The 45,478-nt window shown below is 61.0% G+C and carries 66 protein-coding genes (1 of these 66 only partly in view); 12 read left to right on the top strand and 54 right to left on the bottom strand.

Annotation, left to right across the window (positions count from 1 at the left end; translation table 11 throughout):
• From GO615_RS11700 to GO615_RS11800, 21 genes are all read right to left on the bottom strand, one after another.
• Nucleotides 1–147 carry the 5' portion of a hypothetical protein gene (locus GO615_RS11700; RefSeq protein WP_169128166.1) on the bottom strand. The gene continues 192 nt to the left of window position 1, outside the view, so the window shows 147 of its 339 coding nt (coding positions 1–147); it begins with the start codon at nt 145–147; the stop codon falls past the left edge of the window.
• 86 nt (nt 148–233) lie between these two features.
• Nucleotides 234–833 (bottom strand): hypothetical protein, encoded by a 600-nt coding sequence (locus GO615_RS11705; RefSeq protein ID WP_169128168.1) that lies wholly within the window; start codon nt 831–833, stop codon nt 234–236.
• An 8-nt stretch (nt 834–841) separates the two neighbouring features.
• Entirely contained in the window at nt 842–1,789 is a 948-nt protein-coding gene (locus GO615_RS11710) for a hypothetical protein (protein WP_169128170.1), read from the bottom strand.
• A gap of 56 nt (nt 1,790–1,845) precedes the next feature.
• Entirely contained in the window at nt 1,846–2,670 is an 825-nt protein-coding gene (locus GO615_RS11715; protein ID WP_211167065.1) for a Mom family adenine methylcarbamoylation protein, read from the bottom strand.
• A gap of 104 nt (nt 2,671–2,774) precedes the next feature.
• Nucleotides 2,775–2,996, bottom strand: coding sequence for a hypothetical protein (locus tag GO615_RS11720; RefSeq protein ID WP_169128172.1), 222 nt, complete (start codon nt 2,994–2,996; stop codon nt 2,775–2,777).
• 97 nt (nt 2,997–3,093) lie between these two features.
• Entirely contained in the window at nt 3,094–3,273 is a 180-nt protein-coding gene (locus tag GO615_RS11725; protein ID WP_169128174.1) for a hypothetical protein, read from the bottom strand.
• A gap of 7 nt (nt 3,274–3,280) precedes the next feature.
• Entirely contained in the window at nt 3,281–4,021 is a 741-nt protein-coding gene (locus GO615_RS11730) for a hypothetical protein (RefSeq protein ID WP_169128176.1), read from the bottom strand.
• A gap of 494 nt (nt 4,022–4,515) precedes the next feature.
• Nucleotides 4,516–4,749, bottom strand: a complete 234-nt coding sequence (locus tag GO615_RS11735; protein WP_169128178.1) for a hypothetical protein — start codon at nt 4,747–4,749, stop codon at nt 4,516–4,518.
• A 56-nt stretch (nt 4,750–4,805) separates the two neighbouring features.
• Nucleotides 4,806–5,015, bottom strand: coding sequence for a hypothetical protein (locus GO615_RS11740; protein WP_169128180.1), 210 nt, complete (start codon nt 5,013–5,015; stop codon nt 4,806–4,808).
• A 15-nt stretch (nt 5,016–5,030) separates the two neighbouring features.
• Nucleotides 5,031–5,234 carry a hypothetical protein gene (locus tag GO615_RS11745; RefSeq protein WP_169128182.1) on the bottom strand — a complete coding sequence of 68 codons (204 nt, stop codon included), beginning with the start codon at nt 5,232–5,234 and terminating at the stop codon, nt 5,031–5,033.
• 22 nt (nt 5,235–5,256) lie between these two features.
• Nucleotides 5,257–5,559: a hypothetical protein gene (locus GO615_RS11750; protein WP_169128184.1), complete on the bottom strand. Its 303-nt coding sequence runs from the start codon at nt 5,557–5,559 to the stop codon at nt 5,257–5,259.
• A gap of 2 nt (nt 5,560–5,561) precedes the next feature.
• Nucleotides 5,562–6,236, bottom strand: a complete 675-nt coding sequence (locus tag GO615_RS11755; protein ID WP_169128186.1) for a lasso peptide biosynthesis protein — start codon at nt 6,234–6,236, stop codon at nt 5,562–5,564.
• A gap of 448 nt (nt 6,237–6,684) precedes the next feature.
• The gene (locus GO615_RS11760) at nt 6,685–6,981 is read right to left on the bottom strand and encodes a hypothetical protein (RefSeq protein ID WP_169128188.1); all 297 of its coding nucleotides are present in this window, start codon (nt 6,979–6,981) and stop codon (nt 6,685–6,687) included.
• Nucleotides 6,982–6,990: 9 nt separating this feature from the next.
• Nucleotides 6,991–7,518, bottom strand: a complete 528-nt coding sequence (locus tag GO615_RS11765; RefSeq protein ID WP_169128190.1) for a hypothetical protein — start codon at nt 7,516–7,518, stop codon at nt 6,991–6,993.
• Nucleotides 7,519–7,547: 29 nt separating this feature from the next.
• A complete protein-coding gene (locus tag GO615_RS11770; protein ID WP_169128192.1) occupies nt 7,548–7,895 on the bottom strand; it encodes a hypothetical protein in 348 nt (115 codons plus the stop codon).
• 58 nt (nt 7,896–7,953) lie between these two features.
• Nucleotides 7,954–8,184 (bottom strand): hypothetical protein, encoded by a 231-nt coding sequence (locus GO615_RS11775; RefSeq protein WP_169128194.1) that lies wholly within the window; start codon nt 8,182–8,184, stop codon nt 7,954–7,956.
• 31 nt (nt 8,185–8,215) lie between these two features.
• Entirely contained in the window at nt 8,216–8,890 is a 675-nt protein-coding gene (locus tag GO615_RS11780; RefSeq protein ID WP_169128196.1) for a tyrosine-type recombinase/integrase, read from the bottom strand.
• A 473-nt stretch (nt 8,891–9,363) separates the two neighbouring features.
• On the bottom strand, nt 9,364–9,684 hold the full coding sequence (locus GO615_RS11785; RefSeq protein WP_169128198.1) for a hypothetical protein: 321 nt from the start codon (nt 9,682–9,684) through the stop codon (nt 9,364–9,366).
• Nucleotides 9,685–9,785: 101 nt separating this feature from the next.
• Nucleotides 9,786–9,962, bottom strand: coding sequence for a hypothetical protein (locus GO615_RS11790; RefSeq protein WP_169128200.1), 177 nt, complete (start codon nt 9,960–9,962; stop codon nt 9,786–9,788).
• Between the two features lie 72 nt (nt 9,963–10,034).
• Nucleotides 10,035–10,508: a hypothetical protein gene (locus GO615_RS11795; protein ID WP_169128202.1), complete on the bottom strand. Its 474-nt coding sequence runs from the start codon at nt 10,506–10,508 to the stop codon at nt 10,035–10,037.
• 71 nt (nt 10,509–10,579) lie between these two features.
• Complete coding sequence (locus GO615_RS11800) at nt 10,580–11,875, bottom strand: RsmD family RNA methyltransferase (RefSeq protein ID WP_169128204.1); 1,296 nt, start codon at nt 11,873–11,875, stop codon at nt 10,580–10,582.
• 113 nt (nt 11,876–11,988) lie between these two features.
• On the opposite strand from GO615_RS11800, the gene GO615_RS11805 reads away from it, so the two are divergent.
• Nucleotides 11,989–12,645: a hypothetical protein gene (locus tag GO615_RS11805; protein ID WP_169128206.1), complete on the top strand. Its 657-nt coding sequence runs from the start codon at nt 11,989–11,991 to the stop codon at nt 12,643–12,645.
• Here the strand turns inward: GO615_RS11805 and GO615_RS11810 are convergent.
• On the bottom strand, nt 12,642–12,986 hold the full coding sequence (locus GO615_RS11810; RefSeq protein ID WP_169128208.1) for a hypothetical protein: 345 nt from the start codon (nt 12,984–12,986) through the stop codon (nt 12,642–12,644). The two genes, GO615_RS11805 and GO615_RS11810, sit on opposite strands and share 4 nt — an antisense overlap.
• 186 nt (nt 12,987–13,172) lie before the next feature.
• Here GO615_RS11810 and GO615_RS11815 point away from each other — a divergent pair, with 186 nt between their 5' ends.
• Nucleotides 13,173–14,300, top strand: a complete 1,128-nt coding sequence (locus GO615_RS11815; protein ID WP_169128210.1) for a hypothetical protein — start codon at nt 13,173–13,175, stop codon at nt 14,298–14,300.
• A gap of 295 nt (nt 14,301–14,595) precedes the next feature.
• Here GO615_RS11815 and GO615_RS11820 read toward each other — a convergent pair whose 3' ends face one another.
• The 8 genes from GO615_RS11820 to GO615_RS11855 all read right to left on the bottom strand — a co-directional run bounded on the left by GO615_RS11820 (nt 14,596) and on the right by GO615_RS11855 (nt 18,288).
• Entirely contained in the window at nt 14,596–14,982 is a 387-nt protein-coding gene (locus tag GO615_RS11820) for a DUF6941 family protein (protein WP_422614269.1), read from the bottom strand.
• Between the two features lie 14 nt (nt 14,983–14,996).
• Nucleotides 14,997–15,467 (bottom strand): helix-turn-helix domain-containing protein, encoded by a 471-nt coding sequence (locus GO615_RS11825; RefSeq protein WP_169128214.1) that lies wholly within the window; start codon nt 15,465–15,467, stop codon nt 14,997–14,999.
• Nucleotides 15,403–15,804, bottom strand: a complete 402-nt coding sequence (locus GO615_RS11830; protein WP_246262244.1) for a hypothetical protein — start codon at nt 15,802–15,804, stop codon at nt 15,403–15,405. Before GO615_RS11830 ends, GO615_RS11825 begins: the two co-directional genes overlap by 65 nt.
• A 479-nt stretch (nt 15,805–16,283) precedes the next feature.
• On the bottom strand, nt 16,284–16,682 hold the full coding sequence (locus tag GO615_RS11835; protein ID WP_169128218.1) for a hypothetical protein: 399 nt from the start codon (nt 16,680–16,682) through the stop codon (nt 16,284–16,286).
• 62 nt (nt 16,683–16,744) lie between these two features.
• Nucleotides 16,745–17,185, bottom strand: a complete 441-nt coding sequence (locus GO615_RS11840; protein ID WP_169128220.1) for a hypothetical protein — start codon at nt 17,183–17,185, stop codon at nt 16,745–16,747.
• Nucleotides 17,186–17,293: 108 nt separating this feature from the next.
• Nucleotides 17,294–17,533 (bottom strand): hypothetical protein, encoded by a 240-nt coding sequence (locus GO615_RS11845; RefSeq protein WP_169128222.1) that lies wholly within the window; start codon nt 17,531–17,533, stop codon nt 17,294–17,296.
• 4 nt (nt 17,534–17,537) lie between these two features.
• Nucleotides 17,538–17,831 (bottom strand): hypothetical protein, encoded by a 294-nt coding sequence (locus tag GO615_RS11850; RefSeq protein WP_169128224.1) that lies wholly within the window; start codon nt 17,829–17,831, stop codon nt 17,538–17,540.
• A 103-nt stretch (nt 17,832–17,934) separates the two neighbouring features.
• Nucleotides 17,935–18,288: a hypothetical protein gene (locus tag GO615_RS11855; protein ID WP_169128226.1), complete on the bottom strand. Its 354-nt coding sequence runs from the start codon at nt 18,286–18,288 to the stop codon at nt 17,935–17,937.
• 262 nt (nt 18,289–18,550) lie between these two features.
• Between GO615_RS11855 and GO615_RS11860 the strand changes: the two genes are divergently transcribed.
• Nucleotides 18,551–19,987 (top strand): RNA-guided endonuclease InsQ/TnpB family protein, encoded by a 1,437-nt coding sequence (locus GO615_RS11860; protein ID WP_246262245.1) that lies wholly within the window; start codon nt 18,551–18,553, stop codon nt 19,985–19,987.
• Between the two features lie 85 nt (nt 19,988–20,072).
• Here the strand turns inward: GO615_RS11860 and GO615_RS11865 are convergent, their stop codons facing one another.
• The 3 genes from GO615_RS11865 to GO615_RS11875 are packed head-to-tail and all read right to left on the bottom strand — an operon-like array spanning nt 20,073 to nt 21,982.
• Entirely contained in the window at nt 20,073–20,588 is a 516-nt protein-coding gene (locus GO615_RS11865) for a PD-(D/E)XK nuclease family protein (protein ID WP_169128228.1), read from the bottom strand.
• A gap of 3 nt (nt 20,589–20,591) precedes the next feature.
• Complete coding sequence (locus GO615_RS11870; RefSeq protein ID WP_169128230.1) at nt 20,592–21,014, bottom strand: CFI-box-CTERM domain-containing protein; 423 nt, start codon at nt 21,012–21,014, stop codon at nt 20,592–20,594.
• Entirely contained in the window at nt 21,011–21,982 is a 972-nt protein-coding gene (locus tag GO615_RS11875) for a hypothetical protein (RefSeq protein ID WP_169128232.1), read from the bottom strand. Before GO615_RS11875 ends, GO615_RS11870 begins: the two co-directional genes overlap by 4 nt.
• A 334-nt stretch (nt 21,983–22,316) precedes the next feature.
• Here GO615_RS11875 and GO615_RS11880 point away from each other — a divergent pair, with 334 nt between their 5' ends.
• Nucleotides 22,317–22,847 (top strand): hypothetical protein, encoded by a 531-nt coding sequence (locus tag GO615_RS11880; protein ID WP_169128234.1) that lies wholly within the window; start codon nt 22,317–22,319, stop codon nt 22,845–22,847.
• Here GO615_RS11880 and GO615_RS11885 read toward each other — a convergent pair.
• From GO615_RS11885 to GO615_RS11915, 7 genes are all read right to left on the bottom strand, one after another.
• Entirely contained in the window at nt 22,844–23,368 is a 525-nt protein-coding gene (locus GO615_RS11885) for a hypothetical protein (protein WP_169128236.1), read from the bottom strand. The genes GO615_RS11880 and GO615_RS11885 overlap by 4 nt on opposite strands.
• Complete coding sequence (locus tag GO615_RS11890; protein WP_169128238.1) at nt 23,355–24,440, bottom strand: SprT-like domain-containing protein; 1,086 nt, start codon at nt 24,438–24,440, stop codon at nt 23,355–23,357. Before GO615_RS11890 ends, GO615_RS11885 begins: the two co-directional genes overlap by 14 nt.
• A gap of 164 nt (nt 24,441–24,604) precedes the next feature.
• The gene (locus GO615_RS11895; protein ID WP_169128240.1) at nt 24,605–25,186 is read right to left on the bottom strand and encodes a hypothetical protein; all 582 of its coding nucleotides are present in this window, start codon (nt 25,184–25,186) and stop codon (nt 24,605–24,607) included.
• A gap of 333 nt (nt 25,187–25,519) precedes the next feature.
• On the bottom strand, nt 25,520–25,663 hold the full coding sequence (locus tag GO615_RS11900) for a hypothetical protein (protein WP_169128242.1): 144 nt from the start codon (nt 25,661–25,663) through the stop codon (nt 25,520–25,522).
• A 110-nt stretch (nt 25,664–25,773) separates the two neighbouring features.
• On the bottom strand, nt 25,774–26,196 hold the full coding sequence (locus GO615_RS11905; RefSeq protein ID WP_169128244.1) for a hypothetical protein: 423 nt from the start codon (nt 26,194–26,196) through the stop codon (nt 25,774–25,776).
• A 73-nt stretch (nt 26,197–26,269) separates the two neighbouring features.
• The gene (locus GO615_RS11910) at nt 26,270–26,815 is read right to left on the bottom strand and encodes a hypothetical protein (RefSeq protein WP_169128245.1); all 546 of its coding nucleotides are present in this window, start codon (nt 26,813–26,815) and stop codon (nt 26,270–26,272) included.
• A gap of 533 nt (nt 26,816–27,348) precedes the next feature.
• The gene (locus GO615_RS11915) at nt 27,349–27,540 is read right to left on the bottom strand and encodes a hypothetical protein (protein WP_169128247.1); all 192 of its coding nucleotides are present in this window, start codon (nt 27,538–27,540) and stop codon (nt 27,349–27,351) included.
• A 99-nt stretch (nt 27,541–27,639) separates the two neighbouring features.
• Between GO615_RS11915 and GO615_RS11920 the strand changes: the two genes are divergently transcribed.
• Entirely contained in the window at nt 27,640–28,068 is a 429-nt protein-coding gene (locus tag GO615_RS11920; RefSeq protein WP_169128249.1) for an H-NS histone family protein, read from the top strand.
• A gap of 115 nt (nt 28,069–28,183) precedes the next feature.
• A complete protein-coding gene (locus GO615_RS11925; RefSeq protein ID WP_169128251.1) occupies nt 28,184–28,864 on the top strand; it encodes an SOS response-associated peptidase in 681 nt (226 codons plus the stop codon).
• Between the two features lie 55 nt (nt 28,865–28,919).
• On the opposite strand, the gene GO615_RS11930 is transcribed toward GO615_RS11925, so the two are convergent.
• The 8 genes from GO615_RS11930 to GO615_RS11965 all read right to left on the bottom strand — a co-directional run bounded on the left by GO615_RS11930 (nt 28,920) and on the right by GO615_RS11965 (nt 34,954).
• The gene (locus tag GO615_RS11930) at nt 28,920–29,327 is read right to left on the bottom strand and encodes a TraR/DksA C4-type zinc finger protein (protein WP_169128252.1); all 408 of its coding nucleotides are present in this window, start codon (nt 29,325–29,327) and stop codon (nt 28,920–28,922) included.
• A 16-nt stretch (nt 29,328–29,343) separates the two neighbouring features.
• Nucleotides 29,344–29,754 (bottom strand): hypothetical protein, encoded by a 411-nt coding sequence (locus GO615_RS11935; protein ID WP_169128253.1) that lies wholly within the window; start codon nt 29,752–29,754, stop codon nt 29,344–29,346.
• A gap of 38 nt (nt 29,755–29,792) precedes the next feature.
• Nucleotides 29,793–30,389, bottom strand: coding sequence for a hypothetical protein (locus tag GO615_RS11940; protein WP_169128254.1), 597 nt, complete (start codon nt 30,387–30,389; stop codon nt 29,793–29,795).
• Between the two features lie 52 nt (nt 30,390–30,441).
• Nucleotides 30,442–30,735, bottom strand: a complete 294-nt coding sequence (locus GO615_RS11945) for a hypothetical protein (protein WP_169128255.1) — start codon at nt 30,733–30,735, stop codon at nt 30,442–30,444.
• A 121-nt stretch (nt 30,736–30,856) separates the two neighbouring features.
• Complete coding sequence (locus GO615_RS11950) at nt 30,857–32,197, bottom strand: replication initiation protein (protein ID WP_169128256.1); 1,341 nt, start codon at nt 32,195–32,197, stop codon at nt 30,857–30,859.
• A gap of 1,216 nt (nt 32,198–33,413) precedes the next feature.
• Entirely contained in the window at nt 33,414–33,800 is a 387-nt protein-coding gene (locus tag GO615_RS11955; RefSeq protein WP_169128257.1) for a hypothetical protein, read from the bottom strand.
• A 114-nt stretch (nt 33,801–33,914) separates the two neighbouring features.
• Nucleotides 33,915–34,223, bottom strand: coding sequence for a hypothetical protein (locus GO615_RS11960; protein WP_169128258.1), 309 nt, complete (start codon nt 34,221–34,223; stop codon nt 33,915–33,917).
• Entirely contained in the window at nt 34,220–34,954 is a 735-nt protein-coding gene (locus tag GO615_RS11965) for a hypothetical protein (protein WP_169128259.1), read from the bottom strand. Before GO615_RS11965 ends, GO615_RS11960 begins: the two co-directional genes overlap by 4 nt.
• Before the next feature lie 159 nt (nt 34,955–35,113).
• Here GO615_RS11965 and xseA point away from each other — a divergent pair, with 159 nt between their 5' ends.
• The 4 genes from xseA to GO615_RS11985 all read left to right on the top strand — a co-directional run bounded on the left by xseA (nt 35,114) and on the right by GO615_RS11985 (nt 37,855).
• Nucleotides 35,114–36,589, top strand: coding sequence for an exodeoxyribonuclease VII large subunit (xseA, locus tag GO615_RS11970; RefSeq protein WP_169128260.1), 1,476 nt, complete (start codon nt 35,114–35,116; stop codon nt 36,587–36,589).
• Nucleotides 36,570–36,836: an exodeoxyribonuclease VII small subunit gene (gene xseB / locus GO615_RS11975; RefSeq protein WP_169128262.1), complete on the top strand. Its 267-nt coding sequence runs from the start codon at nt 36,570–36,572 to the stop codon at nt 36,834–36,836. The genes xseA and xseB overlap by 20 nt, the downstream gene beginning before the upstream one ends.
• Nucleotides 36,837–37,033: 197 nt before the next feature.
• Nucleotides 37,034–37,333, top strand: a complete 300-nt coding sequence (locus tag GO615_RS11980; protein ID WP_169128264.1) for a hypothetical protein — start codon at nt 37,034–37,036, stop codon at nt 37,331–37,333.
• A gap of 75 nt (nt 37,334–37,408) precedes the next feature.
• A complete protein-coding gene (locus tag GO615_RS11985) occupies nt 37,409–37,855 on the top strand; it encodes a hypothetical protein (protein ID WP_169128265.1) in 447 nt (148 codons plus the stop codon).
• Nucleotides 37,856–38,023: 168 nt separating this feature from the next.
• Here GO615_RS11985 and GO615_RS11990 read toward each other — a convergent pair whose 3' ends face one another.
• The 3 genes from GO615_RS11990 to GO615_RS12000 form a co-directional block, all read right to left on the bottom strand.
• A complete protein-coding gene (locus GO615_RS11990; RefSeq protein ID WP_169128266.1) occupies nt 38,024–38,911 on the bottom strand; it encodes a ParB/RepB/Spo0J family partition protein in 888 nt (295 codons plus the stop codon).
• 18 nt (nt 38,912–38,929) lie between these two features.
• On the bottom strand, nt 38,930–39,721 hold the full coding sequence (locus tag GO615_RS11995; RefSeq protein WP_169128267.1) for a ParA family protein: 792 nt from the start codon (nt 39,719–39,721) through the stop codon (nt 38,930–38,932).
• 176 nt (nt 39,722–39,897) lie between these two features.
• Nucleotides 39,898–40,371, bottom strand: a complete 474-nt coding sequence (locus GO615_RS12000) for a hypothetical protein (protein ID WP_169128268.1) — start codon at nt 40,369–40,371, stop codon at nt 39,898–39,900.
• 164 nt (nt 40,372–40,535) lie between these two features.
• Here GO615_RS12000 and GO615_RS12005 point away from each other — a divergent pair, with 164 nt between their 5' ends.
• Nucleotides 40,536–40,751 carry a type II toxin-antitoxin system HicA family toxin gene (locus tag GO615_RS12005; RefSeq protein ID WP_169128269.1) on the top strand — a complete coding sequence of 72 codons (216 nt, stop codon included), beginning with the start codon at nt 40,536–40,538 and terminating at the stop codon, nt 40,749–40,751.
• Between the two features lie 129 nt (nt 40,752–40,880).
• Here the strand turns inward: GO615_RS12005 and GO615_RS12010 are convergent, their stop codons facing one another.
• The 3 genes from GO615_RS12010 to GO615_RS12020 all read right to left on the bottom strand — a co-directional run bounded on the left by GO615_RS12010 (nt 40,881) and on the right by GO615_RS12020 (nt 43,302).
• Entirely contained in the window at nt 40,881–41,507 is a 627-nt protein-coding gene (locus GO615_RS12010; RefSeq protein ID WP_169128270.1) for a hypothetical protein, read from the bottom strand.
• 722 nt (nt 41,508–42,229) lie between these two features.
• Nucleotides 42,230–42,712, bottom strand: a complete 483-nt coding sequence (locus GO615_RS12015) for an RES family NAD+ phosphorylase (RefSeq protein ID WP_169128271.1) — start codon at nt 42,710–42,712, stop codon at nt 42,230–42,232.
• Complete coding sequence (locus GO615_RS12020) at nt 42,709–43,302, bottom strand: Xre family toxin-antitoxin system antitoxin (RefSeq protein WP_169128272.1); 594 nt, start codon at nt 43,300–43,302, stop codon at nt 42,709–42,711. The genes GO615_RS12015 and GO615_RS12020 overlap by 4 nt, the downstream gene beginning before the upstream one ends.
• 82 nt (nt 43,303–43,384) lie before the next feature.
• Here GO615_RS12020 and GO615_RS12025 point away from each other — a divergent pair.
• On the top strand, nt 43,385–45,478 hold a 2,094-nt coding region (locus GO615_RS12025; RefSeq protein WP_169128273.1), incomplete at its 3' end, for a DEAD/DEAH box helicase.

Consider the following 45,478-nt stretch of genomic DNA (forward strand, 5'->3'; position numbering starts at 1 on the left):
CATGTCGACCAGTTCCGCTTCGGTGTTGCCGGTGATCAGGCCGTGTGCGCGTGCCGCATTGATGAGCTGCTGCACGTTGGCGAGCAGCAGTTCATCGTCGGTGCCGTTGAGCTCGACGTCGATGGACAGTAATGCACGGATCTTCATGTGGTGACTCCTTGGAAATACGGAGCCACCTGATGCCCCATCGGGATCAGAATGACCCCGTGGGTTGATGAAAGGCTGGATTCGGCTTACGCCCGGTCTTGCCAGCTACCGGCTCGATGCCTTGCGGCACCATGAGATGCTGGAATCCTAGCACAGTGACACGAATTACGGAGCGATTGCCTGCGCGCGTTCCTGCCGTTGGATTTTCCCCCCGCCTTGCGACGCCACTCCTGCTCGAATCGCTCGCGAATCGCAGCCGCCTCAGCCACCTTGGCGCCGAGCCGCGCCTCGTAGTTGAGTTCAGTCCCGACGTAGAGCACGCGCGCCGGGCCGTCCTTCGAGGGCCGTGGGATCAGCAGCTGTACTTCCCGCACCCGTCGCCCTTTGCGCTGCTTGAACTGGACATACACCCCCACCACGCCAGTCGGAATCTGCTTGCTGGCGAACTCCCTGCTGCGCAGTGGGCTGACGGACTCGGGCGTTCCGATCTTCCGAAGAAATGCCTGAGCGGCGGAGAAGGATGCGATGGGATCGCCGAGCACGCCATCCGCGAACCAACGCGTTTTCTTGCCCGGGGGACGGGCCTGCCAGCCCGGCCCACGTCCGGTGTCAATCCGCACCAGATAAGCCGGCAACTCAAAGGTGCCGTAGCCGTCGATCTCTACGCTTCTATGTGCCGACCTCATCGTTGCCTCTATCGCTGCATCGCATACACCTTCCCGTTCCGGAGATAGACGTATCTGTCATTCGAATACACCCACTGCTCGTCCTCCCCCCAAACCCCTACCGTTTCGTTCACGTCTCGTGGCGCCCCCATGGCCGCGCGAAGCTGTTCGCTGTTCATTCCGATAACCGGGGCTCCCCGTTTGATACCGTCGACCACGCGCTTACTCCAACCGCGCGACGGATCCTTGGTGGAGAAGAGCATGTTGAAATAGAGTTCGAGCTCCCCCGCGCTGCCCGGCACGGAATACGACAAGAGAACCTCCGCCTCACCACCACCATCGAGCTTCCCGATAAGGAAGACCTCTCTCTTGCGTTTTTCCGTCTTCGTAAAAGTGATCCGAGTAAGCCCAGACAGACTCCGGTAGGGCACCCGCAGCCATAGCGCCTTGCCCGGCTTTACCCCCAGATCGGCCAGGAACTGATCGACCTTCGCTGCCTCGGCGGCTTCCACTTCTACAAGCTTCCTCGCCCTCAGCTCCTCGAAGGCTTTCTGTCTCTCTGCTGCGGCCTGCTTTTCCCGTTCCCTCGCAATCGCAGGATCCTCGATGCTGTAATCGGACTCATTGAAGGGATTCGCGTACAGGTATCCTTTCTCAACCCCGAACTCCACCTCATAGGCCGGAACATCCCCGATCGTCACCACGCGACGGATCGTGAATGCGGCATCCTTAGGGCGGATGCGCCATGTCAATCCGTTGTATCCATTCTCGTAAATGGAAGTGAATTCGCGCAGATAGTAGGTTTTTCCTACCCGTGCTGCGAGGGATTGATACAGCTGAGGGTTGGTGTCCGCAAGAGGTTTGTACGTAGAGCAGCCTGCTGACAGCAGAGCCGTTGTGACAAGAACGGCGGCAACAATTCGCAAATCCAGACTCCTTACCAATCGACCGATGGCGCAGGCATCTTCGCTTGTCATTCGCAAGCGAGTCCCCGCTTTCTTCAACCCGGGCATTTTAATCGTTTAGCGCCTACTCACGCCGCCACCGGATACGGCAGTGCAGGCGCAAACGTGGCTTGAGCGGCATGACGCCGGCGGCGATCGCCTACGGCCAGTACATAGGCGTAATTGCCCGGATGCTGAATGGAACGAAACGTGCCAGATTGAAGGGCTCGTTGCACGTACTCATCAGGTGCCTCGCCGAAGGCCCGTTCGGGCGCCCCGTAACCGAACAACAGCCGGTATGCAGCGTCCGCACCACGTTCGCCGTTGCGTAGCTTGGAAAGCGTCCGCTCGCTCACCACGCGCCCATCCGGGGCCAGCACCAACTTCCGGGAGCGCGAGCGGCCCACATGCCGGGCGTTCAGCGCCCGATAGATGATCCCCACATGGCCTGGCATCACGACGGCACCATCGCTACGGGCCCGAGCCACAGGATCGGCGTAGCTCACCACCGCCTGCACAGTCAGTTCCTGTGCAGCAAGCCGCAGGGCGCGCGCGCCGAAGAAACTTTCCCCGTTGCCCGGCACGGCATCCAAGAGCACGAAGCGCCCGAGTTCCACCCCCTGATCGGGCGCGCATCCGGCGTATTTCGGCACAACCGATTGGTTGCACGGCACGCTGAAGACCGCGACGCCGCACAGCACCGCCTGGGGCCCGAACAAGCCAACCGAGAGGCGCGCAGCGGGCATCGAGGCCGAGTAATGATGCGCCTGCACGAAGACGCGAGCATCGCGTTCGCTTAGGACATCAACGCCGTAGATCGACGGATCGAACGTCTCGCCGATGCCCCGGTACAGATCCTTACGGTCGCGCCAGCGCTGGCAGCGGACTTCGCGAAGAGGAGAGGACGACGACATGGAGCCTCCGGCAAATCAACATAGTGCCGACCATGCTGTCAGTGCGAAGACCCAATTCAAGGGGGTATTTGCGGGACGTGCAATACCAACTCGAGAAAGGCGCGTTACAGATCAACCCCTATCGGGAGGATGACAAGGCGATCAGGAACCTGAGGCACAAGCCGACGGGCGGCGGCGATCAGATCCTCGTTCCCAAAATGCTCGGCGATCGGCTCCGAAACCAGCACACGCCCCTTCCGTCCAGTTTCGGGGTTGTAGTCGACGATCGCGGCGACCATAGGCAGTGGACGTCGTTTCACCAAGAACATAGCCTTTTTTTTCATCATGCTCCTCTGGATCCCCCAAACGGCGCACTCGCCGACAGGCTGCTGGGAGTGAGGCCCCAACACACAACGGCCGGGGATTCCCGGCCGTGTCACGAACTCAAGCTTCAAGAAGCACTGGATACCTTCGCTTGTCGTTGCGCCGCTTGGCGGCCGCCTCCAAGCGCGCACGATCCTCCGCAGTGATCACCGGCACCTGCTTCATCGACACAGTAAACACACGTCCGCCCTTGGCGTTCGCCTTGGGTTTCTTGGCGATTTTGGCGATACTCAGTTTCATGTCGACCTCAAAACTCACCCTTGCTGTCTAGATAGGATAGCAACTTTCGCCACGATCTACTATCGGCCGCCAGATCAAAGCGCATAAGGCGCTGCGACCCATTGCCCTCCCACCACGTCGGGTCAATGGCAAGCACCTCCTGGACGGTCTGGCAATGCGCCAGATTCGGCGCTCCTGCAACCTCTTCCGGTTCGACCGGCGCATCGAAACCGAGTTTCGGCCAAACCTTGAACCCATGGTGTGCACGGCTATAACCCACTCCTCCCGCTGCGATCAGTTCTATCCAACGGATCCCGAGCAAGAACGCAGTGATTGCGCTCAAGGCAAAGGTGATGGTGCCGAGCAATGGTGGAGTCTTTCGTCCGTTCAGAAAAATGTGGTCCACAAACATCTCCCCGACAAACATATCGAGACCGCCCTCAGTTTGGGCGATACCGATCCGGTTCTTATGCTGATTCTGGATCAGGTGTGTGTGGATCACCGTGTAGTAGAGACCGGGAGGAGCATCGTCGAGGCTCGTGCGCGACTCACGCTGTCGATGAACCCGACTGCCGTTAAAGACTCCGAACAAGTGGGCAAACCCGAGCGTATCGAGTGACACATCCGGGAAAACCTCCACCTGATCCTCTGGCTGCAATCGCGCCCCATCCAGTCTCAAGTCCTCGCCCGAAAGGTGACGCACCGCCACGTCATGATTAATTAGCGCCAGATGATATGCCTGCAGCGTTTGGCCGTAGAACTCGTCCATGCACATCGTTCCGTATGAGACTGGATAAATCGGATTCTCGCATTATCTTCCGTTCAAGCCCCTGATCGCGGCGGGATGCGCCGTCGTATAAAAGCGATGAGCGAAAGATGCCGATGCGCTAAGTAGCATGCTGCCGCAAGTGTTCGTCGAGCAGCCGGTGCGCTTCCTCGACTGCAGCTCGGGCTTTCGCCAAGGACTGGAAGCTCCCAACCGAACTCTCCTTGACGCCCATCACTCGGGCCGCTGAGCGTTCGGGAAAAGCGAGGGGGAACCATACGAAGCCCTTGATTCTGACATTCCACTGTCGTCGCCCACCCGCCCCAACAGGCCGAATCACGGCAAACTCGCGCCCTCCAGCAAGCACGACTTGGCCACCGATGCCGCCAGTAGTCCGAGGTAGCCACGCGAGGTCGCCGGCCTGCGTGTTTGTCGGGGTGACGGTATCGAGCCAACGGCCGAGGGAGGGCTCGTCGATCATGACACTTTTGTCTCGGTTATTCGCCGCGGTCTCCGCGCGCTTCCCACACCATCCAGGCCATCATCGGCAGGACAAGACACAGCAGCCCCGTCAGCACACGAAACACATGGATGTATCCGTCTCGCGCTTGGGCAGAGTTGACACTGACCGCTCGCAGCGTATCGACGAGCAGGTATCCGAGCGGGTAGCTGAGCGCAATCACCACAAGGGCCGCAAGTGCGAGCTGCCAAATCTGCAAATCGTTCCGCATGCAAATACTTCCCTGTTTAGCTGGCTTCGTACCAGACGCGGACACCCTTTCCCTTGTCAGTCGGTGCTTTGGCGCACCGCGTAACCGGAGGCATAAATGGGCGCAGGTTGGCCTCGAACGACGGTCGGCCGGAAGCGAGAAAGCACCTTCCCGTCGGCATCGAGTTCGTAGCGAAAGCCATCTCCAGCACCGGCTTCGAGGAAGCGAGCAGATGCCTGTTGCTGGCCGGCCGCAGTAAGTTCATCAAAAGGGTATGAGCGAGCCATGGTCTTTCCCGTGGTCTATTCGAAGGGTGGAATGTAGCGTTTCGCAGCCACATAAAAGCGCTCGCCGGAGAGCACGAAGGCCGCCCCCATGAGCGGCATGACACAACCGATAATGGTTAGCACCAGAAACCAACCGGAACGCCAATTTGCAGGCTCCCACAGCGACCAGAGGAAGGGGGTCAAAACCAGCAGCGCCACTCCGTAAATCCGATAAAGCATCTGAATTCCTTATTCTTGTTCGTTACGCCTTCCGCGCCGTAGACGCACGCGAAATGGAATCGATGATGCTTTCGTCGGGGCGCGTCAAAACGGCATGCTCGAAGAACGATCCGTCGAGTTCTTCGACGTCATCTTCCACTCGCCCAGCCTTGGCGAGGACCCCCTGCACGGCGTCAGCGGCCTTCTGCTGGCGCGGAGACCCGCAATTGCCAAACGCCGCATACATCTCTTCCAGCGCCGACAGCAGCTCGCTATAGGTCGGCAGGGCGGCGTTGTTCGCGTAGGCGTCAGCCTGGGCAATGGCTTCGATTTGGTGCGCGTTCATGGTCATTTACCATCAAGTCGAATTGTCCGTCTTGTAGAGCCGTACTTCTTTTCAACGCCAGAGAATGTCAAATCGATATCTATGCGACCAGCAAATGCCACAACTAATATCCAGATATCTAGTTCTGGTTGGACGGCGGCATATTCGCTGAAGGTTGCTGAAGCTACTTGCATTGCTTCCGGGCCGAAGCCATGCCCACTTTCTATCCCGTATATCAGCCCTGTTTTTTGATTCGTCTCCAAGTCGATTGACGCAAAAACTGGGCCGCCCACATGTTCCCCGCCGGCCTGGGGAAGACTTACTGCTGCATCGAAAATCAAGCCATCAACCTCTACCCAGGAATGATCAAAGACTCCGACAGGCGACCTTACTTCTCCGATGTTCAAGGTTGGAGACAGCCCCAGCTCAGAGAACAGCATGTAAAGCACTGCCGATGTGTCATGACAAGCGCCAGCGTAATCGTGCTCCCAGATGAACCGAAGAACCACTTCCCACGCTTTGATGATCTTCTGGCCATCAGCAATACCGTCTGATGCTTTACGCCCCCTGTTGAGCCAAGTTGCTACTTTCATTTTCTGGGTCTTTTCCAATGCTTTACGTTTTTTTATCAGTCGCTTGTCGGCTCGATGAAGGTCGCGCCCGTTTTCGTAGCTACCAGCTTCACCCCTGGCGGCCAACGCTCCCCCACGTTGCGGTCCCAAATAAGAAACGGCATTTCATGGTGCATCCTGAGGTCCAACAACCCAAGGGCGATCAACGCAATTTCGGCAAGCCGCCGACGAGGCCCTGATCGCGTGCATCGCCACTCGCACGTGACCTCCGTTGTCGATGCCACAAGTCTCTTATTTGGGACCGGCTCTCGATGAATGGTCAGCAGTAATGATCGACCTTCGAACACGCGAACTATTGAGATTGACGTGTCCGCAGGATCAATTTCAATCCGAAATCGACCTGCAACGAGCGGCTCTGGATGTGGACTTCTGTCCGGCGCGAGCAGCAGCACTTCGTCAATCAACCTAAAAGCCTTTACGACGTCATCCTTCTCCAAGTCAGAAAGGAGCGACAACATCGAATTAGCGCGACCAACAAGGGACTTCGCTCTCCGCACGATTTAAAGTCCATTCCTTATGCATCACCACCTGTTGCGGTGGTCGTCGGCGGCCACATTGAAGCCCCTACCATGACAATCAACGCCACCAACGCTAGAACAGCCAATAAGACCGCTCCATTGGCGAGACCAACCACTATCTCCATCTCTTGGTTGTGGCGAATCACCAGCCCACATGCCGGGGCACCAACGTATAACGGCGCCGGAATGGCAAAGCGAACCGCCCGATCCTGGTGCGAGCCATAGCCGGTGAACGTCAGCAACAGTGCGATGCCAAATGCTATGCCGCCTGAAATGTATGCAATTAGCTCCATGGTCTTTTCCTATGTACCAGATCGAAAGCTGAACTCCTGCCCGCAAGATATGCACTGATGAGTGTGCTCGGCGCCGGACGCATACGCGTCTTCCGCGATCTCATTTTGCGTGCCGCAGTGGGAGCACTCTGCATACCACTTAGTCTCGCCCCATGCGAGCGACGGACGCTTGTCGCGGTCTTTATCAAAACGAGCAAGCAATTCCTGATAGGCATGGCAGAGAGCATCCATATGCTTCCATGCTGCTACCAGAGCCTCCTGATGGCCGGTTGAAATCCGGCGAAAAGCCTCTTCTGAGGCTCCTCGGGAATGCCCGCTCGTCCGAAATGACTCAATGAGCGTCGCATGGCTCTGGAGTACCCCAGCCCACGCAATTTGTTCGTGCGCAGCCGTCTCTCGGGCGACATTCCATGCTTCTAATGCATTGTCCAAGTCTGATTTCGTGACGGGGCCGCCTTGGGAAGGCTTGGACTGGACGATGGGTTCCGCCAGAAGTCTATCCAGAAGCTCATTGTGGTTCGCTTGTGCGTCATCCATGACCGGTATCCTTTTCCCTTGTCTTCGCGTTACCGTTCCACCAATACTGCATCGCATGGGCGCGACAGTCGCACGCTCTGTGTCACAGATTCCACGACTTTGTCTAAGAGCGCCTGTACTTTCTTGCTAGTACGTCCGCCGCTGTAGCGGTATTGCCCGTTCAGCGGGCGCGACTCTTCCGCCATCTCGCTCACCAAGCGCTGCTCGGCGGTGAGCGCGACCTTGAAGGCCGTCAAGACGGAATCCTTGAATGCGTAGCTATCAGTGCGAGCCACTTCCTTGGTTGCATCCCCTCCCCATGAAAAGCCAATGCAAATCTCCATGATTTGGCCGTTGCTAGGGATTTCGATGTCAAAAAAAGCGGGCTGGATGCTCATGTTTCTTTTCCGTAAGTCTCAAATCCATGGTTTCTTATGGTACGTATTGCGTACCATGTCAAGCGCCTTTTAATGCCTTGCGCATCTTCTTCTGGTGGTCGGCAAGCAACCGGTCGATGGCGCTGCGAGCAAGTGGCGGGAGGGCGCGGAAATCCTTGGAGGTACTGGGCATTCGATAAGTCTTGAATGCCCGAGGCTTGATGCCCGCCTGCTCTGCAAAGTCGTCCCACTCCAAGCCGAGTGCGGCCTTCGCAGCTTTCAGATATTCCTGCTGGGTCTGTTCTGTCATAGCAATGCGTGATGGTACTCAATGCGTACCATCATAGCACTACCTCGAACATCTCGCGCAAGGTGTCCTCGCTGACTTCCAGGTAGGGCATCACATGGTCGAGGTCGGCATGACCTAGAAGGGTTTGGACGGTCTCCAACGATTCACCGGCCGCAAGCAGCCGCGAGGCGAACGTGCGCCGTCCGCTATGGCTGGACGCCAGGTGCAAGCCTGCCGCTCGGTATAAGCCCTTGATGTACGCCTGCAGGCTGTCTGCTGCGCGGTACTCGATGGCCTCTCCGGCTGAATTGACGGCTCGCTTGGTGTTCAGCTCATAGGGGCCGCCCTTCCACGTGAGAATCAAGCGTGTCGCCGGGCTCAGCCCTCGATACTGCCGGTCGTTGAAGGTGCAGCCGAACCGCCTTGCCTTTCGCCACTGGATGTAGCGTTCCAGGGCCGCGACGAGCTTCGGATGCGTCAGGTAGGCCAAGCGTTGCCGGCATCCCTTCGTGATTTCGGCCCGCAAGCTGATTTCGCTCTTCAAGCGGCCGGAGGGTAGCAGCACGTCGGCGACGGTCAGGCGAGCGGTCTCGGTCACGCGGAGGCCGCAGGAGAAGCCGAGCCAGAGGATGAGCACGTCGCGCTCAGGATGGCGGCTGGTGGCCTCGGTGACGCGAAGAAGGTGGCGAAGTTGGGAGGGAAGAAGAACAGCGGCGCGCTTGGTCATGTTGGCAGTCCTCGTAACGCGGTTGGAAAATGGTGCGCGTTACGAGCGAATGACGTTGGGCTCGTTTGACAAGAGTACAACATCATGAAGCCGCGCGGGCGTTCGCATCCTCGGAAAGACCGGAAGTTACGAGAGCGGGCGGTGGACGTGAAAACGCCCCGGCCGTCAGAGACGGACGCGGGGCGTGAATTGAGTCGGCTACATCCCGAGACGGGGTGCGCCTTTCAGCTTACCTATCGAAGCGGGGCACTCCTTGTTAGCGAGCCAGGCATACAACTCCTGGTCGGAGGTTCCTTTTGCAAAGGGAATCCTGTTCAGCGATTCACTCGGGCAGTCTTGGTAGCTGAAACAGAAGCTGATTAGCTCCAGTCTCGGGTCATAGTCCGCAGGCTCGCGCAAGATGTCCCATACCGCCCAATCTGCAACGTCTGTTTCAGTCATATTGGTATCCTTATCGTAACGTGCAATTTTCTCTAGGCGGGGGCAAAACACACCTTCCCGTCATGAGCCTCAACAACATCCGAATCGAGTTGCAAGCTCGATTCTTTCGCAGGAAACCACGGGCTACTCCAATCCAGGAGATACCGCCTCCCCGTAGCGTAGAGTGAGCACGGCGTTTCGGGCTTGTAAAACCCGGTAACGCGCAGCCCCCGAAACATCACCCCGTACTCATTGGTGAAGGCGACGATATCGCCAACCCCAAATTTCAACGGCTCCCCATTCTCAGGAGCGAAGGGTTTTTCGGTGTCGTGTTGAGCTACAACGCGCTCTTCGTAGTCCCAAATGCTGCTCATTTTCGTCTCCGAAATGGAGCCCGTTGCGCCACCAGACCCTTGCGGGCAGTGACCCGCAGGGGCGTTGGTTGTCGTAACGCTTTCTGCGAAAGAAACTCGCCCTATTGCGTCGCGGCGCGTACGGCGAGGCCGTCGGCGTGACGCTCTGCGCCTTCAGCCGACTTGAGAGCCTGCCGGACCTTGTCTACCGCGCGGGTTGCCCCGGCGACCTTCAAGAGATCACGCGCTTCGCGCAGCTTCTGGATCGCGTCCTGAACGGACTTCTGCTTGCTATTCATGTTTGCTCCTTGCTTGCAAAATCCCGGAGCGCCTCCCCGTCGCGGGGAAGGCCCCGCGGGGGTGATTGATGCTTACAGCTTCACGTCGATGTACGGCACCAGCAGTCGCAGCGTCAGGTCGACGTACTCATTGAGCTTGTCGAGGCCTGCGCACAGCAACTGGTGATGCGTGATGCCGGTAACCGGCACCATGCTATCGACGAGCACTTTCTTGGCCTGGATCAGAAGATTCTCGGCCACGCACTTCGGGCAATGCTCGGGGTCATCCACCTTGAGGCCAGCGGCGTCGCGCGCCGCGTAGGTCTCCCGGTAGAACACCTGAGCATCCTCCTCTTCGAGCAGAAAGGCCGATTTCGGATCGAGGATCACCTCGTCGGCACACCCCTGCTCGACCCACTTGCGCGCAATACGGAAGCGGTGCTTCGCGAGGATCTCGCGCTCGTAGGCTTCGACAATGGGCTGCACCGTTTGCAGATGCGCCATTGCCAGCACCACCGCTCGCGCGGCCGCGAGTTGCTCACCGTTCGGGGTGAACGTCTTCTTCATCGTGCTGGACTCCTTGATGGTTGCGCGGAGTGCGGCCCCTCGCGGGGACGAACCCCGCTGGGATGGACGCGTTACGCCGCGGCGCGCAGCCCCGTCAGGGCGGCCACACGATCGGCTTCGATCACGACACGCACCGTCGCGACACTCGTTCCGGACGCCTTGAACGCGCCGGCCGGGATCTGGATGATCTCGGCACCAACGTCCGCGAGGAACTGCCGGAACTCGACCTGCTTGCGCTGCGAACCGTGCTGCCACGACACGCTCATCACGGAGGACAGCGTGCCACCCGGCTTCAGGAAACGGACCATGTGCATAACGTGATCTATATCCTGGTTGCCCGTGAAGGGCGGGTTGGCCACGATGGCGTCGAACTGTCCGATCTCCTGCGGCGTGACCGTCAGGAAATCGCGCTCGATGACCGTGTAGCCGGCAGTGCGACGCAGGATCTTCACTTTCGCGTCCCACGCCTCGACCGTCACGACTTCAGCCGCCCCTTGCGCGAGCGCTTTCTTGGCAATTGCCCCTTCACCCGCAGAGGGCTCCAGGACGCGCTTGCCGGCGAGCGGCCCGACTGCGGCCACCACATCGTCCGCAACGGACTCGGGGGATTGGAAGAATTGCCAATCCTTCTGCGGATTGAGTCGATCGCCGCCGATCAGTGCATCGAGCACATCCTGCGCGAGCGTGTCGCCCGAGAAAACGAAGGTCAGACGCTTGTACTTCGCGCCAGCCTTTTCCAGCAGTTGCTTGATCTTCTTGTACTCAGTGATCTGCTCCTGCGGCAAGAAGATTGTGTTGCCTGCGGCCCGCAACATGCGCAATTCGCGCTTGAGGACGGGTTCGGGCTCGTCGCTGATCGCCGTGACCGGCGCCGCCACCTCGGGCATGGCGACTCCACAGATTTCGCAGAGCCGCACGGCGAAAGCCTGCCGCGTCGCCTCGGAAGGCGGCGCAAGCGTTCGGCCGCCGCAAATCTTCTGATACTTCAGCACCAGCTGAAACGGCGTGAAGACCAGCATGTACTCCGCGGCCGCCGATTGGGGCGTTACGTCGTAAATGCAGTTCTCGTTTATGACACTCACGAGTGCTTCGGTCGGTTCGACTTCCAGCGCCACGAAACGGCTGACCGCACCGTGCGTGAGCGCCGTGGCCGTCTCCGCCTCGACCCACAAGGACAAGCGAGGCCCGCCGGCGCTGCCGGGCTGGCGTGCGCTAATCAGGACTGCATGGGTGAGATCGGCGTGACCGATCGGGGTAGGTTCTTTCATCATGGGCTTCTCCAGGCGTGATGCGGAGAAGCCAACCCCGACGCGGGGAAGACTTCCCCGCGAGGGTGATGCGAAAGCGCATGGCGTCGTGCGACCCATGCGTGTTGAAATGCTGGCTACGGGCAAAAGCCCCGGTGGTGCTCAGCTACCGCTTTGACTCGATGAGTCAGAAGATGCTGCAAGCCTAACAAATTCGGGTGAGGTTGAAAACAATGTCCGAGCAGGACGAGGAAAGAACACCGTTGCGCGGCTATCTCACGATCCACGTGGGCGGCTACAAGCAGGTGCGCAAGGACACGTACCATGTCTTCTCCGCGCACCCGACCGCGCTGGTGCCGGATCGGTGTGTCCAGGCTGCAACCTATGATCCGGACACCCCGGAATGGATGGAGGAAGGCTGGGGGGTTGGCGACAACCCGCGCGATCGCTTCTGCAGATGGAACAGCTCGAAGCCGCTACGCCGGTTCAAGGGTTACGACGAGGCCGTCGCCTTCATCTTCCGGCTGCGCCAGAAGCGAAAGCGCCCGCACGAGGTCTATACGCTCGTCTATGTGACCCTTGGCGCGCTCGGCCGCCCTATCTCACAGCCCGTGTCCTCGCTCGACGAGATCCTCGCCTTCGAGGCCAAGATCGCGGCCGAACGCGAGGAGATCGAGAAGCACCAGGCCGAGCAACGCGCGCTGTCGGAGCGCGAATTTCCCGCGCGCCAGCAGTTGCGTGAGGCGTACGGCTACAGTCGCGGGGCTTCCTTGTCGAGCTTTCTTGGGGTGGTGCGCACCGAGGGACTTGCTGCGGCCAAAACGAAGTACCCCACGTCTTCCTTCTATCGCAACGTGCGCGACCTGAAATCGCTCGGCCTGCTCGATTAGGGCGCGGCCCGCACCTCGCCCGGCATCACCAGCCAGGTCTGCGCATAGTCCATCTGGCGATCGAGTTTCTCGATGCGCTCGAAACCCGTGAACACCCACTCATTCGGGGTCATGTGGCGCAGCACCACATCGACGAGCGGCGGCAGAAGGTCCGTCGGCGGCGCCACGCTGCCGTCGAGCAACCGCGCGGTGAGTGCGTGGCGGTTCAGGTCCGCAACAGCTTCCTCGCGCACGACGAGCTGCCCGCGCACGGGGCGCAGGAAGGCCAAGCGAAATCGAGGAAGAAGCCAGCCTTCGTCACGAAGGCGCAGCACGTCGACGGAAAGCTGAGTATCTGACATCCGCGCACTGTATATGCTTACAGCGCGCTGATGCAATCAGGACCCCTGCCGGATGCTGAAACGCCTACGACATCCTCCCCCACCTTTCGACGCGAAAGGAATGGTTCTATAGGCCCGCTGCACGCATTTGCCATAGGCTCGACACGATCCTTTATAGTGCCTCTTTTTGGGCCAATCGAATCGTCAATGCGAAAGCTCTACCTGGCACTGAGCCTCTGGATTGCCCTGCCGGCTTCGGCGGCTGACTGGTATTTCGTGAATTATCGCAACGAGCGCTTTGGCGACAGCGCGCCAACGCACTGTCGGTCGTTGCGGGGCGATACACCGGAAGTCCGAATGGCTAAGGTGGCCGGTGAAGGCCGATACAAGCTCGTGTCGCGCTACACAGAGCGCGATGGCGGCGAGGTCTTGCTCTACCAGGATGCCGCCGGCACCGGCGTGGCCTTTGCTGCCAGCCTGGCCACGTGCGAGGGGGCCTACTCCTCCGTTAGCCGCCTATTGCAATCGAACAACGTGGCCTCCCCTCCGGTACCGGCGGCATCTTGGTACTTCGTGAATTTGCCGGACGTTCCGGATCCTGACACGGGGGCCAGTATGCACTGCCTTCCCTTGATCAACGACGCCTCCCCGATGGCGAACCTAAATCGCATTTTGGGGCCGGGGCAGTTTGTTCAGAAGGGACGTGGGAAGGCGAGCGACGGCAAAGAAGTGTTGTCGTTCCAGACGCGCAAGGGCGAGTGGATGGTATTTGCGGGAAGTCAGGCGGCATGCGAAGAAATGTTCAGCTCCGTCAAGGCAAATCGCGCCTCAAGTCCCGCAAACCGTGAGCCGCAGATTTCCTTAGTTGGGGATACGCTTCGATATCCGAAGGGAGTAGGAGAGAAGGCATTGCTGGCCGCTGCGCCTGACCTCACCTGCCGGAAGTTCGAAGGGGATCGCGTTTGCACCGGAGCCGCCCCTCGAGTCCAAAGCGCGCTGTTGATAGGCTTGCCCGGCAACGGGCAGTGCAAGCAAACGGCAGAGGTGGTCGTGGCGCTGAAGGGAGGCAAGGTGGTCGCAGCGTCGTGCGACATCGAGCCCACCCTTGCCCGGCAGATCATGGCTCAGCACAACGCGCAGTTTGGCGGGCCCACGCTCGATACGAAATCGCTGCAGGCCATGAACATGGATTTTTACGAGTGGAAGGTCGGCTCGAACTACGTGATGGTCACCGAGTATTACGGTAGCGGCTACGGTGGCGTCCCCGTGAACAACGTCAGTGTTAGCGTATCCTCGCGATCCAATCTGCCAGTCGCGCCGCCCGACAGTAGGTAGTGCGAAGGGGCCAAGGTCGCGTAGGCTCGCGGTCAGCACCACGGCCCGGCTGGCGCAGACTCTGTAAAGCGGCCGCTGCGAGCGTAATGGGACTAGAGGATGATGACCTTCATCGCATCAAGGATCGCCTCTAACCCTGGCGCCTCAACACGACGAGCTGCCCGCGCACGGGGCGCAAGAAGGCCAAGCGAAATCGAGGAAGAAGCCAGCCTTCGTCACGAAGGCGCAGCACGTCGACGGAAAGCTGAGTATCTGACATCCGCGCACTGTATATCTTTACAGTGCGCGGATGCAATCAGGACCGTTGCCGGATACTGAAACGCCGACTCGTGAGCGTTTCGCCATTGCAATCGGCGATCGCCTGCAACCACGTTTCTCCGTCCAATTGGAACGGCGACATGGCGAGCGCAAAGCTGGTCACAAACGCGCCATTCACGGGCAGGGCGTCCCGCACCGCCTCGTTCAGCGCGATTTCGCCGGTGTCGAGAACCGGCCGATCCTCTTGCATGAGTCGCACTCGGATTTGTTCCGGAGCATCCTCGACCGGGGTGACGAGATTCACCCAAGCGCAAAACCTCGGAAGCGTGGCCGGGAACCTCTCCACGAGCATTTCGGCCGGATAGACACCCATGAGGCTGGGCTTGTTGCCAATCTCAGTGCGGATGTCGTCGCAGAACACCACTTCCAAGACGCAGCTCACTTCTTGCCCCTCAGCAACGCGTCAGCCACTACTGCAACGTCCATGTCCAGCGCCTGCGCGATTTTGGCTACCGTGGAAAGTTGTGGATCATCCAATCCCGACTCGATGCGCGACAGTCGCGACTGCGACGTGCCTGCCTTGGTGGCGAGCGCTGTTTGCGAGAGCCCTTTGCTCAACCGCAAGGCAGCGAGCGTACCCGCCTCGTGGATTGTCTCTGCAAGCCTTTCTCGTGCCCGCGCCAACCCTTCCGCGCGTCGTGGATCGGCCTCCAACCGCGCTATCCGATCCCGTACTTCGCTGAATCCTGGCCGGACGGGGGGATGAATGACCGAGACTTCCAGACTAAAAACCGCCGCCCCGCCAGCGTCAGTTTCGACCGCCGGGCCGATATGCCGCACGACTCTAGGAGAGGTCGAGACTCCGATAAACTGCGATGATGCGCTTTGAGATTGGGTGTTCTGGGTCATAGTCAAATGTGCGCGCAACAATCCCTAAGATGTAGATTCGCCGCTCAAATGGATGGAAAGCGTAGATGATCCGGTAATTGGCAGCCTCCCCCGGCACGTCGTACAGCCTGACCCGCAAGAGCGCGTATCTGCTCCACAACGCCACCCACCGCTTGATGTCGTAATCCCAATCCCCTTCCAAGGCATAGGATCTGTAGTGCTGAATCTCGGCCAGACGCTCCAGAATGACTTGAGAATCGGCAGCTTCCTCAAGGAAGACGTCTATCGCATACGCCGCGCTCTCATCCACTTCATAGAGCTCATCGAGGTCGTTCCACGCGTCGTGGGCGACGTTCATACTGTACGACGTTGATTTGGAGTATCGCATATCGTTTTCGGTATAGCAACGCTTGTGCTTGTTGGTTACACGTCGCCGACAACGATCCGCCTTGCCAGAAACCTTCCGTTTCCTTTGACAATTGGCACTTTTGCCATATAATCGCGTTCGGCTTTCAGTTTTGTTGCACGCACAATATCCACGGCCCTGTCAAGCTGTTTGCGTGTGCAACGATTGCAGCCATTCATTCAAGCCTCGACGCGCCCGGCGCATCGGGGCTTTTGTTTTGGTCAGCACCGGGGAGAATAGCCCCAGCGGCGAGTTTTTGCAAAAAAATAAAAGCTCGTAAAAACAATGGCATACCTTTTACGTCGGTATGTCAACCCTATAACTTTGTGCTTATTTAGTAGGCTCCTCGCGGGGCCAACAAAGGAAAACGCCCCACTCGCTCGATCAGCGAATGGGGCGTCGGGCATGCTACGGCACACAGCCGCAGCGGATCAGCGGCGCAGTCGGCCACCCTGCATCGCCTCGATCTGCGCCCACGACAACCCGAACACTCCGTCCGGAGCGGAAGGCATCGGCTTGGCTTGGGCTTGTGCAACCAGCGGAGGACTCTCCGCAGGCGCTTGCGTTGCATAGGGCGAGCGTCCGAGCAGGACGAGCCGCCCATCCGTCGAGTAGCGGCGCGCGGTGAGCCGGTCGGCTACCTCGTTCGCGTAGCAGATCGTCCAGCGGCGGTTGCCGCCCGTCGTGCCCTGGTCGAGTTCGAGCATGCCGATGACCGGTGTGGCGTGCAACGGATCGGGCGTGTGCGGCTCGAAGCGAACGTAATCGCCCTCTTGTGGCACATCCCCGGGTTGCGGAGTGCGCCACTCTATTCCATCGAGAAAACCCATTTTGGCCCCCTGGTCGAACTGAGAGGCCACTGACCCGCGCGGGGCACAGTGGCCCCTCGGGGTTAAGGAAACTGCGGTTTGCGGCACTCCACTTCCGGTGCGGCCTGCCGGACTTGCTCGAGCAACTCCGAGTCGAGGAGCAGATACTTGAAGGCTGCCGAGTATTCCTTGATGTTGCCGCCAAAGAACGCTCGCCCATCCTTGCCGATCTCGATCTTGCTGTGCGACTCGAAGCTCCAGCCCTGCTCGCGAACGTGACCGATCCAAGCCAGCGGCTCGGGGTGACCACGCTCGTAGCAATCGAGGTAACGCCAGCCGTTCGCCTCAAGCTGCTCCACGCGACGTTGCGCTGCTTCCGGGGTTTGCGCGCCGATCACGAACGCACCGTCACGACGGATCTCCCAAATCTCATGCTCGCCGCCGAAACCGTTGCGAAGTTCGCGGACGATCGTCACGCCCTTCTGATCGGCGTTCCTTGCGAGCGCGTGGAAAAGTCTGCTCATAATGCCTCCTTGCATGGGTAATGCCCGGAGAGCCCCCGCCCGGATGGGCGAGAAACCCATCGGGCGATGAATGAGCGGAGCCGGCGAACCGCCCCCCTATTCGCAACGTCAGTCGCTCAGCCCTTTCAGGCGCTCGAGCAACTCCTCGGGGGTTGTGCACCCCTTCATGGCCTGCTCGACCTGCCGGCAGAGCTTGTTTTTCCAGTTGCCCCCGCGGCGACGGCCGGACTCGGTGCTGCTCAGTGCAGCTGGGCGGCCCCACTGGAAAAAGTCAGGCGAGTCCTTCAAGGCCACGATGACCTGAATGACTGTCTGGACTTCTGCGGCAGAAATGTAGTGGGTCTGCATTTCATCACCCTCCGGTTGGCGAATCTTCGACATATTCCGCCCACATGCGAATCGCCACGTCCGTCGCGTTCGCGGTGTTCTGCGCTTCGCTCAGTTCATCGTCGCCCAGGTGGTCGCAACGCGTGAGTACCTCCACGTCGCCTTCGGGCAGGAAGCGATGGATCTCGATCACCTCTCCCTCTACCCAGAAAGCCGCCACATGCTTCGGCAGATCGGGCACCTTCAACTCCTCGGCGCCCGCTTCATCGTAGGGCGTCCCGCTGCAACCGGCGGGCATGCTCCATCCGAACATACTCATGTCTGCTTCTCCTTTGTCCGTTGCGGACGTTGGGCATGCAGACGGAGTTTGCCCGTCGGGCGAAACATCCGCCCACAGGCCTTCGGTTGATCTACCGCCTATCTCAGCCGGCGTCGTGAGTGATATCCGCACCTTCGCGGATAATCATGAGCGTGCCCCCCGAGGAGTAACGCCGGACGAAATACGCGGAGCCATCCTCTTCGGACAGCGCCCGGATCTTCCATGCGAAGTTCCCCATCCAGGTTCGCCACGCCCTGACGATGACCCCGGTGACGAGATCGCCCGCGTGCTCCGGAAAGAACGGCGTGTAGCGCACGAGGTCACCGACCTTCGCGCGGGCTGCGTGATTTTCCAGGAGCTTTCTTGCTGCGACAGGCTTCGGCTCGGACGCCTGCACGGGGGGTTCGGGGGTTGCCACCGGGACGGTGAGCTCATCCCCTTCGATGATGATGACCATGACTCTCCCTCAGAAAAAGCGGAGATCACGGCCCCACGGGCGTGAATCCCCGTGGGTTGTTGAAAGGCTGGGTTCAGGCAAGGCCTCGGCTGCTTCCAGCTTCCGTCTGCAGCGCAAGTACGCCGCGAGAGTGATGAAATCGTATCACACTCAGCCGTATGCACGCTGGGCAAACGGATTGCATTGCAACTGATCGCGTGGCGTTCGTGAGGAAGCAAAAAGGGGGCTTGCAGTGTGCCTTTGCGGTGATAAGGTCGTTTGCATGCTCACCGGCTATCGCTTCCGCCTCTATCCGACCCGCGCACAGGCTGCGATCCTACTGCGCTGGATCGGGTGTCAGCGGTTCATCTACAATGCCAAGGTGGGTGAGGATCGCTACTTTCGCACCTTCGCGCGCAAGGCGCTGCAGCATGCCGGAATGTTCGCGCCGGTCGATGGCACCTATGCGCAGTTCATCACCGACGAGACGGCGTGGCTGCGCGAAGTGCCGGCGCAGGTTTTGAGAAATGGCGCGGCCTCGTGGGTCACCGCCTACTCGCGCTTCTTCAAGAAGCTCGGAGGTCGGCCCAAGCTCAAACGGAAATCGGGCCAGCAATCGGTGTGGCTCACCGCCGAACTCTTCCGCTTCGAGCCCGCCGAGGGCAGTTACCGGTTCATGGTGGGCACGAAGAAATGCCCGGTGGGCGAGATCGCCTACAACGCGCACCGGCCACACACGCCACCCGCCTCGGTTCGCATCACCCTCGAGGCAGAACGCTGGTATCTGTCATTTTCGACTGAGGACGCCACAATCCTCCCTGATCCGCAGGAGACGGCCGACTGGCTCGCCGATTTCGGGCATGCGGAGCTCACCGAGCGCGCGGTTGGGATCGATCGTGGCGTCGCGGTGCCTTTCATGTGCTCGGACGGGGCGCGCTACGATCTTGACGACATCCAGAAGGCCCGGGTCGCGAAGAAGCAGGCGGCGGCACGGCGCTGGAAAAAGAAGCTCGCGCGCCGCGCGAAGGGCGGGCAGAACCGCCGCAAGGCGGCGCGGCGCATCGCGGCACTGCACCGCTACGAAACGGACGTGCGACGCGATTTCGAGCACCAGACGAGTCATCGCATCATCGCCGATCCGCGAACGCTCCTGATCGTCTTCGAGGCCCTGGGTGTGCAGCGCATGACGCGGCGGCCGAAGGCGAAGCAGGACGCAAATGGTCGTTGGGTGCGCAATGGGGCGTGCGCCAAGGCCGGACTCAACCGCTCGATCCTCGGCGCCATGTGGAGCCGAACGAAGGACTGTTGCGCCTACAAAGCCCAACGGGCCGGCAAACTCGTGATCGACGTTCCCGCCCATCACACCTCGCAGGAATGCAGCCGCTGCGGCTACATTCACCCGGAGAACCGGATGTCCCAATCCGCGTTTCTCTGCCAACGCTGCGGGCACGCGGAAAACGCCGACAGCAACGCCGCGACCAACATCCGCAATCGCGGCGTCGCCCGGATTCGATCGGGCGGCTACCGCGAGACGGAGAAGAAGCGGATCCGGCGCATGCGCAAGAAACAGCAGCAGGTAGGGGGTGGCTCCTCCGAACACACGTCTGTGGAGACCATGGTAAGTCGTGCGGCCGGCAACGGCCCTGCGCTCGGGTCGGAGAAGCAGAAAGGCGGACTCGCGAGGGCCGCAGAAACCCCCACCTCAACCACCGAAGGTTAGGTGAAGGGATTGGTCATAGGCTGGTGGGCCCAGCTACCATCTGCGACACGCAAGGTGCCGCCTAGATGCAAATATCGTAGCACACCTAGCATCGCGAGCGATGCGCACAGCTCGCACACTTCGGGCCGGTGTTGCGACGGGCGCTTTCCTTGTCCCGGCGCAGAGCGTGATAGCGGCGCATCAACGCTTCGCAGTAAGCGTCATCGCCCAACTGCACGGCCAATGCGCGGCGCTTGCCCGATCCTGTCTCGCTGACCACCACGTAGCCGGTGGGGCCGGTCGACTTGCCCGTGCGGCGTAGCTGCCACGCTTGCAACGACAACTGTGCCACGTCGGTTGCATAGAGCCGAAAGCCCTTGCGCGTCTTGTACTCGACGGGCACATAAAGCTTGTCACGCGTGCGATAAACGCGATCCGGGCGCCCTGCCAAGGCCAACTCCCCGGTTCCGGCAAAGAGGTCGCGCTCGACCATTACAAGGCGCGCGCCGCGCAGCTGTGCCGGGCGCCACGACTCGAACATCCCGCCAAACAGGAAGCGGGCCCCGAACCACAGCGCATAGAGCGCCAAGACCATGAGCAGGACGATGAGTGCTGTCGTCATGGCTCACCCCCGGAACCACAGAGCATCGATCACGCTGCGCAACAACGGCCGAAGCACGCGGCCACACCACGGAAACCGATCCATCGCACGCACCACGAGCGGCGAGAGACCGTAGTAGGCCCGTGTGAGCAGCCGCCCCGCCCGCGTGGGCATCAACACTTCGTCCCGCCACGCCCGCAGCGCCCACGTCTGCTCGGCGTCGCCCCCGTATACGTGCGTGGCGATAAAGCAGCGGCGATCGACCGCGGCGCGCATCGCGCCCTGATACTCGAACTGCTTGTGCCCGAGCGAACCGGTCAGTGCGCGCGCCTGAACGTCGAGCGGCCGCTTCTTGCCATGCGTCCAGTCGAGGACGATTTTGCGCTCGCAGTAGACGGTCGCCACCACATCGGTGATGGAGACGTAGCGCTCACCCCGGCGTTTCACGCGACAACCTCCTCGCACTGTGTCCGATGCTGCAACTCGGCCCAGCGCCACAACAATTCGTTGCGCTTGATCCCGTCGTCGCGCTCGGCCTTCGCGAGCAGAAGATGCCGATGTTCCCTCAAGACCCCCGAGACACGCTTCATGAGATTGAAGCAGGCCTGCGCCGATTCGCTGTGCAACTTCCCGAGACGCCCCCCGCTCGCCTGCAGACCCAACCCGGCGAAGTAACCGCACACAATGCGCTCCACAGCCTCGGGCGTCAGATCGGACACTTGGGACAGCATGGCTGCCCGCAAGCGGGCCTTCGCAGCCGAGATTGGACGCCGCCCACCGACATAGGTGTTGATGCGCAGGTACGGCCACTCGGGCATCGTGTCGCCCAGAACTACCCCCGCCGGTGTCGGCAGCAGAAACGGCAACGGCTCCGTCAGTCCCTTCCCTTCCGGCATCGCACGGATGGTTGTCAGCACGATGCCCAGCACGAGACTCCACAGCATCGTGGGGCGCAATTCGGCCAGCACCACCGCAGGGTCAGTCGTGCCAAGACGCTGGAATGTCCGTTCGATCAGATGGCCGCGCAACTGCACCGGCAATGCGAAACGACGTGCAGTGCCGGTCATCAAGTCGATGACCTGGGCGACGAGTCCGATCTCTCCCCATCCGGATACACCTGCCTGATCGACGTGCCAGCACAGCCAGACGCCATATCGATCGGCCACGAGGTCCGACGGCGGCACCAACAACACCCGGGAGTAGATCCGCGTCTGTTCCTTGAACATCCGGCGTGCGCCCTTGCGGGTCGCCGGCGCCGAGCAGGTTCGCGCGGCCACGCGCATCAAGCGATCAGACGCGCCCTCGGCCTCCTCGATGTCGCTTACGATCCGATGTCTCAGCCCACGGGCCAGTGCCTCGTTCACCGACACCGACACCCCCAAGTCCGCCCGTATGCTCGAACCGCAACGTTGCATGTCCTGATCCTCCTTGGCTTGAGGCTATACGGGACCACCCGCGCTTCAAGCCCCTTTCGGACATTGAGCCACCGGCTGCATCGGTGCGCACTTCGCTAAACCGCTCCTTGGCTCACCATATTCGATTGCTGCACTGCGTCATGCCGCAAAAGGTCGACTTTGTGCCCTTTTGTCGACGCACTTGCGGGCTCGATGCGTGCTTCAATTCGCGGCATGGGCACTCTTGGCGCCTCACATCCATTCGTTATTCCGTACATATTTATTCGCCCCATTTCAGTCAGCACGAACGGATATGCATAACCGCCGCCGCACAAGCGGACAAGCAATCTACAGCATGGCCTGGGACGCTATGGGGAGCGTTCGCGCCTCGCGCGACCGGCTGCCGTACTCGACGCAGCTGCTCACCTACTTGCTAAGCGATGACTCCGGCGCCACTCGGGAGGCTTTTCACGTTGGGCAGTGGCTGGCCACACTCGACATGGACTCGTTGGCACACCTTTGCGAGCTCGGCGATCGCATCGCTCAACCGGTTAGCGAACCCGCTGACCTTGAGGCACGGGCGGATCTGGTGCTACTTCTCGAGATGGCACTCTTCGAGGAGCACGCCTGCGACCTACAGATTGAAGTCTCCCCCGAGGGAGGCGTGCCGCTGCTCAAGCACATCGGGCTCTGTGCCGGCCTGGAGCGCCTGCGTCGTAATCACTGGGCGGTGATCAATTTCATCAGCATCAACCTGGAGCATGTCCAAGCCATGCTCACCCCGTCCGGAAAACGGGCGAAGGTGGATGTGTTTTGCCCTTGCCTGCTCCAGGCCTTTGACTGGATCGAGGAGCAGGCCAACATCACGGCCGAACATCGCCACTAGCCCGATCCGCGGCAGATCGGTCCAGAGCCCCATTCATCCACGGGGATAATTGCCATAAGCCTGAGAAGGTCCGGATGCCGCAAGTACCGGCCACCCTGCCGCCACGATTCCGTCAGCGTGATCCACACGGGCTCTCCTGGCACCATGGAGAGCCGCCGTACTTCCAGCACTCCGCTCCGGCGCAAGACCTCCGTGCGCAACACCCCTTGCAATCGCCGCAGGGCGTACGGGGTCTTCTCGCTGCGATCCTCTGCCAGAAAGCGCATTCGCCCCATCTCCGAGCATGCAAGCGAACTTTCCAAAGACGCTAGCGCGAACGCCAACGCAAGCGCCCTTTCGACCTCTCGGTCAGCCGCCGCATCCGTGCTCAACACTGCCTCATCAAGTCGATCCCGCAGCGCAAGCAGATACGCCAATTCGTGCGAGGCCAGCCAGTTGTCCTGCAACGAGAAGATTTCACCCAATGGCAGACGTTTCACGTACTCGCAGAGCTGCGCAAGGTCCTGCTCAAGCGTCGGCATTATCCTCTCCGTCTCCGAACGGCGGCATTCGCGTTTTGCACTTGCCGCAGATCAGATGCAGACCGGGCTTGCCCCAAGCCGCATCCCCGCAGGCCGGACACACGAACTTGACGCGCGTGGTCTTCGATTTGCCGCCGGCGCGGGCGGGTTTGGGAAACTCAATGTCCAACCCGGACGCTGACGGGGGTTTGGAAAGGACCGGGGGCGCCGCCCCCTTGGGCGGCACCACGATGCGCGGCAAACCATCATCCGCGTCCATCTGCTCGCTTGCTGGCCCGGCCAAGCCGTCCGTCCCGCCGGCCTGCGCATCCACTTGCGCATCCTTGTCCGACGCGGCCACGATCTCGATGGGGGTGATGCCATCGCTCCCTAGAACCGGCGCCAGAAGCGGCGGCGGCATCGCCGATCCACCCACTGACGCATCCTCATCCCCATATTCATCCGGATAGAGCTCACGCAGCTCCTCCTCCGTCGGGATGTAGGCGGGGTATTCCGCATGCTCCGGGTAGCGATCGAGCCACGACAGCCCGAAGTCGGTCGCGAGCAGGCGCTTCACCGACGCGAGAAACGCCCCATCGGGCAGGATGAAATGCGTCATGGATTCGCCCACCTCCTTGCCTCCGGGCCTCCCCGTGGAAGACGTCTGCAGACCGATCTCTTTCATCTTGTCCGCGAATTCGCGGTTGTGATACCCCCGCCGCCCACCGTTACCCTTGTGGGCCTGCCATTGATGGCACATCTCGTGCGCGAGGGTGGAGAGCACAGCCTCGATCGGCCGGATCGCGAAGTAGCCCGGATTCATGGCGATCTCGTCGGTCATCAACTTCGTCTTGGCATGCTGGAAGCGCTTGCGACTGAAGAAGCCGAGGAACCGCTTATTGCGCTGGAAGGTGAATAGCGCGCCGGGCAACTCCCCCCCGAACAGGTCCCTGTTTAGATGCTGGTACGCTCTCTCCAGGTCATCGTAAGCCTCGTGAGTAGGTGCGTCAGCGGCAGCCTCCCGTTCATTGCCAGAATGGGCGTTCGTGACTTCATCGACCGCATCGGGCCGGTCAAGCAGTTCTTCGGTCATGGGGACTCCAATCGTGGATTGTGCAATCCACTCGATATTCCCACTTCCCGCCCGCGAATCCAGTCACCAAAACAGCCGATTCTCCGGTGTTTGGCTGATCTCTGCTCGCACTCGTGGCTCAAGAGTTGGTTGAGCCGCGAGCCCATGACGAATCATGGCCCGTCTTATAGTCCAGTTGCGTTCCTCTTTGCCGCTTGTGCCTGCCGGGCATTCTCATATGCAAGCCGCGAATCGATTTCGTTGTAGTCGATCCTGAGTAAATAATGCTCCGGGACTCCCCCTCTTTGGGCGCGAAGTTCACAGGTACCGTACACATCACGTCCGGTCGTCCGATCAACAAGCATGAAGCTGGGGCCTGGTCCATCGAACTCCTCGATGACATTTCTCCCATACTTCTCAACGAGGATGCCTTCGATTTCGCGAAGTTCAGCAAGGCACTCGGAGCGGCTTCCTTCCTTCGCCCTACGACCACTCACGGCAATGATGCGTTTTCGATCTAGGTCGGCAATGACGCGGTAGGTCAAGAATTTCGGATTCGCTACGGGTGGAATCACTTCGGCTTCGATGTATCCAGGCGGGGAGGCAGGAATGTGCTTGTTGGGCACATACTGCAGCCCCGAAGGGGATCCTCCAAGAGGGATGCCGAAAGCGGATTCGATGGGTTCGGCTGCAAGAACTCGCGCCGGACTTGCGCATAGAAGCAAGGCGAACAGGATAGGGAACATAAATGCTCTGGTGGACACCATGTGACTCTCTTACTTGTGAGTGATAATTTTACTTTGGGAGCAGAACTCACCGGTACCGGCTGGTTAGAGAAAACCCCCGCTCATCTCTGAGACGGGGGCCAAGGTACTCATTCACCCAAGAGCCTACCTCGTTCGCACTGCGACCCGTTTATCAGCGCGTAAGAACCCGGAGACGTAGCAGCGCGCACGCCACCAACGCATCCCCGGCTCTTTCTCGGCAATGCCGTAGTGCTGGCATGCTTCGGCGTCGCACGCGAGGCTATACAGCCCGCGCTGGTGCGCGTTCATGAGCATGCAGATGAGGCCTAAGAACAAGTTCATGATTTGCTCCGCTTAGTGCAGTTCGGAGTTACGGATTTCGCAGATCGGCCACACGGTTATGACCTGATTCCCGAAGTCATCCACCACGCAGTGGTACATCGGGGAAGCGTAGAAGCCTGCGAGCGGCTCATACAGGTTGCTGGACACGGGGAACATGACAAATAACTCCTTCGTCGATACCCTCGGAGCCATCCCCCTGGGGGACGGTGAAATCCCCTTGGGCGGTCTTGTTTGCGTCAGCACCGTTCAGCGCCGACCTCTTGGCCTCAAACTTCCTGCGGCTCACTGAGCCGATGGGCGACCCACTGCCAGTACCCCTGCAGCGTATCGTCCGCCGCGACCGCCTCGCGCCACTGCGCTCGGGGCCACTCGGGATGCTCGTTGTCGTGAACGGACTGGAGCCTTTCGGCCTCACTGCTTCCAGGACGCTCGGGATCATCGGCCTTGGTGTAGATCGTGACGCCGAAGCACTCGCCGTTCGGCTTGGCCTCGTCGAACCAGAAGTTCGCGCGAAGCCCGAGGCCCGGGATCACTACGTCGTCGCCGACGCTGCGCACGTTGCCGCGCTGGTTGAACCAGGCGAGCACGAGATCCTCTTCGTCTCCGATCCGTTCCATGGCCCGGTCGGTCACGAAAAAGGGGCCCGAGAGGCAGTGCTCCTCGATCTTGGATTGCGGTATTTGCTGCATGTTTGCGACTCCGGTTGCGCGGAGCGGCACACCCCCTTGCGGGGTGGCGCCACCCCGCGGAGGTTGTAATGGGTCAGAGCGCGACGATGGTGTAATCCGTCCGTACGCAACTACCCTCTTTCTTGAGTTGGGCCTGAATCTCGGCCTGTGTGGGCTCTCCCTTCCAGTAGATGTCGACCTGATAATCGTCACCACCGGCGGCAGGATGGACCCATGCGGTCACCCGATGCGTGAAGCCCACCTTCTTCTGGCGCGCATCCCGTCGTTTGATTGCCGCCTCCTGCTTCTTTTTCGCCGCCTCATACTCGGCGTTCAAGTCGGACAGGAAGCACTTCTCGCACAGACCGTTGCGATTGGTTTCGACCGTGGCCGGATCAAACGCGGGCTTTCCGCAGCGCGAGCAGGCACACACCCCGATGGATTCGGCGAGCGCGACGACATGCGCCTCGGTCGTCTGTTCCCAGGTGACGCCCTTCTGCTGCTTGAAGGCAAATCCGCCGTCCTTCATCTCCAGTCGAATCTGGAGCGGATAGTCGCGATGCATCCACACGCACGGAGACACTTGCGCCGTGAGTTCCACGTCGGCCTTGGTGAAGCGGTGGATAAAATCTTTGTCCATGAGTGACTCCATTGATGATGCGGAGTCACACGGAGGCCCCAGAACGGGGTTCGTATGAACCCCGCGTGGGTTTGTGAAAGGCTGGCTTCTGGCCCAGCTACCATCTTGGCATCGACTGAGCGACACCCGAAGATGGCGTCATCCTGGCATAAACTGCGCGCGTTGTCAGCCGCGCTCGTGCCTCCAGCCATAGCGCAGCATGGCAACGAACCCCACCGCAGGCAGCGCCAGCAGCATCGGTTGAGGGAGGCACGGTGCAACGAGCAACAAGGTTGCCAACCCGCTGAGTCCGGCCGCGAAGATGGGGCACCCAGCACGTTGAGTGCCGCGAAATACTTCGACGGATGACAGAGACGTGGCATTCATGGACGCATCCTCCTCACGTGGTCGGATTTCCAGTCTAGGCCATGCGCTCGGCGCAATACGGGATCCGGCACGCTCAGCGTGATTTTCGTAACGGCGTGCTATATTCCGCGCGTCTAATACGCCAATCGTTGACGATGAAGGATCCGCGCGACTTTCGCACCGCCGATTTACTCGGTGAGCCGCCCCGCCGCCCAGGTCGTCCGCGTCTGCATGCAGATGCGGCTGCCCGCCAGAAGGCTTACCGGCAGCGGCTCAAGGAGCGCGGATTGCGGGAAGTCAGACGAATTGTCCTCGACGATCGGGCGCTGGAGTTGCCGCTGGCTGCAGAGGATCACGGTCAGCCAGACGCAATCAAGCATTGCTGAAAATTCCCGCCCCCGACTCACGGCCCCACTCTTCGCGCGGAATGCAGCCACCCACGCGTTCGCGCGTTAAATCACATCCAAGGCAAGTCACGCATGGAACTGAAGACCCTCACCCTTGCGCAGCTCAAGCATCTTATGGCCCGTGTTGCGCGCGAAATTGAGAAACGACAAACCGCATCGAAGACCTCGATGCTCAAGCGATTTGCTGCGATGGCACGCGAGGAAGGCTTCTCGCTCAGCGAGTTGCTCGCCGGTGGCACGACATCGATCGCCACCAAGCCCACGGTCACGAAAGCCGCGTCAACACTCAAGGCACGGCCTCCCATTCGTTATCGCCATCCTTCGAACTCCACGCTCGCTTGGTCTGGCCGCGGCCGCAAACCGGGTTGGGTCGACACCTGGCTGAACAATGGCGGAACGATGGGCGCACTACAGACGGCTGCCGAAAAATTCAGCAAGAAGGTGGCACGCACGGCCAACGCATCAACCGAGGCTGCACCGAAACCCGCTGCCGGAGCGTAGGCCGTTCCCATACCAGAGGCGAAGCCGCTCCCTTGCGCGCTGCCGCGCCTGATCGGCAACTCCTGCGCGCGGAACCGATCTACGATTGATGCCTCTGCGTCTTCGGGAGTCGCGCATGTGCGGTCGTTACGCCCTCTATGGCCCGGCATCACGCATTCGGGATCAGTTCACTGCCGACATTGACGAACTGAATCTGCCGCCACGCTACAACGCAGCGCCGCTCCAGGAACTACCCATCGTTCGCCAACGGCCAACGGGTGAGCGGGTTGTCCATCTCCTGCGGTGGGGCCTCATTCCATCGTGGTCAAAAGATGCGACGATTGCCCACAAGCTCATCAACGCGCGATCCGAGAGCGCACCGGATAAACCGAGCTTCCGGGCCGCCTTCAAGAGTCGGCGCTGCATCGTACCGGCATCGGGTTTTTACGAGTGGAAGAAGCTTGCAGGTCGCAAACAGCCCTATTTCATCCACGCCGCCGGTGAGGAGCTCCTCGCGCTAGCCGGACTATGGGAGCGATGGAGCAACCCCGAGGGCGACACGATCGACACGTTCACAATCCTCACGACAGAAGCAAATGAGGCTGTTCAGGCGATGCACGACCGCATGCCGGTCTTGCTCGGTCGGGGCGATTATGAGGCTTGGCTCAACCGCGAAACGGACCTTGAGAGAGTTCGCCAACTGCTTACACCGTACCCGTCCGACTCAATCCAAATGCATCCGGTCTCGTTACGCGTCGGCAACGTTCGCAATGACGATCCTGACCTCGTGACCGCAGTTGTCGCCGACGAAAGTTAGCTGTGCCGGCGCCGAGCGTGCCTGAACATCGCGTCGTTTCCTCGGTGTAAAGCCGTCACGCAGCCAGGCACAACCGATCCGCTTGTTCCGCACGCAACTGCGCCTCGATGCTGCGCGTCGCCGTCGGGTTGGCGAGCAGCCGCAGTAGCCCGATCTCGTCGCCAGTCGCTTCGCAGTAACCAAACTCGTCGCGCTCCAGCCTCGCCAATGCGGCGCGTATGCCGCGCAGTCGCTGCAGGGCTCGCTCCCGCTCCTTGAAGGCCAGCGCCCGTTCTTCCTCCAGCGTGGCACGGTCCGCCGGGTCCGGCGTGGCCAGTACGTCATCGGTGGTTACCTCGGCCGCAAGGTCGCGCGCCTGGATTTCATCGCGCATCGATTCCAGCAGCGCTGTGAAGAAGGCTCGCTGTTCGGCGTTCATATAATCCTGAGCAGGCATCTTGAGCAATTCGTCGCGTGTGATCATCTCGTTTCCACCTCCGTCACCAAATTCGTGAAGACCTATCTGCTTCGAGCACAATTTCGCTCACCTTCGATCCTTGCCTGACGATCCTCAGCATCCGTTGCGCAGGATCGAACTCGAGCGCCAATGGCACCCCGTGCGCGACCAACTGCCCGACCTCTGCGGTGACCAGGCGCGTCACCTGATGAGCGGCGAGCCTGCACCGCGCGAAGGCCTCGGCTTCACGCACCAAGGCTTGCACCCAGGGCTGGGCCGTGGTGGGCCGCTGCAACTCGCTCTCAGCGCCTTGCCTGCGAATGCGTCCGAGTGCTGCTTCCACGCCACCACAGGCGAGCAATTGCGGAGAACGTGCGAGCCTGGACATGCAGGCTCCCGAACTTGGCATGGCGTGCTGCTGTAGTGCTGCAACGTTGAGGGGTTTCATCGTCATGGGGAAAGCATCCCATGCCGACGCTGCCGTTCAAGCCCCTATTCGAAGTGTTCCCCGGTTGCCTCAAAATACAGGCCGCGCAGTCGATGGAATCGCTCGACCAGGACGGCGTGGTCGTTGATGAGCTTCTGGTACCGAGCCTCGAGCGCTGCATCCGGCACCACGACAGTTTCCGTTCCCTTCTGCCGAATGCGCCGCAGCCGAGCCGTCTCGCGCAGCATCTCTTCCACTGCCCCCCTCACCCGCCGGTCAATCTCGGCAACTTGCTGCTCCAGCACTTTCGAGGGCTCTGCAGCGGTACGCACCGCCTGCTCCAACACAGCGTTGGCTCGGCGCAGGGTGTCGCGTTCGGATGTGACGTGCTGCAACTGCGCGCGCAGCGAGGCTTCGCGTTCGGCGTAGTTGCGAATCCGGTCCCCGACGAGCATCCGCGCCGCCGCATCGACCCCAGCTCGCGCCAACTCCTCGCGTACCGTGTCGGTCGAGCCGCCACCGGCCTCTGCAATGATCGCCCGTATGGCAAGCGGCTCCTGGGCGGCGATCCGTCGCTCGATGACGGCGGCAATGGCCGGGCGGAATGAACTTTCCCGGCGCTTGCGAGGTGGATGAAGCGTCTTCTTGAGCGAATGCGACATGAGCGTGCGATGGGAGGATCTCCTCCGCAGTTTCTCACTTCACGCGCTGCGATCAAGCCCCGTGCAACGCACTGTCCAACCTGTAGCGCATATGCGAGTGACTCCCTGGCGACATGTCGTGCGCAGGAAAGGTCTTGTTGAGCCACCGCTCGACCCACTGCCCGTTATGTGGATCGTCGACATTGGCATAGAGCCAAGTCATCTCGGGAATGTACTGCGTCAGCAACGACCGCAGTGCGCGCTCGCCGTATCCGTGGCGCCGGGGTTCGTCCTTGATGTCGATGTGCTCCAGGATCGCAAACGCCCCTTCCGCAAAGCAGTCCTCGATTCGGCCGCGAGCACTCAATGACTATTGCCACATAGGATGCGTGGCAATTCGGTCTATGTCCGCTTGCGAAAAGGGTGATTCCCCCGCATTTGGGGTTTCATGCCGCTAAGATGGCGTTGGCCGGAGTCCGGTACGCTCGTTACGCCGGTGATCCCGAAGACGGGGCCAGGTTTTCGAGTGCGCGCTCAAGGAAGGCACTGAAAAGACCGCGCAGCTTCGCATCCTCCAGCACGCGCCCGGCAGTGAGCGTGAAGTCGCCCGTGGGCTTCATGAGCATCTTGGCTGCCCCGAAAGTCGGGGATTCCTGGAAGCGCTCCAGCAGAATGTTCTGCTGTGTCTCGTTGAGATTCGCGAAACGGCCGAGGACAGCATCCACCGTACTGCCAGCCTTGCTCGCAGATTCGGACAGCAAGTTCTTGCTGGTTTTTTCGGCCCGATCCTTCTGTGCCTTGGCCTTGCGCGCCTTCTCGGCTCGTTCGCGCTCCAGCGGAGTAAAAACCGCATCGTGGTTCAGCAGATGCATAAAGAGGGCGCGGGGCGAACCGACTTCCTTCTTGCCGTGTTCGATCCGATAGCGTGTCAGCTCGATGACCTCCAGCAACCTATCCTCGGTCCATGCCTCCGAATTCGCGGTAATCGCATCTAGATCATGTGTATTGAGGTTAAATTCCGCCCTCAGCACGTCATAGAGTTGGCTCCGGACCTCGCTGATGTCCCTTCCGACAGCGCCTGCAGCCTTCTTGACCATATTGAAGCGTATGGCGATGACCTTGCGGCCGCGGTTGCGCGGTTCCCAGCTTGCGGAGAACTCAGCCTTCTCGTTGATTTCGGCCAAGGACGGTTCGATGATGCTGGAGCGGATCGCACGGAACCCTTCTTTCTTGAAGTATGCCGACTCCGCTTTGCCGAACCAGCCCAGGAACTCGGGAATTTCGATCCAATCGGTATGCCCGCGGAAGACATCCTGCAGTAACCGGTCGTGCAGCACTGGGGCATTGTCGCCTGAGAGCTTGTGGCCCTTCGTAAGCGAAAAAAAGGCGTAACGGTGCGGTGAGCGCAAAACGCGCCGATGGACCGAGTTAAGCTCGAACGCGAAGCGCCCGTGTTTCACGCCCGCCGGGCCCAAGAGCGGCATGCGCACCCACTCTTCCTTGCCGCGATGGCGCGAATCCGGGTCAATCACCTCGATCGCGGCTTGCTGCAGTTCCTTGGCGATGCCGTCGATCCAGTCGTAATCGCGCGTCGAGATGTTTGCCAGCCACTTGACCCTTGCCAGATCAATGTCGTAGGCCGCTTGGTCGGGATTGTGTGAAGCGATGAAGTTGACGGCGTTGAGCAGGCGCTGCGCACCGACAGTTAGCGTCGTAGCACGCACCATATCGTAGGGTTTGTTGTACCCAATATCGCGCCGACTCTCGGTGACGTCTCCATGCTTCATCTCCTCAAGCACGAAGTCGAATACCTGCTGCAGATCTGTCACCCCCACCGCCCTCTCCACTATGTCAAGAATGGGATGGAGCGGAATCGTAGCACGTATTGCGTGGTTGCTCTTGCTTTCTTGCCACTCAATGTAGCAAAGCAGAGCTAGCTAGCCAGCTATTCATTAGAGCTAAACCTTAAAAGCAAGCATGCTTACAGCGTTCGTAACGTCCTGTTCTACTTCTGTTTTTAGCGCGTATTGAGTGGTTCAGTGTGCTGAATGCGCGATCTCCTGTGCTAAATGCGCGGCTCCATGTGCGTCTATTGTGTGGTTCGGTGTGCGTGCATTGAGTGGTTCCATGTGCTGAACGTATGGCTCCATGTGCTAAATGCGCGGTTCGGTGTGCGCATTGAGTGGTCCCATGTGCAAAGCGCTTCCGTTTCTAGCGCCACAAGGCATTCAGGCGCTCTGGTCTGTCCATTGAGTGGTTCGGTGTGCAGTATTGAGTGGTTGGGTGTGCTGTGCGGATCGAGCGGTTTCTATTGTATGGTTGTATGTGCAGCCATCGCCTTCCAGACCCCAAAACACAACCTGTATTGAGTGGTCCCATGTGCGCCGTCGCGCCAAACCGCCTGTTTGCCCACCATTTGGCACCTTGCCGGCCCTCTATTTTCAGGGGCGTTGCACATGGAACCACTCAATAGACTTCCCGTCGCTTGGCCAGGGGGCTCGTTTGCATAGGCGAATTCGGGTATTGAGTGGCTCCATGTGCAAATTGCTGCGGTGCGTCGCCGCAGCGTAACAACCTTCGGTTGCACAAACGACCACTCAATAGAAGGATGGTTTGCCTGCACGCTATTGAGTGGTGCCATGTGCAGGTTTCGCGGTATATCGCCCCGGCAGGATGGCGCCTTGGCTGCACAAGCAACCACTCAATACGATTCAGCCGCCGCGGCTGCGCCTATTGTGTGGTTCGATGTGCAAGATTGGGCTGATTGCGCTTTTGGGCTAGCGCGTTCCCGTGGCTCGCTCCCCGCGCAGTGCTTGCGGCCCTCCCCTTTCCTGGTCGCCAGTAAGCGTCTTGGCAAGAACGCGTCCCTGTTGCACATGCAACCACGCAATACGAACTCTTGCGCAGGTAGCCGGCCGAGCCCCGCATGCCCATGGAACCATGCAATGGGCGACGTCGCCGTAAACGAAAAAGCCCGACCAGACGCATGTGCGTCTGATCGGGCGGGGTTTCACGAGGGCCGCGATTGCGGGCTTTTGGGAAGGGCTACGGCGTGTTGTTCCAGCCAAGATAGGCCCGGCTGTACTCGATCATCTGTTCGCCACTCCATTGGAACGACGTATCGAGGCCGAAATGCTCGACCACCTCCTCCCAGTCGGGCTGGTCGATCAGTTCGGTCATCGGGCCGTTGCACTGTGGGCAGGTTGCGACGTTGATGCCGTGGTCGGCACCGTGGACGCAGGCGCAAGCCTCGCAGCGAAAGACATCGAACAGACCAAGGGCGTCGTCGGTGGCGTCGATCTGCGCGTCCGCTTCGGACGGGAACGAGGTTTCACTCGCGTCCTGGTCGTTGCGCCAGTAATACATTCCGGCCTGATCGGGATCCGGCAGGATTTCGTAGCCGAAGGTCCGCAGTTCGGTCTTGTTCAGCATTGTATGGCTCCTTGTGCAGAATGCGGAGCCGCCTCCCGCGCGGGGAAGCGGTCCCGCGCGGGTGAAGGCGACCGGACGGCCGCCCGAAGGGTTGTGGATTGCGCAATCCAGAACTTACTGGACGCGCCCCGGCGTATGCCGCCCGGACCACGTGCAGCCGCTGCTTTGCCTGACGTGCTCACGCACGCGCAGCTTGTGCGACTGTCCATGATGACTGCGGTGCATCGCGCAGCGGCGCTCCTCGACGGCGAGCAAAAAGGCGATGTCGGCATGTGCTTCGGCCAACTGCGCCCTGAGCTTGTCGCGTTGCGCGACTTGGCGCCCGAGCATCCATGCCACCAGAGACGCCAGTACCGTGGCGATCACGGTGCCGACGGCGCCGATGGCCGAGGCGACAATTTCAGGTGAGGCCCCCGCAGTCATGCGGCCATCCTCCGTCCAGACGGAAGGTCGAAACCACGCCCCAAGCCATACTGACCGTCATCCCGTTGGGCGACCTCGAGCGCATAGCGTCCGGTATCGAGCAGCGGGGTCAGGTGCGCGAAGCCGTCCGCATCGAGCTGCTGCACTTCGCCCCGCAGCGCACGGAAAAGCGGCAGGCTCAACGACTCGGGCGGCAGCTCGACGATTTCGGGCTGATCGTAAGCATCGCGGAAGATCAGCCGGGACCGCTCGGGCGCAACACGGATGTCGGCGCGAATACGGTTTGCCGTTGCACTGTCCTCGTTGGCCACGATGTCGTCGTAGCGATCGGTGTAGAGCGCGCGATAGTGCGCCGCGACGGCCACCTTCGACAGCGCCAACACGCAGCGCCCGCTATCCCCGAAATGCAGAATCTGCCGCGTTCCCGTCCCTGCCTGGCCGTTGAACAGCCATCGCGTGACCTGTGCGCCGGTCGATTCGAGCAGCCCGAGGATGGATACCGTTGCGCCGCGTGCGAGGTTCGGAAGGATGAGGGTCTTGCTGCGTCTGCGTCCGTTACCGACACCGAAATCGATGTAGTTCTCGCCGCCGGTGCCGGCGCGCGTGATCATACGGCGCATACCTGCGCGGCTCATCAGCTCCGCGGTGGCCGCGAGCAGATTGGCTTGTAGTTCGTGCATAGTGGTGACTCCTTGCGAGTACGGAGTCACCACGGCCCCTAACGGGATCATGGATGACCCCGTGGGTTGGTGAAAGGCTGGATTTGGCTTGGCGCCCGGTCTTGCCCAGCTACCGGTTCGGTTCGTGACGAACCAAAGTGGCCGTATGCTACCACTTTCAGCCCCGTGGCGGCCTTGTAAGACCTGAGCCCCGTGGCATCATTGCCGCATATGACTGCCGAGTTCGACCTTTCTCCTGCTCGCCCCGCGACTGCACCCAAGGGGTGCCGCCTCTCCTCGCTCCTGCGACGGGTCGGCGAGATCATCGAGCAACACGCCGGCGTGCCGGTATGGGTGCGGGCAGAGTTGTCGGCGGTGAGCGAGCGCAACGGCCACCTCTACCTCGATCTGGTTGAACATGACGAACGTGGAACGGCCATCGCCAAGGTGCGCGCCAACGCTTGGCGCAACGTCGCCAACGCGATCCAGCGCACTTTCGCCGAGGCGACCGGATCGCGCTTGCAGGCCGGAATCAAGGTGCTGCTGCAGGTACAGGTCACGTTCCACGTCCAGCATGGACTGGCACTGCAGGTTCTCGACATCGATCCGGCCTACACGGTCGGGGAGATGGCCGCCAAGGTGCAGCGCATCCGGCAAACGCTGATCGCCGAGGGCGTCTTCGAGCGCAACCGCCACATGCCCCGGCCCGTCGATTTTTTCCGCGTGGCCGTCGTGGCGCCCGCCGGGGCTGCCGGACTGGGCGACTTTCAGGCGAATGCCAAGCTGCTCGCTGACAACGGCGTATGTTCGTTCGCCTACTACACCGCGACGTTCCAAGGGCCGGCGGCGGCCGATAGTGTGACGTGCGCCATCACCGAAGCCTTGGGCGAGCACCTATTCCACCCCTTCGATGCGCTGGTGTTGATCCGAGGAGGCGGGGCCGCCGCCGATCTGGCCTGGCTCAATGAGTTGGTCATCGCCCGCGCCATTTGCGAGGCATCTCTCCCCGTCCTTGTCGGCATCGGACACGAGCGTGATCGCACGATTCTTGATGAGGTCGCCTGTTGGGTCTTCGATACGCCGTCAAAGGTCATTGCGGGCATAGAGAACGTGATCCGATTGCGCGCACAGTCGGCGGTGGATGCCTTCGCCGTGATCATGGAGCGCGCTCACGCCCGCCTAACTGGTGCCGAAGCCGCCGTGGTCCGATACCAGACAGCGGTGCGCACCGCGGCGACCGATCAGCTGCACACCGCGCAGGTCGGGGCAGAACGCAACTATGCGATGGTGCGAAGTCAGGCTACTGCGGTTACAACCCAAGCCGGGGAGCGCATCGAAGGCCTCTACCGCCGCATCCGCGATGACGCCGTGGCGCAGATCGAGCGTGCGCAGTTCGAAACGGCACGGCAGTTGAGTTCCGTCACAGAACGGGCCTTGGCGCGGGTGGATTTGGCCGAGCAGGCGATTACCCGCACGCACGGTGAGACGCTCGATACGGCCCAGGAGCGCGTGGCTCGCGCTGAGCGCGAGGCCCAATCACTCTTTTCCACCATCTTCAGCCTTGGGCCTGCACCGACGCTTGCTCGCGGCTTCATCATCGCCCGCCATGAGGGGCGCCCGATCAGCACGGTCGCCGCGGCGCAAGCTGCGGGCGACTTCGACCTTCAGTTCAAGGATGGAACCGTCCATGTCCACATCGAATCTTGACCCCAATAGCTTCGACCAGGCCTTTGCCGTGCTCGAGACAAATGCCAACCGTCTGCGCACCGGCAACCCGATGCAGATCGACGATCTGCTGCCTATCGTCGAGGAATCCACTGCCGCGTACAAGATTTGCAGGGATCGCCTCGAGCGGGTCCGTGCGGCCCTCAAACAGCACCTCGGTAGCGAGGTCGTCGGCGCACCCGCGCATAGTGAGAGTGGCGTGTTTGACGACAAGATGCCCGATTTCTGAGCTTGACCGCGCCGGACGGCGCGCTATACGATTGACATCACTTACCTGTCCATTGCGGACGGTATTCGTAGCTGGCCGCGCCAGCCTTTCACAAAGCGTGCAATGCACGCGCCTCCCGCTGACTTCTGTTGACGGGGACTTTCCACCTTCGGGGTCTAGCTCCGAGGGGCGAAATCCCGATCCATCAGGAGCAGACCATGGTCAAGACCCAGTTCATCTCGAGCTATCGGGGTGAGTCCGACTACCACGTGGACGGACTCGCGGGTCGCGTCTCGGTGCGCGCTTGCAGCGCCAAGTCGCAAGCCTTCTACGGGGATTTCGATCCCCAGCTCTTGGGCTCCATCGTCAACGGGTTAAATCCGGTTCCTGACGTGGTGCTCGAGCACTTCAACGGTTGGGTCGAGCAGATCCATCGTGACACCCCCCACCTGTTCGTGCCGCATCTGGTCACGGCCAAGTGGTATCCCACGCTGGGCTGGATTCGTTGCGAATCCTGACCGGCCACTTCACCACCCTTGCGGGGCTCGCGCCCGCAGGGGTGACGGCTCCGCGAAACCTTCAAGGAGCAGAAAATGTCGTCACACGATTGCCGGGTCACCGGCAGCATCACCCTCAAGAACGGCGTCACGATGGTGCAAGTGGCCGAGGCCTTTGCGCCGTTGTGCGCCTGCTTCGGTCGCGTGTTCGCGGAGCAGGAGATCGAGTTGGAAGGCCGCACGCTTCACTTCTCGATCGACATCTGGGGGAATGGCGGTTACACCTCCCCTGAGATGGACGAGCTGTCCGAGCGGCTTGGTCCGCTCGTCGATGGCAATGGTTGGTTCCGCTTGCTCGACTTCGATACGGGCGACACGGATGCGGGCGAGACGCCGTACTTCGTCGGAATCGACGCGGGCGCGGTTGAAGCAGCGCGCCTGCGCTATGGCATCGAGCAGATGCAGCCGTGGGTTGCGCCGGTCATCGGCCAAAAGCAGTTCGAGGGTTTGGCGGCAACGATCCTGGAGATGCGCAACCGCTGACGCGACCCACTTGGGAGCGAAAATGAAGAACCCCGCACTACCCGTTCAACGGGCGGTGCGGGGTTTTTTTGTGGCAAGTTGCCACAGTGGCAGTCTGCGGCTCGCAGTGTGGCAACTTGCCACAGAGTTCCGGCCGGTCGAGTGTGGCAACTTGCCACACTCTGGACTTTAGCCCCCCTCCTCCACCAGTTGTTCAACGAATGCGATGAGCTTGGATTGCTGAGCGTCGCTGAACGCCGTCGTCTTGAGGGTGACCACAAGGCTGTTCGCGCTGCGCTTCACTCCACCCACCTTCTTGCCCGCGCGTCGTAATTCCGTTTCCGTGGGCCGCGCCTGGGCCGCCTGCGACCCATTTCGTAACGCAACCTCGATGAAGGTGGGCAACTTGCTCTGCTCTAGTCTGCCCTCCTCCATCTCAGTCCAGCCTTGCATCAAAACCGTTTCGAGGCTGTCGCGATCGCCGAACTTGTCCAGGCATGCCTTGAGCTTTTCCGCACCCGCACGCCCCATCACACGCGGATTGATCTCCAGCCGATCGATCACGCATTGCGGAAGGTCGAAGAAAGCCAGATAGCGGTACATATCCTTTCGGTCCTTACCCAGCGATTCCGCCAGATTGGTCCGACTCGGGAAGAGATGCTCGACTTGCCGGATCGCGCGCCCAATCTCGTAATCGCACAGATCTTCTCGGTCGACGTTCTCGGCGAGGGCGAGGATCGCCATTTCGTCATCCGTGACCGGACACACCAGCGCCTCGATGTGCGTGAGCTTGAGCATCTGATGCGCGCGCCAGCGCCGTTCGCCTGCGATGATCTGGTAGCGCCCATCGACCTTGCGAACGCTGATCGGTTGCGCCAGCCCGCTTGCCTTGATGGACTCCGCGAGGGACTGGAGTTCTTCTGCAGGGAATGTGCGTCTCGGCTGATAGGGATTCGGTTCGATCAGCTCGACGGGAATCTTCTCGTAGCTCTTGCCGAGGTCGATCTCGACTTCCTGTACCGCTGAGGCGTGCCGCGCCGTGTTCTCCGCGATTTTTCTCGCGAGCATTGCTTTCATGTCTTTGGCCACGACGAGTTACCCCTTTTTCAGTTTCAGGTCGAGCATTGTGGCGACGTGCTGCGCCAGCTCTCGGAACTCGCGCGAAATCTTCGCTGAACGGTCTAGCCCATGCAGACTCGTCTGGGCAATCGCCGCCTGATTCACCTTGGTACTGGTCGGGATGCGAATGGGCAGAATGTTACCGATCTGCTCGCGGGCCGAGGTCTCAATGAACTTGCACACCATCTGTCGCTCATCGTGACGCATCAGCAGCGCCCCAAGCACCTTCAATCTCGGGTTGACGCGCTTGATCTTCTCGATGTGTCGAAGAAGGTCGGAGACCCCGTACATGCCGTACTGTGAGCCGGATTCAACCGGAATGATGACATCCGTCGCGGCCGCCAGTGCGTTCGAGGTGAGCAGTTTCAACGACGGCGGACAGTCGATCAAAATTACGTCGAAGACGCCATCGAGCGGTTCCAGCTTGGAGCGTAGCTCCTCCGACGGCCGCGGCGCCGCATCCTTGAGGTCGTCCTCAGCGCGGCCTAGCGCGAGGGAGCCATAGATCAAGGACACCCCTTCCAGATGGGTATCCTCCTGGATCGCCAGCGGCAGCTTTTCAATCTCTGCCCCGAGCAATTCCGCACTCGTCACAGGCACTTCGGATGGATGTTTCTTGCCGATATGCAGACTGGCGTTGGCTTGCGGGTCGAGGTCAACCACCAGCACCGACAGCCCCTGCCGGCCGAACTCGGCGGCAAGGTTGATCGTTGTTGTGGTCTTGCCCACCCCCCCTTTGTGGTTGGCGATCGCGAGAATTCGTGTCATAGCGTGCTCGATAGAAACGAAAAACGTGCACGATACTATGTCACTAACTTACGTTGAGCAAGGCTTCGACGCACACTGTGGCAACTTGCCACAGCGACCACCGATGGAGTGGCACGCGCCCCGTCGCCGTGAAGGTTGTGGCAACTTGCCACAGGTCCATGCCGCTGCGGCGAAGGTCAATGAATGGTCGTGCCGGTGGGGGGCGGCGGCGCGTCAAAACTTTTCGCGGGACCGACCAACAGCGGTGCCATTGCAAGCGACGCCCCGACGATCGGGCACATCGCCAAGTACGTAGCCTCCTTTCCGAAGAACTCGAAGGCGAGAATCGATTCTGCGCGATGGACGTCTTGCAGATGTTCGAGCAGGTCGTCGCGGACGTGCATATGAGCCCCCGACTCGATCTGCACCTCCACCTGACCGGACTTCCCGTGAATCCTTACGACGAAGAGCGTGTCCTGCGCGACCCACGCATCACGGATGAAGTCGCCGACCGCCTCCCCTGTCCATCCATTCGGGATTACGGTCGACGACTCCCCGTTTCTCTTTACGGTGATCAGCATAGGTGCGTGACCCTTTCCTTGGCCGATGAGCCGGGATGCGCCGTTATGCAGGAGCGTGAAGTAACGCGTGATGGTGCCGTGTTCGGACATGGACGGAATCCCCGTTTCGGAAGTGAGGGCGATATAGCCATGCAATCCAGTCTGCGCGCCGACGTCTTGGATACAAGGGGCGATTCGCTACCATGTCGCGGCTTGAAGTGCGGTGATGATTTCGTAATCTGGAGTCGTCAAAACTCAAACCGCAGGAACCGATCATGCGAATCTCCACCGACAACAAGATCAACGGCTGGGCCAAGGTGTTCGTAAAACTAGGGTGGGAACTCGAGCGCGCGAGCCGCCATGTTCGCCTCATCTCTCCGGATCGCCGCACCAAACTCACAGTGCCCGGATCTCCCAGCGACAGCCGCGCAGCTCAGAACTGGCGCAGCCAAGTGCGGCGCCTCACCGGTATCGACCCCGCCTGTGCTTGAATGCCATCTCGCCGGGGCCGTTTGAACTTCTGCCGCAGCGCACATACATTGCCCGGCGATCCAGTCGTCACGGTCATCGCCGGCCCGTTATACGGACCAGCCCGCTTGCTGCGTCCGCGCTCACGGCGGTCAAGTGATACGGCGAGCAGCGAATACCGGCTGATACGATGGATGAGTCGCCGGGTCAATGAAGAATCCCTCGAATCGTCCGCTTCCGCCCGCATCACACGCGAACACCCTGTCCGAGTCGGCGAGCATGCGTAGCCAGAAGGCATTACGGCGCGCGATGTTCGGAATGCTGACGTCCGCAAATCCACTGTACAACGGGTTGCATTCCTTGAAGACGAGGCCGTCGCGACCCACCTTGGGTGTTGTCGCGTCAGTCGCACTCAAACTGCCTGACAGTCGAACGCTTTGACTGATCTGTCTCGGCAAAGCGCTGAAGATGGCCGACCAGATGAACGTGCCGATACCAGCCTGCCGCAAGCAACGCGGCAGAACGAAATCCTCAACGCGAATGTGCGGCACTCCTTCGGTCGGCGTTGAGATGCCCGCTCTCAGCAGCGTGCCGCTCTGTAACGTACGCTTATCGAGTTGGTCGTTGGGGTCCTCGAACGTCGCGTCAACGCAAATGATGCCGCTGATACGCGTGTGCGAATCGTGGCGTGCGTTCACCTTGATGGTGATAGTGACGGGCGTCCTGCGCTCCGCGTAACTAAGCTCGTAGCAGCGGTGAATCGATGAGACCGGATGCATAAATGAGGGCTCCATATCAGACAAGGCAAACTGTGACTCTCGCTCCTCACCGAGAATGGCAAGTCTACGTCTCGGCAAGCGACGCCAGCACTGTCGTATAGCTCGCGGAGCCCAAGATGCGAGTGAGTTCTTCCTTACAACGATCGACCGATGCGGTGGCGGGCTATGACACCGTTACGAGCCGGTTCGAGTTTGCAGGGATGGGGTGGGGCGGTCATGTTCACTCTTCCCAACCCCAACGCGGGGTCACGACTCGGCCAACCGCCGCTTGCCCGTGGCGAGCAAGCTGTGTTGGTCGCCAGCGGGGAAGCAGGTTACGAGCGCGCGAACGTCGCTGACGCTCTTGCTGCAGTGATCAATGAACGCCAGGCAGCCGTCAACGCGCAGCGCGCCACATCAGAACCTCGGCTTTGGGCGCTGCGGAGGAGGTGGTGCAGCGTTGTTCCGGCCTAAATTGGCCCTCGTGTCCAATAGTGCGTAGGCCTGGCCTTCGGTGAGATTGCCCTGCTGGAAATTATTGGGGCCAACGATCTCGAATGTCTCCACGCGGGGAGGGCCTTCCTCCACACAATGGAATATTGTGTAGCCGTCTTTCGAAGTCACAGGAGTTTTGCGCGTCATGTTCTGCCACCCTCATGTTGATGAGGTGAGGCTACCACCGACTGCATGTGCAGGCGTTTGCAGCGCGCAACATTCATACGGGCGATCGCGTCCCGCGACGCTCACCGCAACCGTGCGTCGTACGTAAAGCGTCGCAACTTTGTTGCCGTGATGGCCGCCGCGTCCGGATGGGCGGGGTTGAGCAGAATGTTGCGTTCCTCCGGAATGATCACGGAAGGCACCTCCAGGATCGCCGACGCCCCCGACGCGATCCATCCTTCGCCTAGCAGCAAGCTGATCCTGCCCGGGGGCTCGGCGTCCCATCCCACGCGCTGAGGAGCGGGCGCAAGCTGGTCGAAAAGCGTCCGCTTGGCGAACACCTCGTCAGGAATATCGATTCGGACCAAATAGCGATTGAGGGGGAGGGCTCCGGCAGCCAGATGCACAACCGTCTCAAGGCAGGCGAGTGCCGCAGAGGAGGCGGCATAGACGATGGCGACACCCTCACGATTCCAGCGCCCGCCGGACACCTTTGCGCCCGCGCCGGTCAGATCGTCTGCGGTGTAATCGCGCGAATCGGAGGCGATCCGCCACGCCGCAATCATGCGTAGGCTCCGCTTTCCATCTGTGCGATCAGTCTGCGGAGGATTTGTACCCCCTCATGGGTATCGAGATACTCGGCCGGGCGCCGCCCGCCCAAAGCGGGATTGGAGGTGTCGAGCCAGCTCCCGACCCATCGGCCGGCATCAAAACCGTCTGGCGTGCCAGCACGCTCGACCATTTCCTGCACCTGATCGATGATGTCAACCACGGACAACAGACGCTCGGATTCGCTGGTTTCGAGCTTCGCCTCCGCCTTGATCTTGCGCATCACGGTTGAACGCTTCAACCGCAGCGCGTCGAAGGCATGCTCGCGGGACCACCCCATCTTATCGGCCAGGTCCGCGACCGCGACTGCAGGAAAGCCCGTGCGAAGCAATGCGATGCGCTCGTCAGGGTTGGCACGCGCAACCACGACCTTAGCGACCACAAAGCCCTTCTTCGCACCTGCGGCGCCCTTGATCCGAATGTTTCGCTTGGCCAGCACGGGGCCGAGCTTGCGCTCGCTTTCGCTGCCCTCGGCCGACTTGGCCTGCGGCGTTGCCCGAGTTTGCGCCTTGGTTTTCGGTGGATCCTGATTGAGGATTAAAGCCATGTCTCGATCTCCTGCAGATGTCTCAGTATAGACGATACGATGTCCCACTTGAACCTGAAGCGAACTGCGGTAGCTTGGTTGCATGGACCGCAACGCACTGACCGACCCTTTTCACGCCACCCAGGACGCGATCGACGCGGCAGGAGTGCTTGATGCATCCTGCGTGCTGCAACTGCCCACCGGCGCCGGCAAAACCTTCCTCGCGTGGCAGGCGAGCGTCCGCACCGTCCTGAACGGACTTCGTGTGGCTTATCTGTGTCCGCTGCGAGCGCTCGCGCGGGAATTGGCGCAGTCCTGGCGAACCGAACCGCAACTGGCGGCGGCAGGCGTCGGCGTCTTCACCGGCGAGATGGGGCTCGATGCCGAGGAAGGTGAGACCCGATCGCCGCGCGATGTTGCGGTCGGGATCTACACCGCGGAAAAGTTCGACGCCTACGTCCGCGGGTGGGAGGCGAATCTCGACTGGCTCGCAACACTTGATCTGCTGGTCGTCGACGAGTTGCATCTGCTCGGCGCCGGACGACGCGGGGCAACCCTCGAAGGCGTGATCACGCGGCTGCGTTCAGTGAATCCCTATGTGCGGGTGATGGCGCTGTCGGCCACACTCGGAAACCGCAACGAGCTTGCGACCTGGCTCGGGGCTACGCCTTACCACTCCGACCGCAGGCCGATCCCGCTGGCGTGGCGGATCGAAACCTTCAAGGCTGGAACGGACGCGATGCGCGGAAAGGCCGAGATCGTGGTCGACGAAGTGCGCCGCACGCGCGACCAGGGCGGCCAATCGCTCGTATTCGTGCAGTCGCGCCCGCGCACCGAGACGCTCGCCGGCGTGCTGGGTGAAGCGGGGATGCGGGCGGCGGCGCATCATGCGGGACTGCCGCGCAGTCAGCGCGAGCGGGTCGAAGCGGCTTTTCGCGCGGGCGAGTTCGACGCGATCGTCTGCACACCAACCCTTGCGGTCGGGGTGAACTTGCCCTGCCGGAAAGCGATCCTGCACGACCTGCAGAGGTTCGAGCGGGGGGAGTGGGTCGATCTCGATGTTAACGAAGTCTGGCAGATCGCGGGCAGGGCAGGGCGGCGCGGGCTCGATACGGCCGGCGAAGTCGTGTTGCTCGCCCCCCAGCACAACCAGAAGGCTGCTCGCCGGTACATCGACGGACGATTCGAGCCGATCCGCAGCCAGCTCATCGACGCTGCTGCGCTTGCCGAGCAAGTTCTGGTTGTGATCGGTTCGGGCCACGCGCGCACGGAGGCACAACTCCAGCGGGTGCTCGCCCGCTCGCTCTACGCGCACCAATGCGCGCATTACGCCGCGGCGAAAATCCACGAGGCCCTCGATGCGATGCTCGCCGCCGGAATGCTCGAAGCGGGGGAGGGGAGGTTGCGCGCCACGCGCCTCGGGCGCATCGCGGTGCGCTGCCAACTCTCGCCTGCGACGGTGCGGACGTGGAGAGCGGCATTCGAGCGGCTTGGACAGTCCTTGTCGTATCTCGACGCCTTGCTGCTTGTCTGTGCGGCCGGGGAGTTCAATGCGCGCATCCGGGCCAGTGAGGATGATCTCGATTTCGTCACGGCGGCATGCAATGCCGAGCCGGCGCGCTTGCGCTCGATCCCCTTGGGCGAATGGGCGGGCTTGCTCGGACAGCGCGACGGGCGCGAGCTCGTCGGCGCGGCGAAGACGGCGGTGATGCTGCGCGCCTGGTCGCGCGGGGGGGACATGAACGAGGCCTGCGCCGCGACCGGTGACGATCCATGGGCGCTTGAGGAAGCACGCAAGGAAGCGGTGAGACTACTCGGCGCGCTGCGCCTGCTGTCCGAGTGCGACACGCGGGAAGGGGAGGGTGGTGCTCCTTCCGACGAGGCCCTGCTACCCGAACGGCTGGCCGCGCTCCAGGCGATGATCTGCACTGGGCTGGACGAGGCGGGCGCGACGCTCGCCCTGCTCGAGGGGGTCGGACCGAAGCTCGCGCGTCGTCTCATCGATGCTGGCGTGGGCGACATCGAGGATTTCGCGCTCGCCGACGCCGATGAAATCGCACGCATCGACGGCATCTCGCTCGCGCGCGCGACGCGCTGGATTGCCGAGGCTGACGCGTTCGTCGCCCGGGGCGGCGCACAACGCTTGCGGCAGGCCTATCACATGGGAGCGACTCGTCTTGTCGCATCGGGCGGGGAG

The organism is Aromatoleum evansii, assembly GCF_012910805.1.
In the GTDB taxonomy this organism is placed as follows: Bacteria; Pseudomonadota; Gammaproteobacteria; order Burkholderiales; family Rhodocyclaceae; genus Aromatoleum; species Aromatoleum evansii.

Coding starts and splice junctions, on each gene's coding strand:
- GO615_RS11800 (WP_169128204.1), bottom strand. CDS start 11,875: ATGGGTCGCACGACGCCATGCGCTTTCGCATCACCCTCGCGGGGAAGT.
- GO615_RS11845 (WP_169128222.1), bottom strand. CDS start 17,533: ATGCAGACCCACTACATTTCTGCCGCAGAAGTCCAGACAGTCATTCAG.
- GO615_RS11715 (WP_211167065.1), bottom strand. CDS start 2,670: ATGTCGTCGTCCTCTCCTCTTCGCGAAGTCCGCTGCCAGCGCTGGCGC.
- GO615_RS11750 (WP_169128184.1), bottom strand. CDS start 5,559: ATGAACGCGCACCAAATCGAAGCCATTGCCCAGGCTGACGCCTACGCG.
- GO615_RS11780 (WP_169128196.1), bottom strand. CDS start 8,890: ATGACCAAGCGCGCCGCTGTTCTTCTTCCCTCCCAACTTCGCCACCTT.
- GO615_RS11995 (WP_169128267.1), bottom strand. CDS start 39,721: ATGACACGAATTCTCGCGATCGCCAACCACAAAGGGGGGGTGGGCAAG.
- GO615_RS11990 (WP_169128266.1), bottom strand. CDS start 38,911: ATGAAAGCAATGCTCGCGAGAAAAATCGCGGAGAACACGGCGCGGCAC.
- GO615_RS11925 (WP_169128251.1), top strand. CDS start 28,184: ATGTGCGGTCGTTACGCCCTCTATGGCCCGGCATCACGCATTCGGGAT.
- xseA (WP_169128260.1), top strand. CDS start 35,114: ATGACTGCCGAGTTCGACCTTTCTCCTGCTCGCCCCGCGACTGCACCC.
- GO615_RS11905 (WP_169128244.1), bottom strand. CDS start 26,196: ATGCAGCAAATACCGCAATCCAAGATCGAGGAGCACTGCCTCTCGGGC.
- GO615_RS11705 (WP_169128168.1), bottom strand. CDS start 833: ATGAGGTCGGCACATAGAAGCGTAGAGATCGACGGCTACGGCACCTTT.
- GO615_RS11965 (WP_169128259.1), bottom strand. CDS start 34,954: ATGATCCCGTTAGGGGCCGTGGTGACTCCGTACTCGCAAGGAGTCACC.
- GO615_RS11730 (WP_169128176.1), bottom strand. CDS start 4,021: ATGGACGAGTTCTACGGCCAAACGCTGCAGGCATATCATCTGGCGCTA.
- GO615_RS11790 (WP_169128200.1), bottom strand. CDS start 9,962: ATGAATAGCAAGCAGAAGTCCGTTCAGGACGCGATCCAGAAGCTGCGC.
- GO615_RS11885 (WP_169128236.1), bottom strand. CDS start 23,368: ATGCCGACGCTTGAGCAGGACCTTGCGCAGCTCTGCGAGTACGTGAAA.
- GO615_RS12005 (WP_169128269.1), top strand. CDS start 40,536: ATGCGAATCTCCACCGACAACAAGATCAACGGCTGGGCCAAGGTGTTC.
- GO615_RS11960 (WP_169128258.1), bottom strand. CDS start 34,223: ATGACTGCGGGGGCCTCACCTGAAATTGTCGCCTCGGCCATCGGCGCC.
- GO615_RS11930 (WP_169128252.1), bottom strand. CDS start 29,327: ATGATCACACGCGACGAATTGCTCAAGATGCCTGCTCAGGATTATATG.
- GO615_RS11760 (WP_169128188.1), bottom strand. CDS start 6,981: ATGGAGCTAATTGCATACATTTCAGGCGGCATAGCATTTGGCATCGCA.
- GO615_RS11895 (WP_169128240.1), bottom strand. CDS start 25,186: ATGGTGTCCACCAGAGCATTTATGTTCCCTATCCTGTTCGCCTTGCTT.
- GO615_RS11740 (WP_169128180.1), bottom strand. CDS start 5,015: ATGGCTCGCTCATACCCTTTTGATGAACTTACTGCGGCCGGCCAGCAA.
- GO615_RS11720 (WP_169128172.1), bottom strand. CDS start 2,996: ATGATGAAAAAAAAGGCTATGTTCTTGGTGAAACGACGTCCACTGCCT.
- GO615_RS11890 (WP_169128238.1), bottom strand. CDS start 24,440: ATGACCGAAGAACTGCTTGACCGGCCCGATGCGGTCGATGAAGTCACG.
- GO615_RS11825 (WP_169128214.1), bottom strand. CDS start 15,467: ATGACCCAGAACACCCAATCTCAAAGCGCATCATCGCAGTTTATCGGA.
- GO615_RS11850 (WP_169128224.1), bottom strand. CDS start 17,831: ATGAGTATGTTCGGATGGAGCATGCCCGCCGGTTGCAGCGGGACGCCC.
- GO615_RS11835 (WP_169128218.1), bottom strand. CDS start 16,682: ATGGGTTTTCTCGATGGAATAGAGTGGCGCACTCCGCAACCCGGGGAT.
- GO615_RS11940 (WP_169128254.1), bottom strand. CDS start 30,389: ATGTCGCATTCGCTCAAGAAGACGCTTCATCCACCTCGCAAGCGCCGG.
- GO615_RS11830 (WP_246262244.1), bottom strand. CDS start 15,804: ATGAACGTCGCCCACGACGCGTGGAACGACCTCGATGAGCTCTATGAA.
- GO615_RS11785 (WP_169128198.1), bottom strand. CDS start 9,684: ATGAGCAGCATTTGGGACTACGAAGAGCGCGTTGTAGCTCAACACGAC.
- GO615_RS11880 (WP_169128234.1), top strand. CDS start 22,317: ATGGCCTGGGACGCTATGGGGAGCGTTCGCGCCTCGCGCGACCGGCTG.
- GO615_RS11745 (WP_169128182.1), bottom strand. CDS start 5,234: ATGCTTTATCGGATTTACGGAGTGGCGCTGCTGGTTTTGACCCCCTTC.
- GO615_RS11735 (WP_169128178.1), bottom strand. CDS start 4,749: ATGCGGAACGATTTGCAGATTTGGCAGCTCGCACTTGCGGCCCTTGTG.
- GO615_RS12000 (WP_169128268.1), bottom strand. CDS start 40,371: ATGTCCGAACACGGCACCATCACGCGTTACTTCACGCTCCTGCATAAC.
- GO615_RS11725 (WP_169128174.1), bottom strand. CDS start 3,273: ATGAAACTGAGTATCGCCAAAATCGCCAAGAAACCCAAGGCGAACGCC.
- GO615_RS11865 (WP_169128228.1), bottom strand. CDS start 20,588: ATGACGACAGCACTCATCGTCCTGCTCATGGTCTTGGCGCTCTATGCG.
- GO615_RS11860 (WP_246262245.1), top strand. CDS start 18,551: ATGCTCACCGGCTATCGCTTCCGCCTCTATCCGACCCGCGCACAGGCT.
- GO615_RS12015 (WP_169128271.1), bottom strand. CDS start 42,712: ATGATTGCGGCGTGGCGGATCGCCTCCGATTCGCGCGATTACACCGCA.
- GO615_RS11775 (WP_169128194.1), bottom strand. CDS start 8,184: ATGACAGAACAGACCCAGCAGGAATATCTGAAAGCTGCGAAGGCCGCA.
- GO615_RS11810 (WP_169128208.1), bottom strand. CDS start 12,986: ATGTCAGATACTCAGCTTTCCGTCGACGTGCTGCGCCTTCGTGACGAA.
- GO615_RS11980 (WP_169128264.1), top strand. CDS start 37,034: ATGGTCAAGACCCAGTTCATCTCGAGCTATCGGGGTGAGTCCGACTAC.
- GO615_RS11840 (WP_169128220.1), bottom strand. CDS start 17,185: ATGAGCAGACTTTTCCACGCGCTCGCAAGGAACGCCGATCAGAAGGGC.
- GO615_RS11910 (WP_169128245.1), bottom strand. CDS start 26,815: ATGGACAAAGATTTTATCCACCGCTTCACCAAGGCCGACGTGGAACTC.
- GO615_RS11985 (WP_169128265.1), top strand. CDS start 37,409: ATGTCGTCACACGATTGCCGGGTCACCGGCAGCATCACCCTCAAGAAC.
- GO615_RS11955 (WP_169128257.1), bottom strand. CDS start 33,800: ATGCTGAACAAGACCGAACTGCGGACCTTCGGCTACGAAATCCTGCCG.
- GO615_RS11805 (WP_169128206.1), top strand. CDS start 11,989: ATGTCCGAGCAGGACGAGGAAAGAACACCGTTGCGCGGCTATCTCACG.
- GO615_RS11915 (WP_169128247.1), bottom strand. CDS start 27,540: ATGCTTGATTGCGTCTGGCTGACCGTGATCCTCTGCAGCCAGCGGCAA.
- GO615_RS12010 (WP_169128270.1), bottom strand. CDS start 41,507: ATGCATCCGGTCTCATCGATTCACCGCTGCTACGAGCTTAGTTACGCG.
- GO615_RS11815 (WP_169128210.1), top strand. CDS start 13,173: ATGCGAAAGCTCTACCTGGCACTGAGCCTCTGGATTGCCCTGCCGGCT.
- GO615_RS11765 (WP_169128190.1), bottom strand. CDS start 7,518: ATGGATGACGCACAAGCGAACCACAATGAGCTTCTGGATAGACTTCTG.
- GO615_RS11710 (WP_169128170.1), bottom strand. CDS start 1,789: ATGACAAGCGAAGATGCCTGCGCCATCGGTCGATTGGTAAGGAGTCTG.
- GO615_RS11770 (WP_169128192.1), bottom strand. CDS start 7,895: ATGAGCATCCAGCCCGCTTTTTTTGACATCGAAATCCCTAGCAACGGC.
- GO615_RS11875 (WP_169128232.1), bottom strand. CDS start 21,982: ATGCAACGTTGCGGTTCGAGCATACGGGCGGACTTGGGGGTGTCGGTG.
- GO615_RS11935 (WP_169128253.1), bottom strand. CDS start 29,754: ATGACGATGAAACCCCTCAACGTTGCAGCACTACAGCAGCACGCCATG.
- GO615_RS11795 (WP_169128202.1), bottom strand. CDS start 10,508: ATGAAGAAGACGTTCACCCCGAACGGTGAGCAACTCGCGGCCGCGCGA.
- GO615_RS12020 (WP_169128272.1), bottom strand. CDS start 43,302: ATGGCTTTAATCCTCAATCAGGATCCACCGAAAACCAAGGCGCAAACT.
- GO615_RS11900 (WP_169128242.1), bottom strand. CDS start 25,663: ATGTTCCCCGTGTCCAGCAACCTGTATGAGCCGCTCGCAGGCTTCTAC.
- GO615_RS11920 (WP_169128249.1), top strand. CDS start 27,640: ATGGAACTGAAGACCCTCACCCTTGCGCAGCTCAAGCATCTTATGGCC.
- xseB (WP_169128262.1), top strand. CDS start 36,570: ATGTCCACATCGAATCTTGACCCCAATAGCTTCGACCAGGCCTTTGCC.
- GO615_RS11855 (WP_169128226.1), bottom strand. CDS start 18,288: ATGGTCATCATCATCGAAGGGGATGAGCTCACCGTCCCGGTGGCAACC.